Source organism: Streptomyces sp. NPDC091289, from assembly GCF_044757365.1.
Classification (GTDB): domain Bacteria; phylum Actinomycetota; class Actinomycetes; order Streptomycetales; family Streptomycetaceae; genus Streptomyces.
Genome location: NZ_JBIVUT010000006.1, coordinates 219,326 through 275,825, shown reverse-complemented (window position 1 = coordinate 275,825; position 56,500 = coordinate 219,326). Strand labels below are relative to the sequence as shown.

Here is a 56,500-nt window from a genome sequence, read left to right as displayed (position 1 = left end):
GGCTCGTCGTCTCCGTCGTCATCGGGGTCGTCGGACTTCGGGTCGTCGGCGTCGCCGGACGGGTCATCGGAGGCCCGGCCGTCGTCCGTGCCCTGGCCCTCCTTCTGGCCGTCGCCCTTCTCGCCGGCCGAACCGCCGCCCGTGTCGTCGCCCTTGTCGTCGGCGCCGCCCGCCGAGGCTCCGGCCGAGGCGGCGGTGTCGCCCTTGCCCTTGTCCGGGTCGTCGCCGCCGAGGGTGAGGGCAAGGACCGTGCCGAGGATGGCCAGCGCGACGACGGCCGCGATGATCGCGAGGGTGCGGCGGGGCACCACGTCGGTGATCGAGGCACGCGTGGACGCGGCCGAGGACGGCGGGCGCTGCCCGGGTACGGAAGCACTCGCCGTCGTCGCGGGCTTCGGGGCCCCGACCGGGGCCGCGGGGGCGGCGACGGCTCCCTTCGCAGACGACGGGGCCGCCGGGGCGGACGCCGTGGCCGCTCCGGACTTCGCGCCCGGGGCGGGCGTCCCGGGGGGCGACGGAGGCTTGGGCGGGGCGACGGGCGAGCCCGTGGCGGCGGCCGGAGAGCTCGCCGAGGCCGCGGCCGCTCCCGCTCCCGCCGCGGCGGCCGGGGTCTTCGCGTTGCGCACGGAGCGCAGGGCTCCGCGCAGCCGGTCGCGGGCGCCCTCGCCGCTCTCGCCCGAGCCGGTGGACGGCTTCGGCGGCTTCGGCGGCTTCGGGGCCTTGGGCTGCTTCGGCGCCCTCTTGACGAGGGGGTCCGCGGGCGCGGGCGGCAGCGCCATGATCTGGGTGGAGTCCGCGGGGGCCGGCACGGGAACGTCGGGGGCGTTGATGACGTCGTTGAGCAACGCCCGCGCCCCGGCGTCGTCGAGACGCTGTTCGGGGTCCCGGGCGAGCAGCCCGTAGATGACCTCGGTGAGCGGACCGGCGTTCTTCGGCGGGTCGAGCGGTTCGGTCATCACGGCCGTCAGGGTGGCGATGGCCGAGCCCTTGTCGTACGGCGGGCAGCCCTCGACGCTCGCGTACAGCAGTCCGCCGAGCGACCACAGGTCGGCGGGCGGGCCCGGCTTGTGACCGCGCGCCCGCTCCGGCGAGATGTACGAGGGGGCGCCGACGAGCATGCCGGTGGAGGTGACGGACGGGTCGCCCTCGACCTGGGCGATGCCGAAGTCGGTGAGCACGACGCGCCCGTCCTCGGCGATCAGCACGTTGGACGGCTTCACGTCGCGGTGCAGGATGCCCTCGCGGTGCGCCGAGCGCAGCACGTCGAGGATGGCGAGCCCGACCTCGGCGGCCCGCCGGGGCGTCAGCGTGCCGTCCTCGCGAATGGCTTCGGCGAGCGACTTGCCCTCGATCAGTTCCATGACGATCCACGGGCGGTCGTCCTCGTCGACCACGTCGTAGACGGTCACCGCGCTGTTGTTGCGGATCCGTGCGATCGCCTTGGCCTCACGCAGGGTGCGCGTGATCAGCCGGCGCTTCTCGTCCTCGTCGATCGCCGAGGGGAACCGCAGTTCCTTGACCGCGACCGTGCGGCCGAGCGTCTCGTCGTCGGCGCGCCAGACCGTACCCATGCCGCCCCGGCCGAGCACCTCACCGAGCCGGTAGCGCCCCGCGAGGAGACGACCGTTCTTGTCCCGTTGGGGCTCTCGTGCCTGCTCCGCCTCCGACATGCGTCCCCTCTGCGATCAACCCGCCCTGGCAGAGCGTTCATTGTCCCTCACCCCGGGACCGGTCCTGGTGCCGGGTCCGGGGTCCGCCGTACTGGGGCCCGAAGAGGGAAGCCCCCACAGCCTCCTACCAACCCGGCCTTCCCGTCCAGCGCCGACCGGGCGGCCACCGCCCCGGAACCGGGCCCGTTCCGCTCAACTGGCCCGGACCTGACGGGCGGTGGTCGCCCGGGTGAACGCGGGCCGACCGGCTCTAGATCGGCACGATGTCCGGTGCGCCGAGCCGGGCCGCGTCCGCCGTGAGGTCGTCGGGCTGCCGCTGCGACTCGCGCTCGGCCTCCACCCGCTTCTCGTAGTGCTCGACCTCCCGGTCGACCCGGCCCTCGTCCCAGCCCAGCACCGGCGCCATCAGCTCCGCGCAGAGGCGGGCACTGCGGGTGCCCCGGTCGAAGGTCTCGATGGAGATCCGGGTGCGCCGGGTCAGCACGTCGTCCAGGTGGCGGGCGCCCTCGTGGGAGGCCGCGTAGACGATCTCGGCGCGGAGATAGTCGTCGGCGGCGGGCAGGGGTTCGCCCAGGGTGGGGTCGGCGAGGATCAGTTCCAGAATTTCCTCGGTCATTGAGCCGTACCGGTTGAGCAGATGCTCCACCCGGGCGACATGGAGTCCGGTCCGGGACGCGATCCGGGCGCGCGCGTTCCACAGGGCCTTGTAGCCCTCGGCGCCCAGCAGCGGAGTGTCCTCGGTGACGCAGGCGGCGACCCGCTGGTCGAGTCCGTGGACCGCCTCGTCGACCGCGTCCTTGGCCATGACCCGGTACGTCGTGTACTTGCCGCCCGCCACGACGACCAGGCCGGGGGCGGGGTGGGCGACGGTGTGCTCGCGCGACAGCTTGCTGGTGGCGTCCGACTCGCCGGCCAGCAGCGGTCGCAGTCCGGCGTAGACGCCCTGGACGTCGTCCCTGGTCAGCGGGGTGTTGAGGACGGAGTTGACGTGCTGGAGCAGATAGTCGATATCGGCACTGGAGGCGGCCGGGTGGGCCTTGTCCAGGTCCCAGTCGGTGTCCGTGGTACCGATGATCCAGTGCCGGCCCCAGGGGATGACGAAGAGGACGGACTTCTCGGTGCGCAGGATGAGGCCGGTCGAGGAGTGGATGCGGTCCTTGGGGACGACCAGGTGGATGCCCTTGGAGGCCCGGACGTGGAACTGCCCGCGCTCGCCGATGAGCCCCTGGGTGTCGTCGGTCCACACGCCGGTCGCGTTGACCACCTGCTTGGCCCGGACCTCGTACTCCTCGCCGCTCTCGACGTCCCGTACGAGCGCGCCCACGACGCGTTCGCCCTCGCGGAGGAAGCCGACGACACGGGCCTGGTTCGCCACCTGGGCGCCGTAGGAGGCGGCGGTGCGCACCAGGTCGGTGACGAAGCGGGCGTCGTCCATCTGGGCGTCGTAGTACTGGAGGGCGCCGACCAGGGCGTCCTTCTTCAGTGCGGGGGCGACCCGCAGGGCGTGCTTGCGGGAGAGGTGCCGGTGGACGGGGAGGCCCCGGCCGTGGCCGGAGGAGACCGACATCGCGTCGTACAGCGCGACGCCGGAGCCGGCGTAGAGCCGTTCCCAGCCCTTGTGCTGCAGGGGGTAGAGGAAGGGCACGGGCTTCACCAGGTGCGGGGCGAGCCGTTCCAGGAGCAGGCCGCGCTCCTTGAGGGCCTCCCTGACCAGGGCGAAGTCGAGCATCTCCAGATAGCGCAGGCCGCCGTGGATCAGCTTGCTCGACCTGCTCGATGTGCCGGACGCCCAGTCGCGCGCCTCGACCAGTCCGGTCGTCAGGCCCCTGGTGGCGGCGTCCAGCGCCGTGCCCGCGCCGACCACGCCCGCCCCCACGACCAGCACGTCCAGTTCGCGCTCGGCCATGGCGGCGAGCGCGACGGTGCGCTCGGCGGGTCCCAGTGTCGCTGTCCTCACTGCTGCCTCCCGGTGGATCGGGGTGGTCGGACACGGGAGTGCCACCCGGCCGAGGGGCCGGCCGCCCGTGTCCACCCCTCGATTCTGTCCGCGCTCCCCGAGTTCAGCCACCGCCTGTGGACAACACCCGGGCGACCGGAGCCACGCAATGCGACATATAGGTCATATTTACGCCTAGTCTGACATTGCGCTGTCCACAGCAGTTGCGATCTTCGCTCTCCGCACTTAGGGGGTCTTCCTGTATGCCCGCAGACCTCGCCGTCATCGGACTCGGTCACCTCGGCCTGCCCCTCGCCCGGGCCGCCGTGACCGCCGGAATCGCCACCGTCGGCTACGACCCCGACCCACGCCCCTACGCGGAGCTCAGAGCGGGCCGCAGCCCCGTCGAGGGCACGCTCACCGCGTCCGAGGTCCGCCGGATGCTCTCCGGCGGCTTCCGACCCACCACCGACGCCGCCGAGCTGGGCCGGGTCCGCACCGCCGTGATCTGCTCCCCCACCCCGCTCGGCCCCGACCGCACCATCGACCTCACCGCCCTCGGCGACGCCGCCCGAGCACTGGCCGCCCGGCTGCGCCCGCACACCACCGTGCTGCTGGAGTCCGCCGTGCCGCCCGGCACCACCGAGACCTTCCTGCGCCCCCTCCTCGAAGAGGGCTCGGGGCTGGTCGCCGGACGCGACTTCCACCTCGCCTGCTCGCCGAGCCGGCTCGACCCCGGCAACCGCACCCACACCTACGCCTCCACCCCCAAGGTCATCGGCGGCCTCACCCCCGCCTGCACCGAGTCGGCCGCCGCCTTCTACGGACGGCTCACCGACAAGGTCGTCCGGGCCCGCGGACCGCGCGAGGCGGAGATGACGAAGGTCCTGGAGACCAACTTCCGGCACGTCAACATCGCCCTGGTCAACGAGATGGCGGTGCTCTGCCACGACCTCGGCGTCGACCTCTGGGACGTCATCCGGTGCGCCGAGACCAAGCCGTTCGGCTTCCAGCCCTTCCGCCCGGGCCCCGGCGTCGGCGGCCACGGCGTCCCGGTGGACCCGGGCTTCCCGCCCCACAGCACCCGCACCCCCGGACACCCGCTGCGGATGGTCTCGCTGGCGCAGGAGATCAACGACCGGATGCCCAGTTACGTCATCCAGCGCTGCGCCACCCTCCTGAACGAGCACGGCAAGTCCGTCCGGGGCGCGCGCGTCCTACTGCTCGGCGTCACCTACAAACCGGACAGCGCCGACCAGGAGGCCGCCCCCGCCCGGGAGATCGCCACCCGGCTGATGGACATGGGCGCCCAGATCGGCTACCACGACCCGCACGTCCTGGACTGGCGGGTGCGCGAACGCCCCGTCCCGCGCGCCGACTCGCTGTACGAGGCGGCGGCCGCGGCCGACCTGACCGTACTGCTCCAGCAGCACCGCACCTACGACCTCCAGGGCCTCGCGGTCAAGGCCCAACTGCTCCTGGACACCCGGGGGGCCACCCCGGCGGGGGCCGCGCACCGGCTCTGACGGGCACCGCCCCCGGGACGTGACGGTCCGTCGAAAGATTGTCGGTGACCGATCACGTAACGTCCTGCTACCCTGCGGCGTCACAGAGCGCACAGCCGTGCGTGCCTCGCACAGTCGCGTGCAGCCGTCCCAGGGGGAGCCCCACCGTGAGTCAGCCCGTGCAGCCGCCGAACCAGCCCCAGCAGCCCTACGGCGGCCAGCCCGCCGACGGCAACCCGTACGCCGGCCAGCCGGGCCAGCCCACCCCCGCCGCCCCGACCGGCAACCCGTACGGCCAGCAGCCCCCGGCGCCCACCGGCAACCCGTACGGCCAGCAGCCTCCGGCCCCGACCGGCAACCCGTTCGCGGGCCAGCAGCCCGGCCAGAGCGCCCCGTTCGGCGGCGGCGCGCCCTTCGCCCCGGCGCCCCCGGCCCGTAACAACATCCTGCTCGGCGTGCTGGTCGCCCTCGGCGCGGCGCTGGTCGCGGGCATCCTGTACGGCGTGATCGCGGGCTCCATCGAGCGCGAGGTCGGCTACGCGGCGGTCGGCGTCGGCTTCCTCGTCGGCTTCGCGGCGAGCAAGGTCGGCGGCGCCAACCCGGCGGTCATCGCGGCGTCGGCCCTCTTCTCCGTCGGCGCCGTCTACCTCGGCCAGATCATCGGCATCTCGATGGTGCTCTCCGACCTGGCGCAGATCCCCTTCTCCGAGGTCATCGGCGACCACCTCGACTCCGTGACGAAGGCTTGGTCGGAGGATTCCAACTTCATGACCTACCTCTTCTTCCTCTTCGCCGCGGTCGCCGCCGTCGGTGGCGCCAAGAAGGCCGGCTGACACCCCGCAGGACCACGCGGAAGGGCCCGGACCGTCACGGTCCGGGCCCTTCCGCATACCTGTACCTGCGGGCGGTCAGCGGCGGTGCTGCGAGTCCGCCACCGTCACCTCGACGCGCTGGAACTCCTTGAGGTCGCTGTAGCCGGTGGTGGCCATCGCACGGCGCAGGGCGCCGAAGATGTTCATCGAGCCGTCCGGGGTGTGCGAAGGACCGGTGAGGACCTCCTCCGTCGTCCCGACCGGGCCGAGGTCGACCAGCTTGCCGCGCGGCACGTCCTCATGGACGGCCTCCATGCCCCAGTGGCGGCCCCGGCCCGGCGCGTCCGTCGCGCGGGCCAGCGGGGAGCCCATCATCACGGCGTCCGCACCGCAGGCGATGGCCTTCGGCAGGTCGCCGGACCAGCCGACGCCGCCGTCGGCGATGACGTGCACGTACCGGCCGCCGGACTCGTCCATGTAGTCGCGGCGGGCCCCGGCCACGTCCGCGACGGCGGTGGCCATCGGGACCTGGATGCCGAAGACGTTGCGCGTGGTGTGCGCGGCGCCGCCGCCGAAGCCGACGAGGACACCGGCCGCGCCGGTCCGCATGAGGTGCAGGGCGGCGGTGTACGTGGCGCAGCCGCCGACGATGACCGGGACGTCCAGCTCGTAGATGAACTGCTTCAGGTTCAGCGGTTCGGCCGCGCCCGAGACGTGCTCGGCGGAGACCGTCGTACCGCGGATGACGAAGATGTCGACGCCCGCGTCGACGACCGCCTTGGAGAACTGGGCGGTGCGCTGCGGGGAGAGCGCCGCGGCGGTGACGACGCCGGAGTCGCGCACCTCCTTGATGCGCTGCCCGATCAGCTCCTCCTGGATGGGGGCGGAGTAGATCTCCTGGAGCCGGCGGGTCGCGGACTCGACCGGCATCTCGGCGATCTCGTCCAGCAGCGGCTGCGGGTCGGCGTGCCGGGTCCAGAGGCCTTCCAGGTTCAGCACGCCCAGGCCGCCGAGCTCGCCGATCCGGATGGCGTGCTGCGGGGAGACCACGGAGTCCATGGGAGCGGCCAGGAACGGCAGCTCGAAGCGGTAGGCGTCGATCTGCCAGGCGATCGAGACCTCCTTCGGGTCCCGGGTGCGGCGGCTCGGAACGACGGCGATGTCGTCGAATGCGTAAGCCCGGCGGCCGCGCTTGCCGCGCCCGATCTCGATCTCAGTCACGATGTGTGGCCTTTCCCTCTACGTCTGCGCTGACCAGTATCCCCGACACGCACCTGAGGGGCGGTACCGGGAACTCCGGTCCGCCCCTCAGCCACGCGCCCCTGTGTTACTTCCGGCTGTAGTTCGGTGCTTCCACCGTCATCTGGATGTCGTGCGGGTGGCTCTCCTTGAGACCCGCCGAGGTGATCCGCACGAAGCGGCCCTTGCTCTCCATCTGGTCGACGGACGCGGCGCCGACGTAGCCCATGGTCTGGCGCAGGCCGCCGACGAGCTGGTGGAGGACGTTGGCCAGCGGGCCCCGGTAGGGCACCTGGCCCTCGATGCCCTCGGGGACGAGCTTGTCGTCGGAGGAGACCTCGGCCTGGAAGTAGCGGTCCTTGCTGTACGACCGGCCCTGTCCGCGGGACTGCATCGCGCCCAGCGAGCCCATGCCGCGGTACGACTTGAACTGCTTGCCGTTGATGAACATCAGCTCGCCCGGGGACTCCTCGCAGCCCGCCAGCAGGCTGCCGAGCATCACGCTGTCCGCGCCGGCGGCCAGCGCCTTGCCGATGTCGCCGCTGTACTGCAGACCGCCGTCGCCGATGACCGGGACACCCGCGGCACGGGCGGCGAGCGCGGCCTCGTAGATCGCGGTGACCTGCGGGACGCCGATACCGGCGACCACCCGGGTCGTACAGATCGAGCCGGGTCCGACGCCGACCTTCACGCCGTCGACACCGGCGTCGATGAGCGCCTGGGCGCCGTCGCGGGTGGCGACGTTGCCGCCGATGACGTCCACGCCGACGCTCGACTTGATCTTCGCCATCCAGTCGAGGGCGTTGCTGTTGTGTCCGTGCGAGGTGTCGACGATCAGGAAGTCGACCCCGGCGGACGCGAGCGCCTGGGCGCGGTCCAGCGCCTCGGGGCTGGCGCCGACGGCCGCGCCGACCAGCAGACGGCCTTCGGCGTCCTTGGCGGCGTTGGGGTACTGCTCGGCCTTCTTGAAGTCCTTGACCGTGATGAGGCCCTTGAGGATGCCGGCCTCGTCGACGAGCGGCAGCTTCTCGATCTTGTGGCGGCGCAGCAGCTCCATGGCCTCCACGCCGGAGATCCCGACGCGCCCGGTGACGAGCGGCATCGGCGTCATGACCTCGCGCACCTGGCGCGAGCGGTCCGACTCGAAGGCCATGTCGCGGTTGGTGACGATGCCGAGGAGCTTGCCCGCCGGGTCCGTGACCGGCACGCCGCTGATGCGGAACTTCGCGCAGAGCGCGTCCGCCTCGCCGAGCGTGGCGTCGGGGTGCACGGTGATCGGGTCGGTGACCATGCCGGACTCGGACCGCTTGACCAGGTCGACCTGGTTGACCTGGTCCTCGACCGAGAGATTGCGGTGCAGCACGCCGACGCCGCCCTGACGGGCCATGGCGATCGCCATCCGGGCCTCGGTCACCTTGTCCATGGCGGCGGACAGCAGGGGGATGTTCACCCGTACGTTGCGCGAGATGAGCGACGAGGTGTCGACCGCGTTGGGCAGGACCTCGGACGCGCCGGGCAACAGCAGCACGTCGTCGTAGGTCAGCCCGAGCGTCGCGAACTTCTCGGGCACTCCGTCGACGTTTGCAGTCATGACACCTTCCCCAAATGGCCTTGATCGGTGCGGATGTCCATGCTAACGGGCTCCACGGGTGTCTCATTCCACGACCAAGATCACTTGGCTGTTCTGTAGCTTCCTACAGCGACGCCGACGGGGACCTTCGCGGGTCTCTCTACTGCTCGGCGAGCGCCCGGAGCCTGCTGAGCGCGCGGTGCTGGGCGACCCGGACCGCGCCCGGGGACATCCCGAGCATCTGGCCGGTCTCCTCCGCGGTCAGCCCGACCGCGACCCGCAGGACCAGCAGCTCGCGCTGGTTCTCCGGGAGGTTGGCGAGGAGCTTCTTGGCCCAGGCCGCATCGCTGCTGAGCAGGGCGCGCTCCTCCGGGCCGAGAGAGTCGTCGGGCCGCTCCGGCATCTCGTCGGAGGGCACGGCGGTCGATCCCGGGTGGCGCATCGCGGCGCGCTGGAGGTCGGCGACCTTGTGGCCGGCGATCGCGAAGACGAAGGCCTCGAAGGGCCGGCCCGTGTCCTTGTAGCGCGGCAGCGCCATCAGCACCGCGACGCAGACCTCCTGCGCCAGGTCCTCCACGAAGTGGCGAGCATCACCAGGCAGACGGCTCAGCCGGGAGCGGCAATAGCGCAGGGCGAGGGGGTGGACGTGGGCCAGCAGATCATGGGTGGCCTGCGCGTCGCCGTCGACGGCCCGGTGCACGAGGGCACCGATCACCGTGGTTTCGTCGTCGCGCATCGGACCATGGTGCCCTGATGCCGTCCGGTCCGCTCCACCGCGTCCCGAGTTGTGCACCGAAGCGTTATGAGCGGGTGCGCCGGATGTCATGTCCTGCGCCCTCCCCTTCCGCTCGACCGAATCGTTCCTGAGGAACTCCACGACTCAAGGATGCGTCATCGGCCGGGAAGCGTCACATGGCACCGCCGATCGGGCGCCCGGATACGGGGTGTGGAGCCGGTGGCCCGCTCCGTGACCCCGTCCGCCGGTCTGCGGACGGGGCGCGGCCCGGGCCGGTCGTCAGCGGACCAGGCCCCAGCGGAATCCGAGGGCCACCGCGTGGGCGCGGTCCGAGGCCCCGAGCTTCTTGAACAGGCGTCGGGCGTGGGTCTTGACCGTGTCCTCGGAGAGGAAGAGCTCACGGCCGATCTCCGCGTTGGAGCGGCCGTGGCTCATGCCTTCGAGCACCTGGATCTCCCGCGCGGTGAGCGTGGGAGCCGCCCCCATCTCGGCGGACCGCAGCCGGCGCGGGGCGAGCCGCCACGTCGGGTCGGCCAGCGCCTGGGTGACGGTGGCCCGCAGCTCGGCGCGCGAGGCGTCCTTGTGCAGATAGCCGCGGGCCCCGGCGGCGACCGCGAGTGCGACGCCGTCCAGGTCCTCGGCGACGGTCAGCATGATGATCCGGGCCCCGGGGTCGGCGGAGAGCAGTCGCCGGACCGTCTCCACACCCCCCAGACCGGGCATGCGTACGTCCATCAGAATCAGATCCGAACGATCGGCACCCCAGCGGCGGAGGACTTCCTCGCCGTTGGCCGCCGTCGTCACGCGCTCGACGCCGGGCACGGTGGCCACCGCGCGACGGAGCGCTTCTCGGGCAAGCGGGGAGTCGTCGCAGACGAGGACGGATGTCATGACCGTCCTCCGCAGCTGATGCGCGTCACCTTGAGCCTCCAGGCTGATACAAGTCGTCACCTGTGCGGTTGACCCCCTCGGACATGTGCCCGAGCCGGATATCCGTCAACCGCATCCGTTCCCTTAACGACGGTCACTCGAAAGAGTTACGGGTCGGGCGGCCGGGTTCGGCACTCTACGTGAAGGGCCGTATACGGAGGAGAACGGCGCGGGTGATTCACCCGTCAACCGAATCTTCACTCGTTGGCATGCCCTATTCGGCACCATTTCTTCCCTTTTGAGGGTGTCTGTGGCTAGATTCGCAATCAGTCATATTTACATCTACTAGCACCGTAGATGTACGGTCGAGACTTCGGTCACACCGATCACAGACGGTCCGATCACAGCAGGCCGTCGATCACAGACGGTCGAGGATGCCGCTTCCGACGCAGCACAGCTCCGAGGGGACAAGCAATGGCAGATTTCTCCCGCCTTCCCGGACCCAACGCAGACCTGTGGGACTGGCAGCTGCTCGCCGCCTGCCGAGGCGTGGACAGCTCCCTGTTCTTCCACCCGGAGGGTGAGCGCGGCGCGGCGCGGAGCGCCCGCGAGACCTCCGCGAAGGAGGTGTGCATGCGCTGCCCGGTACGGGCCGAGTGCGCGGCGCACGCCCTGGCCGTACGGGAGCCCTACGGAGTGTGGGGCGGCCTGACGGAGGACGAGCGCGAAGAGCTGATGGGCCGGGCCAGAACCCGGCTGATCACCGCGGCGCCCTCCGGAGCCCCCGCCCACGGCCCCGGCGCCACCTGACACCCGTACGCCGCACCTGAACGCAGAAACGTTTCTCCAACACCTTCAGCCATCCGGCCCGCGACCAGCCGCAGCGGGGCCGGACCCCTCACCGCCCGTGGGCCGCGGGGCCCCGGCGGGCACCGCGGCCCCGTGCGACCTCACCGGGCGGCCGCCCGCGCCAGTTGGTCCAGGGTGGCCGCCACCGCCGGGACCCGGGCCAGGTCCGGCAGGGTCAGGGCGACGATCTCCCGCTCGATCGCGGGCTCGACCGGCACGGCCCTGGCCCCCTTGGGGCGTACCGACTCGACGGCCAGCTCCGGCAGCACCGCCACTCCGAGCCCGGCCCCGACGAGGCCCATCACCGCCGGGTAGTCGTCGGTGGCGAAGTCGATGCGCGGGGTGAAGCCGGACTCCTCGCAGACCTCGACCAACTGCTTGCGGCAGCGCGGGCAGCCGGCGATCCAGGACTCCTCGGCCAGCTCGCCGATGGACACGCTCGACGCCCCGGCCAGCCGGTGCCCCTCCGGGACCAGGCCGATCAGCCGGTCGGTGAGCAGCGGCCGGACCACCAGGTCGTCCCATTCGCCGCCGGTCGCCCCGTAACGGAACGCCAGCGCGATGTCGCAGTCGCCCTCGCGCAGCAGGTCCACCGAGCGCGGCGGCTCGGCCTCGACGAGCGACACCCTGGTCCCGGGGTGTTCGGCGCGCAGGGCGGCCAGCGCCCCCGGGACCAGGGTGGAGCTGCCGCTGGGGAAGGAGACCAACCGGACCCGGCCGGCCCGCAGCCCGGCGATGGCGGCGACTTCCTCCTCGGCGGCGGTCAGCCCCGCGAGGATGCCGGAGGCGTGCCGCACCAGCGCCTCACCGGCCTGGGTGAGGCGCATCTCGCGTCCGGTGCGGATCAGCAGCGTGGTGCCCGCGGAGGACTCCAGGGCCTTCATCTGCTGGCTGACGGCGGGCTGGGTGCAGCCGAGTTCGCGGGCGGCGGCGGAGAACGAGCCGGTGGTGGACACGGCGCGCAGGACACGGAGGTGGCGGGCTTCGATCACCCCTCCACCATAAGAGCTTCTTGGATGCGAGGCGAATTAATCGCATGCGGCTTTGAGCCGGGAGGGATTAGCGTGACCGTATGAAGCTGCTGACCGTGAATATCGGCCGCCCCGGCCCCTCCCCGCAGACCAACGGCCCGGACGGCCTCACCGGGATCGACAAGCGACCGGTGGAGGGCCCGGTCGAGGTGCTCGACCCCGGCCCCAAGGGCGTCGGCGGCAGCGGGCTGGCCGGGGACGCGGTGTGCGACCTGCGCCATCACGGCGGCAGCGACCAGGCGGTGTACGCCTTCGCCCGGGAGGAGCTGGACGCCTGGGAGCGGGAGCTGGGCGGCCGGACGCTGGCCAACGGGATGTTCGGCGAGAACTTCACGACGCTGGGCCTCGACGTCAGCGGCGCGCGGATCGGCGAGCGCTGGCGGGTGGGGGCGGATCTGGTGCTGGAGGTGACCTCGGGACGCATTCCGTGCCGGACCTTCGCCCACCACCTCGGGGAGTCGGGATGGGTCCGGCGCTTCACCCAGCAGGGCGTCACCGGCGCGTATCTGCGGGTGATCGAGCCGGGGACGGTCCACGCCGGGGACCCGATCGAGATCGTGCACCGGCCGGACCACGAGGTCACCGCCGCCCTGCAGTTCCGGGCCGTCACGACCGAACGCACCCTGCTGCCCGCGCTGCTGGCCGCCGGGGAGGCGCTGCACCCCGAGGCGCTGCGGCAGGCCCGGGAGTACGTGGCGCAACAGGGCTGAGGACCGGGCGGGGGCGGTCCCGTACGAGAACGGCGTCCCGTTGCGGTGACAGCACCCCGATGCGGTGACGCAGCGTCACCTGTCGCGAGATCCCGGGCCGTTGAGCGGGAACTGGATCGGTGCGCGGCGCGTCCACCACCAGTGACCAGCGCCCGATGAGCAGTTCTCGCGCCGAGTGGCACGTCTCAGGGGGAAGACCATGCCCGACCCGCAGCAGCCCTGGTACACCCCGGGCCCGCGGCAGCAGCCCGTTCCCGGTAATCCGTACGCCTCACAGGGCGGCGCGCCGCAGGGGTTCGGGCCGCCGACGCCACCGCCACCACCGCCGCCGCGCCGTCGGCGGTTCGGCGGGGCCCCGGTCGTCGCCGCGGTCGTCGCGTTCCTGCTCGTGGCCGTGGCAGGAGGGGTGTACGCCCTCACCGACTGGGGACGGGACGAGCCCGCGAAGCCCGTGGCGAAGGAGTCGTCCGGCCCCACCGGGTCGGCGTCCCCGTCCCGTACCCCCGCGGCCGGCGGCCCGGAGCTGAGCCACATACCGACGACGCAGGAGGTCGGGGCGGCGCGGAAGCAGGGAGAGGCGGCGGCGTGGATCGTCGATGACCAGACCGACCTGCCGAAACAGACGAACAAGGTCCACGACCTGTGGATCGTCGGCGACACCGCCGTCCAGGCCCTGTACCGGAAGGTCACCGCCTACCGGCTGTCGGACGGCGCCGAGGTCTGGAGCGTGACGCTGCCTTCCGCCGTGTGCGAGACACCGGCCAACCCGACGCCGGACGGCAAGGTCGTGGTGTTCCACAACGAGCGGCCCGACAACGAGCGGGGCAACCAGTGCAACCGGATGCAGATGATCGATCTGAAGACCGGGAAGCAGGGGTGGACCAAGAAGCTCGACGAGCCCGGTGACAGGGACAACACCTTCATCGTCTACAGCGCCATCAGCGGCGACGTCCTGTCCGTCGCCCGGAACATGGTGGCCATCACCTACCGGATGGCCGACGGGAGCAAGCTGTACGAGATCCCCCGCGAGAACAAGGGCAAGTGCGTCCCGAACAAGGTGGGGGGCGGTGCCCGGCTGCTGGTGAGCTCCGACTGCATGATCGCCGTCGACCGGAGCAAGAACTACGGCCAGGTGCGCGAGCTCGATCCCAAGACCGGCAAGGTCCTGTGGCGCTACCGGATGAAGACCGGCTGGAGCTTCGGCACCCTGATCTCCATGGACCCGGTCGTCTTCGCCGTCTACAACAACGAGGACAGCGCGAACGACTGGCGCATCACCGTCCTGGACCCCAAGGGCAAGCACCGCGTCACCTTCGACGCCCGGGACAAGGGGTTCGAGCATTGCGCCGGAGCCGGGGCCGGCGAGGACATGCAGCCCTGCCGGGGCACCGGAGTCGGCAAGGGCCTCATCATGCTGGGCGGCCAGGACCGGGTCGGCGCGTACGACGTGAAGACCGGGAAGTTCCTGTGGGGCATCAAGACCGAGACGATGCCCCTGCTGTATCCGCTGCGCGCGGAGGACGGCAAGTCGATGCTCATCTACGAGGCGGCCACCTACGATTCGACCACCTTGGCCCGGCCAGGCCGGACCTACCTCATGGGCCCGGACGGCGCCGGTACGGAGACGGAGGTCGTCAAGCACCCGGCGGCGACCGCCCCGTGGGAGTACGAGATGTTCTCGGGGCACCATGCCTATGTCGACGGGCGGCTCATCCTGACGCCGACGCACGTGAGCGGCGACGAGGACCACAAGCCCGTGCGTGAGGCCCGCATGCTGTCCTTCGTCCCGGGGTCACCCTGACCTGTAGTGAGGGGTTTCCCCCGGCCGGGACGTAGGGGCCCGGTCGGGGGCGGTTCAGGGCTCTGCCCCATGCCCGGCGGGTGGTCGGCCCGACATGCTGCTGAGCATGGAGAAGACCAGGGGACGGCGGCGGCTGAAGCGGGTGCTCATCACGCTCACCGCGGTGCTGGGCGTGTTCGTCGCGGCCGTCGGCGGCGCGTTCGCGTGGCTGTGGACGAGCGCCGACGTCAGCACGGTGGGCAAGGTCCGCTTCGGCAACGCGCTGGCGGTGCCGCCGCTCGCGCCCTCGACGGTGGAGAAGGACGGCACGCGCGTCTTCGATCTGCGGATGCAGGCGGGGAGCACGGAGTTCCGTGACGGAGTGGCGACGCCGACCTGGGGGTTCAACGGCGGTCATCTCGGCCCGACGCTGCGGGCCGAGCGCGGCGAGCGGGTGAAGGTGCGGGTGCGCAACACGCTCGACGAGGCGTCCAGCGTGCACTGGCACGGGATGCACCTGCCCGCCGCGATGGACGGCGGTCCGCACCAGCCGGTGGCGGCGGGCGGCAGGTGGGCCCCGCACTGGAAGGTCGACCAGCCGGCGGCGACGCTCTGGTACCACCCGCATCCGCACGGGGCGACGGAGCGGCATGTGCAGCGGGGTCTGGCGGGGATGTTCCTGCTCGACGACGAGAACTCCGGGCGGCTGAAGCTGCCGAAGACGTACGGGGTGGACGATCTGCCGGTGATGGTGCAGGACGTGACCTTCGACGGCGCCGACTTCGACCACGGGCACCGGTTCCTGTCCAACACCGGCTTCCTCGGGGAGCGGACCATGGTCAACGGCACGCTCGACCCGTACGCCGAGGTCGGCGACGAGCGCGTACGGCTGCGCCTGCTGAACGCCTCGACCGCCCGTATCTACACCTTCGGCTTCGACGACGACCGCTCCTTCGACCTGGTGGGGACGGACGGCGGGCTGCTGGCGGCGCCCGCCGCGATGAACCGGGTGCAGCTGTCGCCGGGCGAGCGGGCGGAGGTCGTCGTGACGGTGCGGCCGGGCGAGCGGACGGTGCTGCGCAGCTACCCGTGGCGGGACGGCAACGGCTGGGAGCGGCGGTTCGAAGGGGGCGACGACTCCTTCGACGTACTCCAGTTGCGGGCGGCCGACCGCCTGCGCCCCTCCCCCGCCGTCCCCTCCCGGCTGGCCGAGGACCGGGGGCTGGAGCTGCCGGAGGCCGGCGACGCGGTGCGCAGCCGCCACTTCGAGCTGCGCAGGTCCGGCATCAACGGGCGGAAGATGGCGATGGACCGGATCGACGAGACCGTCACCCGGGGGACCACGGAGATCTGGACGCTGCGCAACGGCGGCGACATGACGCACAACTTCCATGTGCACGACGTGCAGTTCCGGGTCCTGGACGTGGACGGGAAGCGGCCGGAGCCGGCGCTGCGGGGCCGCAAGGACACGGTGGCGGTGCCGACGGGCTCGACCGTGCGGATCGCCCTGCGGTTCGACGGGCCGCCCGATCCGGACATCCCGTACATGTACCACTGTCATCTGCTGTCCCACGAGGACGAGGGGATGATGGGTCAGTTCGTGGTGGTGGAGAAGGGGCAGCGGGCGGGTGAGCCGCCGGAACACGCGGGGCACTAACGTGCCGCGTATGACGACTGCACTGATCACGGGCGCGACGGCGGGCATCGGGGCCGCGTTCGCGCGGCGGCTCGCGGCCCAGGGGCACAACCTGGTGCTGGTGGCGCGGGACACCGCACGGCTGCGCGAGCAGGCCACGGAACTGCACGACCGGCACGGCATCGAGGCCGAGGTGCTGAGCGCCGACCTGTCCACGGACAGCGGAATCGAGGCGGTCGAGAAGCGGCTCGCGGAGCGCACGCACCCGATCGATCTGCTGGTCAACAACGCCGGGTTCGGCAACAAGGGGCGCTTCCTGGAGGTGTCCATGGCCGACGAGCTGACGATGCTGAAGGTGCACTGCGAAGCCGTGCTGCGGCTGACCTCGGCGGCCGTCGCCGGGATGAAGGAGCGGGGCCGGGGCGGGGTCGTCAACGTGGCGTCCGTCGCGGCGTTCGTGCCGCGCGGTACGTACGGGGCGTCCAAGGCGTGGGTCGTGCAGTTCACCCAGGGCGCGGCGCGGGATCTGGCCGGGTCGGGGGTGCGGCTGATGGTGCTGTGCCCCGGGTTCGTCCGGACGGAGTTCCACGAGCGGGCCGGGATGGGCACGGACAACATCCCGAACTGGATGTGGCTCGACGCGGACAAGCTGGTGGCCTCGGCGCTGACGGATCTGGCCCGGGGGAAGACGGTGTCGATCCCGGACCCGCGCTACAAGGCGCTGATGGGGCTGGTGAAGGTCGCCCCGCGGGGGCTGCTCGGCGGGGTCACCTCGCGGACGGGGCGGAAGTACGGTCCGCAGTAGGGCAGTAGGGCAGTAGCGGTACGGGAGTCGCTCCGCCCCTCCCGCGTCCGGCCGCCCTGTGATCGAATGATCGCCCGTTGCTCAGGGTTCGATCATTCTGCTCCAGGGGGCTGTCTCCGTGCGCGAAGGTGCTGCTGAACGTCATGACCGGCTGCTGAACCTGGTGCGCGAGCGCGGCACCGTACGGGTCTCCGACCTGGCGGACCGGCTCGGCGTCGCCGCGGTCACCGCCCGGCGCGATGTCGAGGCGCTGGCCTCCCGGGGGCTGCTGGAGCGGGCGCACGGTTCGGTGTCCTGGCCCGCCGACCGGGGCCCGGCCGGTACGCCGGCGGGCGGCGGCCCCGTGATCGGGATGCTGGCCCCGGCCGCCGCCTACTACTTCGCCGAGGTGATCCGGGGCGCCCACGAGGCGGCCGCCCGGCTCGGCGCGCGGCTGATCCTGCGGGTCACCGACTACCGCCCCGAGGACGACGCGGCGCACGCGGCCGGGCTGCTGGCGGCCGGGGCGCAGGGACTGCTGCTCGCGCCGAGCTGGACGGAGCCGGACCACCCCGAGCGGTACGGCGAGTGGATCGCCCGGCTGCCGGGCGAGAAGGTGCTGGTGGAGCGGAAGGGGGCGCCCGGCAGCCCGTTGGAGGGCCTGGACCGGGTGGGCTCGGACCATGCGCACGGGGTGCTCCTCGCCGTACGGCACCTGGTGCGCCTGGGGCACGGGACGCCGATGCTGGTCGCCCGGTCCGACAGCCCGACGGCCCTGGCGGTACGCGCCGGGTTCACACGGGCGCTGGCCGTGCTGGGTCTCGCCGGGACGGAACCGCTGGTCGCTTCGGTCTCCGCCGACCGTGATCCGGCCCTCTTCGAGCGGTCGGCGCTGGCGGTGCGGTCCGCGGTGCGCGAGGGGCGGGCGGGTTCGGTGCTGGTCCACAACGACGAGGAGGCCATCCGGCTGGTGCGCCGCCTGGCGGAGCTGGGCGTGCGGGTCCCGGAGGACCTGGCGCTGATCACGTACGACGACGAGGTGGCCGCGCTCGCCGACACCCCGCTGAGCGCGGTGGCCCCGCCCAAGCGGGACGTGGGGCGCGCGGCGGCGGAGCTGCTGGTGGAGCGGCTGTCCGGGCCCCGGTATCCGGGCGGGGAGGGGCCGGCGCCCCGGCGGCAGGTGGCGCTGCTGCCGACGCTGCGGGTGCGGGGCTCCTGCGGGCGGCCGGCGCCGGATCCGGCTGCTGCCGGGATATGACCGGACACCCAATATCAGGTGATAGGGAGGGTTTCCCACCCTCCCTGTTCGATCATTATTCGATCATTCAATCTTTCGCTCTTGACTTCGCTCAGGCGGAATCGAAATATCGCGGCACGGCCGGAACTCCCGGCCGCCCAGCTCGTACAGGAGCCATGCCGTGAGCCGCAGTTGGTCCCGTCCCGTCCATGCGCTGGTCGGCGCCGCCACCGCTCTCGCCGTTGTCACGGCGTGCGGCGGCCCCGACGACTCCCGCAGCGCCCGAGGTACCGCCGACGACCCCGTGACCGTGTCCTTCTGGGCATGGACGAAGGGGTCGCAGGAGGTCGTGGACGCGTTCAACGCCACCCACGACACGATCCAGGTGAAGTTCGAGGAGATACCCTCGGGCGGCCTCGGCGGCTACCCCAAGATCGCCAACGCGGTGAAGGCGGGCATCGCCCCCGATCTGCTCTCCATCGAGTATCCGCAGCTGTCCGCGTTCGTCAGCCAGGGGTCGCTCCAGGACATCAGCCCCTATCTGACCGAGGACATCAAGAAGAAGTTCCTGCCGCAGACGATCGAGATGACGACGCTCGGCGGCAAGAACTGGGCCGTCCCCTTCGACGCCGCGCCCCAGATCTTCTACTACTGCAAGGACTTCTTCACCGAGCACTCCATCGAACCGCCCGCCACCTGGGACGACTTCCGGGACGCGGCGGAGCAGGTGAAGAAGGCCTCGCCGAAGACCCGGATCGCCACCTTCTTCCCCGACGACCCGACGTTCTTCCAGGCCATGGCGTGGCAGGCGGGCGCGCAGTGGTTCCGGGCCGGGACGGACGCCTGGCGGATCGACACCACCGACCCCGCCTCGGAGCGCACCGCCGCGTACTGGCAGGGCCTGATCGACGACCGGCTCGTCTCCACCGCCTCCTCGTTCAGCCCGGAGTGGACCGGATCCCTCAAGCAGGGCACCACCGTCGGCTACCTCGGGGCGTCCTGGAGCGCGGGCGTGCTCGCGGGCATCGTGCCCGAGCAGAAGGGCAGGTGGGCGGCGGTCCGGCTGCCGAGCCAGGAGGCGGACCGGCCGGCCAGCGGGATGATCGGCGGTTCGACGTTCGCCGTCAGCAAAGGCAGCACGAAGACCGCGGCCGCCGTCGAGTTCGCGCTGTGGATGTCGACGCACGAGGACGCGATCAACGCCCGGATCGGGGCCAGTACGTCGAGCGCCCTGCCCGCCTCCCCCGCCATGGTGCCGATCGCGAAGAAGGCGTTCGACACGAGCTTCTACGGCGGCCAGGACCTGTACGGGCTGTTCGAGGAGGCCGGCAGGTCCATCGGGCCCGACTGGGTGTGGGGGCCGAGCCCCGGGGCGACCAACTCCGCGCTGGGCGACGAGCTGGGCGAGGTCGTCAGTGGCGGCTCGACGCTGCCGCGCGCGATCAGGCGGGCCCACGAGGCCACCGTCGCCGACCTGAGGAAGCGCGGCCTGCAGGTGGAGGAGGGCTCATGAGCACCGACGACACCGAACGCACCGCACGCCGGTCGACGGCCCTGAGCAGCAGGGCCCGGACCCGGCTGGCGGCGGGCACGCTCCTGGCCCCCTTCTTCGCCCTGTTCACCGTGGCGATGATCGTCCCGGTCGGCTACGCACTCTGGCTCAGCCTCTTCACCGAGAAGCAGTCCGGCCTGGGCTTCGACGGTCCCCGTACGGTCTTCGACGGGCTCGGCAACTACGCGACGGCCCTGGGCGACCAGGCGTTCCGCGACGGTTTCTGGGTGCTGCTCGGCTACTGCGCGTTCTACATCCCGCTGATGGGCGGCGGCGCGATCGTGCTGGCGCTGCTGCTGGACACCGCGCTGGCCCGCGCCCGCCGCTTCTTCCAACTGGCGCTGTTCCTGCCGCACGCCATCCCGGGCCTGATCGCCGCACTGATCTGGATCTACCTCTACACCCCGCAGCTCAGCCCGGTCGTCGCCGCGATGGAGGCCGGCGGTTTCGGCTTCGACTTCTTCTCCTCCGAAGGCACGCTCCCCTCCATCGTGAACATCGCGCTGTGGCAGTGGCTCGGCTACAACGTGGTGATCTTCTACGCCGCGCTCCAGGCCGTGGACCGCTCGCTGCTGGAGGCGGCGACCGTCGACGGCGCGGGAAACTGGCGGATCGCCTTCTCGATCAAGCTCCCCCTGATCCGCTCGTCGCTGGTGATGGTCCTGCTCTTCACGATCATCGGCTCGCTCCAGCTGTTCACCGAGCCCCTCATCCTCAGCCGCGGCTCGGGCTCCGCGGTGACCAGCACCTGGACCCCGAACATGTACGCCTACAGCGCGGCGTTCGAGCGCAACGACTACGGCCTGGCCGCCGCCGCGTCCGTCCTGATCGCCCTGGTCGCCGCCGTGCTCTCCTTCGTCGTCACGCGCTTCGCCAACCGTAAGAAGGAGGCACGCCGATGACCTCCACCCGATGGCTGTCGAAGACCGCGGTCAACGTCGTCCTGCTGATCGCCGCCGTCTACACGCTCTTCCCGCTGATCTGGCTGCTCACGGCGGCCACCAAGGACGCCGGGAATCTGCTGGGCGGCGACGTCTTCTCCTTCGAGGGATTCGACCTCGGACACAATCTCTCCGAGCTGACGTCCTACCAGGACGGCATCTACTTCCGGTGGTACGGCAACTCGCTGCTGTACGCCGGGGTCGGGGCGCTGGGCTGCTCGCTGATCAGCGTCGCCGCCGGGTACGCCTTCGACAAGTACCGCTTCCGGGGCAAGGAGAAGCTGTTCGCCCTGGTGCTGCTGGGCGTCCTGCTGCCCTCCACCGCCCTCTCCCTGCCGCTGTATCTGCTGGCGGTCGAGACGGGCACGGTCAACACGTACTGGGCGGTGCTGATCCCGGCGCTGGTCAACCCGTTCGGCGTGTATCTCTCCCGGATCTTCAGCGCGGGCTACATACCCGACGAGGTGCTGGAGGCCGCCCGGATCGACGGGGCCGGTGAGCTGCGGACCTTCTGGTCGGTCGGTCTCCGGATGGTGATGCCGGGGTTCGTGACGGTGTTCCTGTTCCAGTTCACCGCGATCTGGAACAACTTCTTCCTGCCCCTGGTGATGCTCTCGGACAAGGACCTCTATCCGCTGAGCCTGGGCCTCTACAACTGGCACAGCAACGCCAACGCCGACCCGGCCTTCTACCCGATGGTCGTCACCGGCTCCCTCCTGGCCGTCACGCCGCTGATCATCGCCTTCGTCCTGCTCCAGCGGCACTGGAAGGCGGGCCTGACCGCGGGGAGCGTCAAATGACCACCACCCCCGCCACCGCACCCACCACCCCCGCCGCCCTTCTCGCGATGGGCCCGGGCATCGCGGAGCAGTTGTTCGGCGCCCGGCAGCGGGCGCGGCTCACCGCGCTCGTGGACACCGACCCCGGCCTGGTCGCCCACCGGCTGACCGGCCCGACGCCCGAGGTGGCACGGGCGCTGGCCGGGGCGGAGCTGCTCATCACCTGCTGGGGGGCGCCCCCGCTGACCGCCGACGTCCTGGCCGCCGCGCCCCGGCTACGGGCCGTCGTCCACGCGGCCGGGAGCGTCAAGCACCACATCACCCCGGCCTGCTGGGAGCGCGGGCTGCGGGTCACCTCGGCGGCCGGGGCGAACGCGCTGCCGGTCGCGGAGTACACGCTGGCCGCGATCCTCCAGGCGGGCAAGAACGTGCTGCCCGCCGCCCGCCGCTACCGGGAGCTGCGCGCCCCGCACGACTGGCGCGCGGAGCTGGCGGGGCACGGCAACTACCGGCGGTGCGTGGGCATCGTGGGCGCTTCGCGGATCGGCCGCCGGGTGATCGAGCTGCTGCGCCCGTTCGATCTGGACGTGTTGCTCTTCGACCCGTACGTGGACGCGGGGACGGCGGTGCGGCTGGGCGCGGAGAAGGTGGGCCTGGACGAGCTGTGCGCCCGCAGCCGGATCGTCTCCGTCCACGCGCCGGAGCTGCCCGCGACCCGGCATCTGATCGGTGCGGCGCAGTTGGCGGCGATGGCGGACGGGGCGACGCTGATCAACACCTCGCGGGGTTCGCTGATCGACGGCGACGCGCTGCTGCCCGAGCTGGTGTCGGGGCGGCTGAACGCGGTGCTCGATGTGACGGAACCGGAGGTGCCGCCCGCCGACTCGCCGCTGTACGACCTGCCGAATGTGCTGCTGACGCCGCATGTGGCGGGTTCGCTGGGCGATGAGATCCACCGCCTGGCGGACTTCGCGCTGGACGAGGTGGCGCGGTACGCGAGCGGGCTGCCGTTCGCGGACCCGGTGACGCCGGAGGACCTCGCCCGCTCCGCGTAGCCGGGGCGGAACGCACCGAGGCCCGGCGCCCCCGCGACGGGGGTGCCGGGCCTCAGGCGTACCGAACGGCGTACCGAGCGGTGCGGGCCGTACTAGTGGGAGTGGCCGTGGCCGCCGTGACCGGCGTCGGCCTCTTCCTCGGCCGGCTTCTCGACGACCAGGGTCTCGGTCGTGAGCAGCAGCGACGCGATGGACGCGGCGTTCTCCAGGGCGGAGCGGGTGACCTTGACCGGGTCGATGACGCCGGCCTTGACCAGGTCGCCGTACTCGCCGGTGGCGGCGTTGAAGCCCTGGCCCTTGTCGAGCTCGGAGACCTTGGAGGTGATGACGTAACCCTCCAGGCCGGCGTTCTCGGCGATCCAGCGCAGCGGCTCGACGGCGGCGCGGCGGACGACCGCGACACCGGTGGCCTCGTCGCCGGTCTTGCCGAGGTTGCCCTCCAGGACCTTCACCGCGTGGACGAGGGCGGAGCCACCGCCGGAGACGATGCCCTCCTCGACAGCGGCGCGGGTCGCCGAGATGGCGTCCTCGAGGCGGTGCTTCTTCTCCTTGAGCTCCACCTCGGTGGCGGCGCCGACGCGGATGACGCACACGCCGCCGGCCAGCTTCGCGAGGCGCTCCTGGAGCTTCTCGCGGTCCCAGTCGGAGTCCGTGGACTCGATCTCGGCCTTGATCTGGTTGACGCGGCCCTTGACGTCCTCGGAGTTGCCCCCGCCGTCGACGATGGTCGTGTCGTCCTTGGAGACGGTGACGCGGCGGGCGGTGCCCAGCACGTCGAGACCGGCGCCGTCGAGCTTGAGGCCGACCTCCTCGGCGATGACGGTCGCACCGGTGAGGGTGGCGATGTCACCGAGCATGGCCTTGCGGCGGTCGCCGAAGCCCGGGGCCTTCACCGCGACGGCGTTGAAGGTGCCACGGATCTTGTTGACGACGAGGGTGGAGAGCGCCTCGCCCTCGACGTCCTCGGCGATGATCAGGAGCGGCTTGGAGGCGCCGGCCTGGATGACCTTCTCCAGGAGCGGGAGCAGCTCCTGGATGGAGCCGATCTTGCCCTGGTGGATCAGGATGTACGGGTCGTCGAGGACGGCCTCCATACGCTCCTGGTCGGACACCATGTACGGGGACAGGTAGCCCTTGTCGAAGGCCATGCCCTCGGTGAACTCCAGGTCCAGACCGAAGGTGTTGGACTCCTCGACGGTGATGACACCGTCCTTGCCGACCTTGTCCATCGCGTCCGCGATGAGCTCGCCGACCTGGGTGTCCTGCGCGGAGAGCGCGGCCACGGCGGCGATGTCGGACTTGTCGTCGATCGGGCGGGCGGTCGCGAGGAGCTCCTCGGACACGGCCTTGACCGCGGCGTCGATGCCCTTCTTCAGGGCGGCCGGGGAGGCGCCGGCGGCGACGTTGCGCAGGCCCTCGCGGACGAGCGCCTGGGCCAGGACGGTCGCGGTGGTGGTGCCGTCACCCGCTACGTCGTTGGTCTTGGTCGCCACCTCCTTGACGAGCTGGGCACCGAGGTTCTCGTACGGGTCGTCGAGCTCGACCTCGCGCGCGATGGTGACACCGTCGTTGGTGATGGTGGGAGCGCCGAACTTCTTGTCGATGACGACGTTGCGGCCCTTGGGGCCGATCGTCACCTTGACCGTGTCGGCAAGCTTGTTGACGCCGCGCTCAAGGGCGCGACGGGCGTCCTCGTCGAACTTCAGAATCTTCGCCATGGGCTGTACTTCCCTCTCAAACGAACTGCGCCCCTCGCCGCCCGGCTAGTTATTTCGCAGGGGGCCAGGGGCGCAGAACACAAGCAAACGTGGGTGAATTACTTCTCGACGATCGCGAGAACGTCGCGGGCCGAGAGGACGAGGTACTCCTCGCCGTTGTACTTCACCTCGGTGCCGCCGTACTTGCTGTACAGGACGACGTCGCCGGTCTTGACGTCGAGCGGAAGCCGCTCGCCGTTCTCGAAGCGGCCCGGACCGACGGCAAGGACGACGCCCTCCTGGGGCTTCTCCTTCGCGGTGTCCGGAATGACCAGGCCGGAAGCCGTGGTCTGCTCGGCGTCGAGCGGCTGGACCACAATGCGGTCCTCGAGCGGCTTGATCGCAACCTTGGAGCTGGTGGTCGACACGATCCGGTCTCCCCCTTCGGAGATCTCACGGGGTTTAACAGTCTGTGGGCGGCGACCAGACCGATCCGTCGTCGCGGGTGCCGGACCTGCCCTGTCGCACAGTGTGGTGCTGGCACTCTCCAGGGGGGAGTGCCAGACCCGAGACTATGACCGCGATTAGCACTCGGTCAAGCGGAGTGCCAATTCACCACCCTCGCGCCGTCCCGGCCGGGGCTCCTCCGGCGGGGATCAGACGTAGTCCTCCAGCTTCGCCACCGCGTATCCCTTGTCCGTGATGGTCTTCATGACCCGGCGGATCATGTCGGGCATCGAGCCCTTCCAGTCCTCCTTGCCCCGGAAGTGGGTGAGGACGATGTCGCCGGGGTGCAGGTCCCGGTCCCACTCGCGCCACTCCATGTGGTCGGGGAAGGCCTCGGAGGCCCACAGGGGTACGGCGGTGATCCCGCAGGACTTGGCGACGACGAGGGTGTCGCGGTTGTAGTTGCCGTAGGGCGGGCGGAAGAGGGTGGGCCGCTTCCCGTAGTGCTTGAGGATCTTCTCCTGCTGACCGCAGATCTCCCGCTTCTGCTCGGCGTAGGAGAGGCCGGGCAGATAGCGGTGGTTGAGGGTGTGGTTGCTGATGGTCACCCCGCGCTGCTGCATCTTCTTGAAGTAGCCGTAGTCGTCGCTGGTGACGTAGTCACTGAGGAACGCGCTGTACGGGATGTCCAGTTCGGTCATCATCCGCAGCAGCTCGGGGTCCTTCTCCGCCCCGTCGTCCATCGTCAGGAAGACGATCTTCTCCTTGGTCGGGACGGTGGTGAAGACGGGCGGCAGCCCCTTGTCGTCCCGGACCTCGAAGCCCTTGCGCGTGGTGATGGCGGGCTTCACCTTCGGCGGCTCGGGGGCCGCGAGCGGGGTCTTGGCGAGTTTCCACTTCTTCGCGGCGACGGCCCGTGCGGCCTGCTTCTTCTTGAGTGTCTCGGCGTACGTGTCGGGTGCGCGGGCGGGACCGGCCTTCGGGGCGGCCTCGCCCGGCTGGCCGGCGGCGGGCTTCGCGGGTCCGCCGGGAGCTCCCGCGCCGCTGCCGCCCGCCTCCGCCGCGCATCCGGAGGCGACGGCGGCGGCCAGCAGGGCCGCCAGCACGACGACGCCCGACCTGTGCCGCTTCATGGCTGATTTTTCTTTTTGTCGTACTAGCTGCATGGCGCCGCATCCTGCCAGCCACCGGCCCGCGCGCCCTTTCGACACCGCGAGCGGCCCCGCCCCGTCCCCCGGCCGGCCCACACCGGCGCACCGGCCACAATGGACCGGGTGAACGCAACGACCCCCGCCGCCCCGTCCGACGACCCCGCCCGCGCCGCCTTCGCCGCGCTGCGCACCCCCGAGGGCGAGCAGCTGCTGGCCGAGCTCCGCGACCACGACCCCGCCGACGAGCTGGCCACCGCGACCCGGCTGCGCCGCACGCACCCGGCGGAGCTGGTGTCGGCGGCGCTCGGCCAGGCCCGGCTGCGGCAGCGGGCGGTGGCGAAGTTCGGGGCGACGGACGCGTACCGGATGTACTTCACGCCCAACGGCGTCGAGCAGGCCACCCGCACCTCGGTCGCCACCCACCGCGCCGCCCGGTTCGCCGGGCTCGGCGTGCGCAGCGTGGCCGACCTGTGCTGCGGCATCGGCGGCGACGCCATCGCGCTGGCCCGCGCCGGGATCTCCGTCCTGGCCGTGGACCGCGACCCGCTGACCGCCGAGGTGGCCCGCGCCAACGCCGGGGCGCTCGGCCTGGCCGGGCTGATCGAGGTGCGGTGCGCCGATGTCACCGAGATCGACACCGCCCCGTACGACGCGGTCTTCGTGGACCCGGCGCGGCGCGGCGGGCGGGGCCGCATCTTCGACCCGGAGGCGTACTCACCGCCGCTGTCCTGGGCGACGGCCGCCGCGCTGAAGGCCCCCCGGGCGGCGCTGAAGATCGCCCCGGGCGTCCCGCACGAGGCGATCGGCCCGGAGGCGGAGGCCGAGTGGATCTCGGACGGCGGCGATGTGAAGGAGGCGGTGCTCTGGTACGGGGAGGGCTTCGCGCCCGGGGCGTTCCGGGCCACGCTGTTGCCGTCCGGGGCGACCCTGACCGCCCCGGCCCCGCTGCCCGCCCCGCCCGTGGGCCCGGTCGGGCGCTATCTGTACGAGCCGGACGGCGCGGTGATCCGGGCCCATCTGGTCGCCGACATCGTGGAGCGGTGCGGCGGGCGGCTGGTGGACGAGACGATCGCGTACGTCACGGGCGACGAGCCGTACTCCTCCCCGTACGTCGCCGGGTACGAGATCACCGACCGGCTGCCCTTCAACATGAAGAAGTTGAAGGCGCTACTGCGGGAGCGTCAGGTCGGCGTGCTGACCGTCAAGAAGCGCGGCTCGGCGGTGGAGCCGGAGGAGCTGCGTCGCCGGATGAAGCTGAGCGGTCCGCACGCGGCGACGGTGTTCCTGACCCGGGTGGCGGGGGCTCCGACGATGCTGATCGGCCATCCGCTGGGCTGACCCGGCCGGCGGATCCCATCAGGACGCCCACCACCCAGCGGCGGTGTGCCAGGGCGGTGACCGCGCCGATCAGCGCGGTCAGCCAGGCGACCATGCCGACGCCCATCACCAGGGCGACCTGCCCGTACGTCTCCCGGCCCGGCTGCGCGGTCGCGGGCATGACGACGCACAGGGCCAGCCCCACCGCGCCCAGGGCGAACGACAGCAGCAGCCAGGCGAGGCTCGTCCCGGGCATCCGCAGCCGCCGGTCGCGCTCCGGGTCGTGGCCCAGCGCGCCCCAGGCGGTGAGCAGCACGCGGACCTTCCGGTCCCGGGAGACACCGACCCAGAGGAAGACCGCGGCCGGGATGAGGACCGCGACGCCGATGACCAGGCTGACGATTCCGCCGACGACGCTGGTGAAGTCAACCAGGTCGATCGCCTGCTCGAACATGACGATCCCGGAGCCCACCAGGCTCCAGCCGATCGCGGCGAGCGCCGCCCACATCCACAGCAGCCCGAGCCGCCCCGGCCCCACGTGCATCCTCACCAGCTCGCCCAGGACCACCGCCCGGTCGGCGAGCATCGCCTCGCGGTCGGGCCAGGAGCGGATCTCGACGGGCGGCGGGGGTGGGGGGAGCGGGGCACGGCGTGGCATGCGCGAAACACTATCGAGGCGGCCGCAGCGGACGCGCGCCCGCCCAAGCCCTCCGCGCCGTGCGCCCGTTCAGGCGTCGCGCAGCGCCTGGATGTCCAGCTTGCCCATGCCGAGCATGGCCTTGACGGCTCGTTCCGCCCTCGCCTTGTCCGGGCCGGTCACCAGCTGCTGGAGCTCGTTCGGGACGACCTGCCAGGACACCCCGAACTTGTCCTTGAGCCAGCCGCACTGGCCCTCCTCGCCGCCCTCGGAGAGCGCGGCCCAGAACCGGTCGACCTCGGCCTGGTCGGCGCAGTCGACGGAGAGCGAGATCGCCTCCGTGAACGGGAACTGCGGGCCTCCGTTGAGCGCGATGTAGTCCTGGCCCGCGAGCCGGAAGTCGACGGTGAGCACGGAGCCCGTCTCGCCGGGGGCCTCCGCACCGTAGTAGGTGATGTCCCCGATGCGGGAGTCACCGCCGAAGATCGCGACGTAGTGCTCGGCCGCCTCCTTCGCCCGGCCGTCGTACCAGAGACAGGGGGTGATCTTCTGCATGGTCTTCTCCTCGTCGGGCCGTCCACACGTCCGGGCCGGCCGGTCCGGACCTCGTGGAAGGTAGACCCGGCCCGCCGCCCGAACTCATCGGACACGCCCCGGACCCGCGAGGAGACGGCCCGTACCGCACCCGTACGGGCCCAGCAGGAGGCCGCACCCGTACGGGCCCAGCGTGAGGCCGCACCCGTACCGCCCCCGTACGGGCTCAGCGGGAGGCCGCGCCCCTGTCCTGGTCCTGCCGCGCCACGGCCACCGGCCCGTCGAGGCTCTTCCGCTCCGCCGGCAGCAGGACGTACGCCGCCAGCGCGGCCGCCGCCAGGAGGCCCGCAGCGGCCCAGAACGCGGTCGCGTACCCCGAGGACAGCTCGGTGAGCCCGGTGGAGCCACCGGTGACCCGGGCGGCGACGGTGACCAGGACGGCGAGGCCGAGCGAGCCGCCGACCTGCCGTGAGCTGTTGAGCAGCCCCGAGGCCATGCCGGTCTCGCCGGGGGCCACATCGGTCGTCGCGGCCGTGCCGAGCGGGACGAAGCACAGCCCGATGCCGAAGGAGCAGAGCAGCGACGGGCCGAGGATGGAGACGAGGAAGCCGCCGTCGACCGTGGCGGTCGCCGCGAACCAGCTCATCCCGAGCGCGGCCAGGGTCGCGCCCACCGTCATCAGCCGCCGGATGCCGAGCACGGCGACCGCGCGGGTGGCGAGGACCGAGCCCGCGACGACGCCCACGCAGAACGGCAGGAACGCGAACCCGGCGGCGGTCGGCCCGAATCCGAGGACCAGCTGCATGTAGAGCGAGACGAAGTAGAACGCGCCGAACTGGGCCGAGGCCAGCAGCAGGCAGAACAGGTTCGCGGTCAGCACCGGCCGCCCCTTCAGCAGGCCGGGCCGGAGCAGCGGGGAGGCGGTCCGCAGTTCGACGGCGACGAAGGCGGCCAGCAGGACCACCGCCGCGCCGAGCGAGGCGAGCGTGGTCGCCGAACCCCAGCCGTGGTCCGAGGTCCGCACGAGCCCGAGGACCAGCAGCGTCGTCCCGGCCGTGACCAGCAGCGCCCCGGCGACGTCCAGCCGGGCCCCGGTACGCCGCTGCCCGCCGACGGTTCCGGTGCGCGCGGCGGCGGCCAGGGCGAAGGCGACGATCGGCACGTTGACCAGCATCACGGACCGCCAGCCCGTCGCGTCGGTGAGCACCCCGCCGGCCAGCACCCCGACCGCGCCGCCCGCCGCGCCCGCCATGCCCCACAGCCCGAGCGCCCGGGACCGGGCGGGCCCGGCCGGGAAGGCGAGGGTGATCAGGGCGAACGCCACCGGCGCGAGGGCCGCGGCGCCGACGCCCTGGACGGCCCGCGCGGCCACCAGCGACCCGGGCGACCAGGCGAGCCCGCCGGCCAGGCTGGCCAGACCGAAGAGCACCAGGCCCGCCGTCAGGACGCGGCGGGGGCCCGCCAGGTCGGCGAGCCGGCCGCCGAGCATGAGGAGCCCGCCGAAGGCCAGCGCGTAGGCGTTCACGACCCACAGCAGCCCGTCCCCGCCGAAGCCGAGGTCGCTGCGGATGTCGGGCAGCGCGACGTTCACCACGGACATGTCCAGCGACACCAGGAACTGCACGGTGAGCGCCACCACCAGCAGCCATCGCGCGTGCCGCTCCCCCGCGCCCGGTTCCTTCGTCGTACCGCCCATGACGTCCCCTTCCCCTCGATGTGTTCCTCGGTGTGTCCCTCGATCGAGAATTACCATACACGTATAGAAACTAGACGCGCCGGTACGGAGAGGGAGCCGTAAGGGGAGAATGCCCAGGTGTCAGGCAGCGAGAAGACCGAGAAGAAGACCGCGAAGGCCGCGAAGACCGCGAAGAAGACCGGGGCATCCGGACGGCCCGTGGGGCGGCCCCGCCGGCTGGACCCGGACGTGATGGTCGCCACCGCGCGCCGCATCGTCGAGGAGGAGGGCGTGGCCGCGCTGTCCATGCGGCGGGTGGCGAAGGAGCTGGGCAGCACGCCGATGGCGCTCTACCACTACGTCCAGGACAAGGACGAGCTGCTGATGCTCACCCTGTCCGGCACGGCGGCGGCGTTCCCGCGCCCCGAACTGCCCGAGGACCCGCGCGAGCGGCTGGTGGCGGTGGCCGCGCACATGCACGACATCATCGGCAAGATCCCCTGGGTGCTGGACATCCTGGCGCTGGGCGAGCTGACCGACCGCAACGCCCTGTGGATGGTGGAGGAGATCATCGACTGCGCGCTCGCCTGCGGCCTCTCCCCGGCCCGCTCGGTGCGGGCGTACCGGACGATCTGGAGTTACGTCTACGGGGACCTGGTCTTCCGCAGGGCGGCGGCCCGCCGGGCGGAGAACCCCTCACGCCGGGAGTTCTTCCCGGAGATGGTCACCGAGGAGGACGCGGCGGAGCTGCCCCGGCTCGCCGGGATCAAGGACCGCTGGCGGGAGTACTCCGCCGACTACGAGACCGTCGAGGAGCTGGAAGCGATCGTGGACGGCCTGATCCGGCGCGGGACGCGAGGCGCGGAGGCCTGATCCGGCGCTGGGCGCGAGGCGCGAAGACTGACCGGGCGCGGGACGCGAGGCGCGGAGGCCTGACGGCTTCCGCCCGGTGCGCCGCTCAGCCCACGGCCTCGAAGCGCCAGCGGTGCACCGGCCGGGTGATCAGGGCGGCGTCGGGCTCGGGAAGTTCGGGCAGGTCGTCGGCGTACGAGGCGTCCTGCCACCACGTCATCACCAGGACCCGGTCCTGCGGGGCGCGCAGCAGTTCGCGGCGGTGGGGCTCGCGGGCCAGCTCGGCGGACCGGGCACGGGCCCACTCCAGGAGTTCACCGCCACGGCCCTCGACGGCCCGGGCCTCCCACATCAGAACGATGGTCGCGCCGCTCATGAGTACAGGTTGTCCTTGCTGATCTCGTGCACATGGTCGTGGGAGTGCGCGGTGCCCGGCACATGCGGCTCCGTGACCGGCAGCGAGGAGTCGGCCGACAGCTCCAGGTCGGAGGGGCGGCGGTTGCGGGCGACCATCTCCGCGCCGAGCGCCGCGACCATCGCGCCGTTGTCGGTGCAGAGCCCGGGGCGCGGCACCCGCAGCCGGATGCCGGCCCGCTCGCAGCGCTCCTGGGCCAGGGCGCGCAGCCGGGAGTTGGCGGCGACGCCGCCGCCGATCATCAGGTGGTCGACGCCCTCGTCCTTGCAGGCCCGGACGGCCTTGCGGGTGAGCACGTCCACCACGGCCTCCTGGAAGGACGCCGCCACATCGCGTACCGGCACCTCCTCGCCCGCCGCGCGCTTCGCCTCGATCCAGCGCGCCACCGACGTCTTCAGGCCGGAGAAGGAGAAGTCGTACGGGGCGTCGCGCGGACCGGTCAGACCACGCGGGAAGGCGATGGACTTCGGGTCGCCCTCCTTCGCGAGGCGGTCGATGACCGGGCCGCCGGGAAAGCCCAGATGCAGCACGCGGGCGATCTTGTCGAACGCCTCGCCCGCCGCGTCGTCGATCGTCGCGCCGAGCGGGCGGACGTCGCTGGTGATGTCGGGGGCCAGGAGCAGGGACGAGTGCCCGCCGCTGACCAGCAGGGCCATCGTCGGCTCGGGCAGCGGCCCGTGCTCCAGCTGGTCGACGCAGATGTGCGAGGCGAGGTGGTTGACCCCGTACAGCGGCTTGCCGAGCGCGTACGCGTACGCCTTGGCGGCCGAGACGCCGACGAGCAGCGCACCCGCGAGCCCGGGGCCGGAGGTGACGGCGATCCCGTCGAGGTCGCGGGCGCTGATGCCCGCCTCCTTCAGGGCGCGCTCGATGGTGGGGACCATCGCCTCCAGGTGGGCGCGGGAGGCGATCTCCGGGACGACGCCGCCGAAGCGGGCGTGGGTGTCGACGCTGGAGGCGACGGCGTCCGCGAGCAGGGTTGTCCCGCGCACGATGCCGACGCCGGTCTCGTCGCAGGAGGTCTCGATGCCGAGTACGAGGGGTTCGTCGGCAGCCATCATTCAGTCCCGTTTTCCGCTACGTGTTCGTGCACGGCTTGCTCTTGCATGGTGAGGCGCATGACGAGCGCGTCGATGTTCCCCGGCTGGTAGTAGCCGCGCCGGAAGCCGATCGGCTCGAAGCCGAAGCGCTCGTACAGCTTCTGCGCGCGGGCGTTGTCGACCCGTACTTCGAGCAGCACGGTGGCGCACTCGAAGTCGGTCGCGGCCTTCAGCAGATCGGTGAGGAGTTCGGAGCCGAGGCCGGTGCCCCACGCCTCGCGGCTGACCGCGATCGTCTGGACGTCGGCCAGGTCGCCGAGGGCGGCGAGCCCGGCGTAGCCGACGATCCGCCCGGTGACGGGGTCCTCGGCGACGGCGTAGTGGCGGGTGGCGCCGGGGCCGCGGGCGTGGGCCAGCTCGGACCAGAACATGCCGGGCGACCAGGCGTCGTCCGGGAACAGCGCGTGTTCGAGCTCCAGCACCGGTGCGATGTCCCACCAGCGCATCTCGCGCAGTACGGCGGCGGAGGAGGCGCTCACGTGGGGGTGACCACCTTGTAGTTCTTCGGGACCTGGGCGTCGGGCCGGCGCAGATAGAGCGGTTGCGGCTCCAGCAGCTCCTGCCCGGCGGCGAGACGTTCGGCGGCGAGCGCGGCGAGCGCCCCGGCGGCGACGTGCTCGGGTCCGCGCGCGTCCGGGAAGGACTCCGGATAGAGCCTCGCGCCCGCGCCGACCACGGGAAGCCCGGCGAGGGCTTCGGCGATATCGGCGGGCCGGTCGACGGCGGGTTCGCCCGTACGGGTGCGGGCGTCCTCGTACCGCGCCCAGTAGACCTCTTTGCGGCGCGCGTCGGTCGCCACGGCGAACGGCCCTTCCAGGCCCCCGGTCCCGGCGGCGTACGCGAGGCCGTCCAGAGTGCAGATCCCGTGTACGGGTACGGAGAGGGCGGAGCCGAAGGTGGCGGCGGTGACCAGGCCGACCCGGAGGCCGGTGTAGGGGCCGGGGCCGACGCCCACGACCACGCCCGTCACGGCGTCGAGCTTCGTCCCGGCCTCGGCGAGGACCCGGTCGACGGCGGGGAGCAGCAGCTCCCCGTGCCTGCGGGCGTCGACCTGTCCCGAGGAGGCGATGACGGACGTACCGTCGTGCAGGGCGACGGTGACGGCGGGCGTGGCGGTATCCATGGCGAGCAAGAGCACGCAAACAGCCTACGGCTCCGCCGACGGCGTTACCGCGTCCGTACGGCGTCCTGGTCCGCCCCCTGTCTGCTGCTACCGTCACCGGGTATCCGCGGGTACGACGTAAACGCTTGTACGACATGCGGCAGGCGGCGCCGAAAGGGGAGTTCACGGTGGCAAGGAGCAGCTCGGGAATCGTGGCCGGGCTCACTGCGGCGGCGGTCGCCGCGGTCGCCTTCCTCGCTTACCAGGCCTCGGCGCACGCCCCCGATTCGGTGGCGTCCACGCCCGGCGGCCCGAAGGCCTCCGCCTCGGCCCCGGCACAGCCCTCCACCGCGCCGAAGCCGAAGGCCGACCCGCTGGCGGTCCCGGCCGCTTCCGGCAAGGGCGAGCGCGTCGTCTACGCGCTGAAGGACCGCCGGGTGTGGCTCGTCGACGAGAACAACGAGGCGATCCGCACCTTCACCGTGATGCCGAGCCCGGTCAGCCCGCCGCCCGGGGTCCACCAGGTCACCTCGCGCTCGGGCACGGTCCAGGGCTCGGACGGCATCCCGATCGAGCACGTGGTCCGCTTCGCGAACGTGGACGAGGTCGCGATCGGCTTCAGCGCGGCGCAGGACGGCTCGATGGCCAGCCCGGACCCGACGTCGAAGACCGGCGGCGTCCGGATGAAGCGCGCGGACGGCAACGCATTGTGGACCTTCGCGACGGTCGGCGCGAAGGTCGTCGTCGTCCCGTAAACGTCTGTCGTCGTGCCGTAGGCGTCTTACGCGGACCGGGCGTTACGCGGCCCGCCGCCGGGCGGCGTCCTCGTGTGCGCTCTCCTCGTCCAGGTCGGCCGCTTCCGCCGCCTCGCTCGGCGGGGTGGAGACCGCGGTGGCCGCGGCGCACGAGGCCAGCAGGTCTTTCATCGACAGGTCTTTCATCGACACGGCGGACGGAGTCGGTCGCGGCTGCGGTCGCGCTGCGCGCTCGGGCGTCGGCATGGATGCCTCCTGGGTGCTCCGGTGGAGGGCGAGGTTAGGTAGACCTAACCAGGTCTCGTACCCATGTGACCACGACCACGGTCCCCCGCGCAACAATTTACCGACGCCCTGTCGGGAAGGCCAGGGCCGGAGCGTTACGCCAGGTCCTCCCGCAGCCCCGCCCAGCGCGCCCCGATGCCGACCAGGGTCACCTCGCGCCGCTCGTCGTCGGTGTCGCCGGTCGCGCGGTCGATGAGGACCCGCAGCCGGTCCTCGGCCAGCTCCTCGACCTTGCCGTCGCCCCACTCCACGACCACCACCGACTCCGGCAGCGACACGTCCAGGTCCAGGTCCTCCATCTCGTCGAGCCCGCCGCCCAGGCGGTACGCGTCGACGTGGACGAGGGCGGGGCCCCCGGTCAGCGAGGGGTGGACGCGGGCGATGACGAAGGTGGGCGAGGTGACCGCGCCGCGCACGCCGAGGCCCTCGCCGAGGCCCCGGGTCAGCGTCGTCTTCCCGGCGCCCAGCTCGCCCGTGAGCATCACCAGGTCGCCGGGGGCCAGGATCCGGGCGAGGCGGCGGCCCAGGTCCTGCATCTGTTCGGGGGACGTGACGGTGAGCGTCACGGCGACGGCCTCGGGTACGGTTCCTGCGGGCTCGGGAGCGGTCGTTCCTGCGGGCTCCGGAACGGTCTCAGCGGCCGGGCTGCTGTGCGGTGCTTCCATGTCCGCCAACGTTAGCGCCCGGCACCGTGCCGCTGCGTACGAGCAGGTCGGCCAGCCGGTCCGTGACCGTCTCCGGGTGCTCCAGCATCACCAGGTGCCCGGCGTCCGGCACGATCACCAGCTCGGCGTCGGGCAGGACGTCCGCGATGGCCTCGCTGTGCGAGCTGGGGGTGACCAGGTCCTTGTCCCCGGCCAGGATCAGCACGGGCACGTCCCGGAACGCGGGCAGCGCGCCGCTCTTGTCGTGCTCGGTGAAGGCCGGGTAGAACTCGGCGACCACATCGATCGGGGTGGACTCGATCATCCGTTCCGCGAACCGGGAGACCGCCGGGTCCACGTCCCGCGAACCGAACGAATACCGCTTGATCAGCCCGGCGAAGAGGTCCGCCGTGGCCCGCCGCCCCTTCTCCACCAGCTCCGTCTGCGAGCCGAGCGCCTTCAGCACCCCGGGCAGCACCCGGCGCACCGCGTTCACGCCCGCCACCGGCAGCCCGAAGCTGACCTCGCCGAGCTTGCCGCTGGAGGTGCCGACCAGGGCGACGGCGGCGACCCGGTCGCGGATCAGGGCCGGGTACTGGTCGGCCAGCGCCATCATCGTCATGCCGCCCATCGAGTGCCCGGCCAGCACCAGCGGGCCCTCGGGGGCCGCCGCGTCGATGACCGCCTTCAGGTCGCGGCCGAGCTGGTCGATGCCGACGGGCACCCCGTCCGCCTGGGACCGGCCCCGCCCGGAGCGGCCGTGGCTGCGCTGGTCCCAGTAGACGGCGCGGACGAGGCCGCGCAGGGCGGCCCGCTGGAAGTGCCAGGAGTCCTGGCCGAGGCAGTAGCCGTGGCTGAAGACGACGGTGACCGGGGCGGGGGCCTTGCGCCCGAAGAGGCGACGGCGGCGGGTGCCGGAGGCGTTTCCAGTGGAAACGGCTCCGTCCTCGGACGCCTCGGGCTCCACCTCGTCGATCTCGTAGTACAGCTCGGTGCCGTCGTCGGCGACGGCCCGGCCCGGCGTGCCGCGCAGCGAGCCGTAGGGCCCGGTGGCGTCCAGCGCGAGGCGGGCCTTCTTCCGCATGCCGCGCCCGACGGTGAGCCGCTCGACGGCGACCCCGGCCGCCGCACCGGCGGCGAGCACCCCTATCGCGGCCCCGGCGATCCCCGCCCGACGCCAGCCGGCCGCCGTGGCCACCACGGCCCCCGCGCTGCTCTCGCTCACCGCGCCACGCCCTCGGTCGGATCGGCCGGATCAGTCGGATGGGTCTGATCGGTCGGATGGGTCTGATCGGTCGGGCTGGCCGTCCCGTTCACGTACACCCTCGGCACCCGGGTGCCGATGCGGGTGACGATCTCGTACGCGATGGTGTCGGCGGCCTCCGCCCAGTCCTGCGCGGTCGGTTCGCCCCGGTCGCCGGGCCCGAACAGCACCGCTTCCGCGCCCGCCTCCGGCCGGTCGCCGTCGAGGTCGACGACGAACTGGTCCATGGCGACGCGGCCCGCGACCGTGCGCGTCTTCCCGCCGACCAGGACGGGTCCCCGGCCCGACGCGTGGCGCGGGACGCCGTCCGCGTAGCCGACGGGGATCAGGCCGAGGGTCGTCTCGGCGGACGTCGTGTAGTGGTGGCCGTAGCTGACGCCGTGTCCGGCCGGGGCGTCCTTGACCAGGGCGACGGACGCGGCGAGCGTCATCACGGGGCGCAGTCCGAAGTCGGCGGGCGTGCCCAGCTCGGGGGCGGGCGAGATGCCGTAGATCGCGATGCCGGTCCGGACGAGGTCGAAGTGCGCCTCGGGGATCGTGAGCGTGGCCGGGGAGTTGGCCAGGTGCCGCACCTCGGGGACCACGCCCTCCTTCTCGGCGTACGCGACCATGTCGCGGTAGACGTCGAGCTGGGCGGCGATCGAGGGGTGGCCGGGCTCGTCGGCGCAGGCGAAGTGGGACCACAGGCCGGTGATCCGGACGTGTCCGGTCCGCTCGGCGGCCAGCGCCTCGGTGACCAGTTCGGGCCAGTCGGCGGGCTGGCAGCCGCTCCGGCCGAGGCCGGTGTCGGCCTTGAGCTGGATCCTGGCCGGGCGGCCCGCCCCGGCAGCGGCCGCGACGACCTCGCGCAGCGCCCACATGCCGCTGACCGACACGTCGATGTCGGCCTCGATCGCCTCGCGCCAGGGGCCGCCCGGCGTCCACAGCCAGCACATGATCCGGCCGTCGAGACCGGCCGCACGCAGGGCGAACGCCTCCTGCGGGGTCGCGGTGCCCAGCCAGGTCGCCCCGGCCTCCCGCGCGGCCCTGGCGCAGGGCACCGCCCCGTGCCCGTACCCGTCGGACTTCACCACGGCCATGAGCTGCGCACCGGCCGCCCGCTCGCGCAGGACACGCACATTGGCGCGCAGCGCGGCGAGGTCGATCTCGGCACGGGCTCTCAGGGACGCTGTCTCGTTCATCGCGCCCAGTGTCTCAGAGGCGTCGGTCGCCTCTCGGGCAGCGCACGCCGGTATCCGGGCTTATGTACGTTTCATCACATGCTTGACGTGGTCGACCAGCACCGGGACATGGCTGTCGGCGACGTCCTTGGCGGCGGTGATCAGGGTGACGGGCCCACCGTTCCGCACAAGCCCCACCAGCCGCTCGACCGCCTCCGTGTGCGTCGGGTCGTCCAGCTCGGTGCGGTAGCGCTCGACGAACTCCTCGTGCCGGTCCGCGCGGTCGTGGTGGTACCAGGAGCGCAGCTCGTCCGAGGGCGTGACGTCCTTGAGCCATACGTCGATGGCGGCCCGCTCCTTGGAGACGCCCCGGGGCCAGAGCCGGTCGACCAGGACCCGGGTGCCGTCGCCGTCCTCGGCCGGGTCGTAGGCCCTGCGTACGCGTACGGGTTCGCTCACGTTCTCCACCATCGCCCCCGCTCACCCCGCCCGCACGTCGCGCCAGGCCGCCGGGATGCCGTCCGCGACGTCCTGGGCGGAGACCGGGGCCCCGTCCGAGCCGTGCCGGGCGGCGAGCCCGTGCAGATACGCGCCGACGGACGCGGCGTCGCGCGGGGCGAGCCCGGCCGCGAGCAGGGAGCCCGTCAGCCCGGAGAGCACGTCGCCGCTGCCCGCCGTGGCGAGCCAGGACGTGCCGGTCGGGTTGACCCGTACGGGAGTGTCGCGGGCCTCCGCGATCAGGGTCGTGGAGCCCTTGAGGAGCACGGTGGCGCGGTAGCGGGCGGCCAGTTCGCGCACCGCGACGAGCCGCCCGGCCTCGACCTCCTCGCGGGCCGTGCCGAGCAGGGCGGCGGCCTCTCCCGCGTGCGGGGTGAGGACGGTGGGGGCGGTCCGGGTGCGGACGGTCTCCGCGTCCAGCAGCCGCAGCCCGTCCGCGTCGACGAGTACGGGGACGTCGGCGGCCAGCACATCGGCGACGGCCGCCTCCGCGCTCCTGCCGTCGCCGAGCCCCGGCCCGACCACCCAGGCCTGCACCCGCCCGGCCTTCGACGGCGGCCCGGCGTGCACCAGCGCCTCGGGGAAGCGGGCGATCACCGCGTCCGCGCCCGGTCCGACGTACCGCACGGCCCCGGCCCCGCCGCGCAGCGCGCCCGCGACCGCGAGGACCGCCGCGCCCGGGTAGCGCTCGGACCCGGCGACGACGCCGACGACCCCGCGCCGGTACTTGTCGCTCTCGGCCCCCGGCACCGGCAGCAGCGCCGCGACGTCCGCGTACTGGAGCGCCTCCAGGTCCGGCGGCTCGGGCAGCTCCGGGCCGAGCCCGATGTCCACCAGCCGCAGGGCCCCCGCGTGTTCGGCGGCCGGGTCGACGAGGAGGCCGGGCTTGTAGGTGCCGAAGGTGACCGTCGCGTCCGCCCGGACCGCGTCGCCGTGCACCTCCCCGGTGTCGGCCTCCACCCCGCTCGGCAGGTCGACGGAGAGGACCGGCGTACGGTCCCGGGTCACCGTGTGCAGCAGTTCGACGGCGTCCTCGCGCAGCCCGCCGCGCCCGCCGATGCCGGTGATGCCGTCCACGACGAGGTCGAGCACGCCGAGCCCGTCCGGCCCGTCCACGATCTGCCCCCCGGCGGCCAGCAGCGCGGCGAGGCCGCCGGGGTGCGCCCGGTCGGGGGCGAGCAGCAGGGCGCGGACGCCCGCGCCCCGGCGGGCGAGGCGGGCGCCCGCGTACAGCGCGTCGCCGCCGTTGTCGCCGCTGCCGACCAGGAGCAGGACCCGGGACCCGTACACCCGGCCGTTGCGCCGCAGCAGATCGCCGCAGGCCACGGCGAGCCCGGCGGCGGCGCGCTGCATCAGGGCGCCCTCCGGCAGCCGCTGCATGAGGGCGGCCTCGGCGGCCCGTACGGTCTCCACGCTGTAGGCACGTCGCATGGGTCCAACCCTCCGCGATCACGGGGGCCGACGCCACCCCCACAAAGCCGTGGCGGCCTGTTCGGCCAAGGCCGCGCCCGGTTCTGCCGTGCGGGTGTCACCCCTCGGCGATGACCACCGCCGACGCGACGCCCGCATCATGGCTGAGCGAGACGTGCCAGCCGCGTACGCCCAGTTCGGCGGCGCGGGCGGCGACCGTGCCGCGTACCCGCAGCCGGGGCTGCCCGCTCTCCTCGACCCAGACCTCCGCGTCGCTCCAGAGCAGCCCGCCCGGTGCGCCGAGCGCCTTGGCCAGGGCCTCCTTCGCGGCGAACCGGGCGGCGAGCGAGGCGATGCCGCGCCGCTCGCCGCTGGGCAGCGTCAGCTCACTCCCGACGAAGAGCCGGTCGGCCAACTGGGGCGTACGCTCCAGCGCCGCGCCGAAGCGCTCGATCTCGGCCACGTCGATCCCGACTCCGATGATCACGAACCCACCCTCGCCATCCCCATCACCCGGGGCGCACGCCCCGGCTCACTCCACGGTCACGGACTTCGCCAGGTTGCGCGGCTGGTCCACTTCGTTGCCGCGGGCCGTCGCGAGCTCGCAGGCGAAGACCTGGAGCGGCACGGTGGTGACCAGCGGCTGAAGCAGCGTAGGCGTTGCGGGGACGGTGATGAGGTGGTCGGCGTACGGGACGACGGCCTCGTCGCCCTCCTCGGCGACGACGATGGTGCGCGCGCCCCGGGCCCGGATCTCCTGGATGTTGGAGACGATCTTGTCGTGGAGGACCGAACGCCCGCGCGGTGACGGCACGATGACCACGACCGGGAGCCCCTCCTCGATGAGCGCGATCGGCCCGTGCTTCAGCTCGCCGGCCGCGAAGCCCTCGGCGTGCATGTAGGCGAGTTCCTTGAGCTTGAGCGCGCCTTCGAGGGCGACCGGATAGCCGACGTGCCGGCCGACGAACAGCACGGTGTCGTGGTGGGCGAGGGACCGGGCCAGTTCGCGCACGGGCTCCATCGTCTCCAGTACGCGGTCGACCTCCCCGGAGACGGCGGAGAGCTGGCGCACCACCGTACGGATCTCGTCGCCCCACTTGGTGCCGCGCACCTGGCCGAGGTAGAGCGCCACGAGGTAGCAGGCGACGAGCTGGGTGAGGAAGGCCTTGGTGGAGGCGACGGCGACCTCGGGCCCGGCGTGTGTGTAGAGGACGGCGTCGGACTCGCGCGGGATCGTCGAGCCGTTCGTGTTGCAGATGGCGAGCACCTTCGCGCCCTGTTCGCGGGCGTGCCGCAGCGCCATCAGGGTGTCCATGGTCTCGCCGGACTGCGAGATGGCGACGACGAGGGTGCGCTGGTCCAGGATCGGGTCGCGGTAGCGGAACTCACTGGCCAGTTCGGTTTCGCAGGGCAGCCGGGTCCAGTGCTCGATGGCGTACTTGGCGATCATCCCGGCGTGGAAGGCGGTGCCGCAGGCGACGATGACGACCTTGTCGACCTCCCGCAGTTCGGTGTCCGGGATGCGCACCTCGTCGAGGTGGAGCGCGCCCTCGCCGTCGATCCGGCCGAGGAGGGTGTCGGCGACGGCCTGGGGCTGGTCGGCGATCTCCTTGAGCATGAAGGAGGCGTAGCCGCCCTTCTCGGCGGCGGACGCGTCCCAGTCGACGTGGTACTCGCGGACCTCGGCCGGCTCCCCGTCGAACCCGGTGACGGTGACGCCCTCGCGGCTCAGCTCGACGACCTGGTCCTGACAGAGCTCGACGGCGGACCGGGTGTGCGCGATGAACGCGGCGACATCGGAGGCGAGGAACCACTCGTCGTCCCCGACCCCCACGACGAGCGGCGAGTTGCGCCGAGCGCCGACCACCACATCCGGCTGGTCCGCGTGCACGGCGACGAGGGTGAACGCCCCCTCCAGCCGCCGGCACACCTGCCGCATCGCGTCGGCCAGGTCCCCGCCCGCCGAGAACGCCTCGGCCAGCAGATGCGCGACGACCTCGGTGTCCGTCTCCGACTCCAGGGCGTGCCCGCGCCCGGTCAGTTCGCGGCGCAGGGCCGCGAAGTTCTCGATGATCCCGTTGTGGACGACGGCGACCCGGCCCGCGTTGTCCAGGTGGGGGTGGGCGTTCGTGTCGTTGGGCGCGCCGTGCGTCGCCCAGCGGGTGTGCCCGATGCCGGTCCGCCCGGCCGGCAGCGGCCGGTCCCCCAGCTCCTTCTCCAGATTGACGAGCTTGCCCGCCTTCTTCGCGGCGGCGAGCCCGCCGTCCGCGAGAACGGCGACGCCCGCCGAGTCGTAGCCCCGGTATTCGAGGCGCTTGAGTCCCGCGACGACGACGTCCTGCGCCGACTGGTTACCGACATAACCCACGATTCCGCACATAGCGGCACCATAAGGCCGGAAGCGGCTCGCGGGAGTCACCGACCTCTGCCGGGACGTCTCCGTACCGAAGTGCGCGGGCCGGGGCACGGCGGCGTGAGGCACCGCCGGGTCCCGGCCCGCGCGGAGCGGGATCAGCCCGTCACGAGTCACGAGCAGTCCCGTCACCAGTCACGAGCAGTCCCGTCACCGGTCACGAGCAGTACTGCGCCTCCTTGCCGATCGACCGGTACATGCAGTCCGCGTTCTCGATCAGTTGCAGCACCGCGTCCCGGTTCCGGGAGGTCTCGCGCTCGATGACCTCGTCGGGCGGGTAGAAGCCGCCGCCGGAGGCCGAGCGCGGGTACATCTCGAAGGTGTAGCCGAAGATCTTCTGCGAGCCCCACAGCCAGTCGTCGATCGAGCCGTCCGTGATGTAGAGGTCACTGGACTGCTCGGCGGTGTACCCGTTGCTCGCCGCCATCTTCTGACCCACCGCGGCGAACGCGTCGCGGTCGTCGGCCGTCATGCCGGGGGCGGTGTCGTCGTACGTGTAGCCGAAGGGCCACAGCACCAGTTCGCTGTACGTGTGGAAGTCGATGGCCGCCGTGATCTGCTGCTCCCCGCCGACCACCCGGCTGCGCACGAAGTCCGCCACGACCGTCGTCTCAGGAGCCGACTCGGCCGCGGCCCCACGGTAGGTCTCCGACGACGGGCTGGAGGAGGAGCCGCCGCAGCAGCCCCACTTGTAGTCCCAGTTGCGGTTGAGGTCGGTGCCGACCGCGCTGGAGCCGGAGTTGGGCTGCCGGTTCTTGCGCCAGCTGCGGTAGGAGCCCGTGGCGATGTCGTACTCGCCGCCGTCCGGATTCATGTCCGGGACGATCCACAGCTCACGGCCGTCGACCGCCTGGGTGATCCGGGAGTCGGAGCCGTAGCCCTGGCCCAGTTCGGTGAGCAGGTAGAGCGCCATCTCGACGGTCAGGTGCTCGCGGGCGTGCTGGTGGGCGGTGAACAGGACCTCGGGTTCGGCCTCGTCGGTGGCGACGTTGTCGCTGACCTTGACCGCGATGATGTCCCGGCCCTCGTGGGTCTGGCCGATGACGCGCTTGTTCATGATCGAGGGGTTCTCGGCGATGAGCGCGTCGATCGCCGTGTTCATCTCGGCGTAGTTGTGATAGCGGGAGTCGGCGGGCGGGAAGTCGAGCGCGCCGACGCCGTCGGCCGCGTGCGGCTCGGCGACCGGGGCGGGCAAGGCCTCCAGTACGTGGCCGCGCGCCCGGAGCGTACGGGCCTGGGCGGAGTCCGCGGTGATCACGACGCCGTGGTCGTGGACCTCGTCGATCGAGACGCCCGCGCGGGCGATGTCGGTGCGGGCGGCGGGGGTGGTGCGCCCGGTGATCTCGTACTGGAGCGTCTGCTCGTCCGCGGCGACGGCCGCGTTCGGGGCCGCGGCCCCGGCGGTGGCCACGGCGGTGGCGGGGGCCGCGAGGGCGAGGGCGAGCAGGACGGCCAAGGCGGCGTTACGTCGGGCCTTCGTCGGCCGGGATCTCCGTGCGGTGACGAGTCGCATGCTGGCATCTCCTGGGTCCGTCGGGATGGTGGGGGGGTGGAGCTGTGCGACGGCCACAGGATGAAGTCATGTCATGAGCGGGTCAAGATGGTGGTTCCGGCCATCGATTCCGTTTGGCCGAACGGGGCTGAACAGAGCTGGACGGAGCTGGACGGAATCGACAGGCCACCCCCTGCCCCGACTCCTACTCCTACTCCTACTCCTACTCCCCCAACTTCCGCCGCAGCGCGGCCCGCTCCGGCTCGGTGCCCGCGAGTTCCAGCGCCTCCCGGTACGCGTCAGCGGCCTCCTCCTCCCGCCCCAGCCGGCTCAGCAGGTCCCCCCGCGCCACCACGTACGGCGGGTACGCCCGCAGGCGGGGCTCCCCCGCCAACGCGTCGAGCAGCGCGAGCCCGGCCCCCGGCCCGTCCCTCATCGCCACCGCCACGGCACGGTTCACCTCCACCACGGGGGACGGCGTGAGCGTGCGGAGCACGTCGTACAGGGCCACGATCTGCGGCCAGTCCGTGGCCGCCACGTCCGCCGCCTCGTCGTGCAGGGCGGCGATGGCGGCCTGCACCCCGTAGGGCCCGGCCGGCCCGCCCGTCAGCGCCTGTACGACCAGGGCGCGGCCCTCCTCGATCATCGGCCGGTCCCAGCGCCCCCGGTCCTGGTCCTCCAGGAGCACCGGCTCCCCCTCCGGGCCGGTCCGGGCGTCGCGCCGGGCGTGGACGAGGAGCAGCAGCGCGAGGAGCCCGGCGCTCTCCCGCTCGGCGGGCAGCAGGCGGTGCAGTATCCGGGCCAGCCGGATCGCCTCCTCGGCCAGGTCGAGCCGCTGGAGACGGGGTCCCGAGCTGGCCGCGTACCCCTCCGTGAAGACCGAGTAGACGACCTGGAGCACCCCGGGCAGCCGCTCCGGCAGCTCGTCGGGGCCGGGCACCCGGAACGGGATCCTGGCTTCGCGGATCTTCTTCTTCGCCCGCACGATGCGCTGGGCCATGGTCGCCGTCGGCACGAGGAACGCCCGCGCCACCTCCGGCGTCGTGAGCCCGGCGAGGCAGCGCAGGGTCAGGGCGGTACGGTCCTCGGCGGCGAGGGCGGGGTGGGTGCAGGTGAAGAACAACTGGAGCCGCTCGTCCGGCAGTTCACCGACTCCGGAGGCGTCCGCGGCGGGGCCGGGCTCGGCGCGTTCCGCGTCGGCCCGCAGGACGGCGAGCCGGGCCGCGTACGCCTGGTCGCGCCGCAGCCGGTCCACCGCCCGACGCCGGGCGGTCGTCAGCAGCCAGGCCCCGGGGCGGGCGGGGACGCCTTCGGCGGGCCAGTGCCGCAGCGCCGCCTCGATCGCCTCGGACGTCACCTCCTCGGCCAGGTCGAGGTCCCCGAACCGGCGGACGAGGGAGGCGAGCAGCAGCCCGCGCTCCTCCCGGAACACCGCCTCGACGGCGGCCCGAGCCTCACCCGGCACCTCGCCCGGCACGGCTCTCAGGCCCCGAAGTCCGCGACCGGCCGGACGACGACCGAGCCGCCGTCGCGCGAGCCGGGACAGCGCGCGGCCCAGTCGAGGGCGGCGTCGAGGTCGGGCACGTCGATCACGAGGAACCCGCCCAGCAGCTCCCGTGTCTCGGCGAACGGCCCGTCCGTCACGGTCCGCTCCCCCGTCGGCGAGACCCGCACGGTGGTCGCGGTCACCAGGTCGGCCAGCGACTCCCCGGAGACGTGGATCCCCGCGTCGCGTACGTCCTTGTCGTAGGCCATCCAGTCCTCGACGGTGCACTGGGGCGCGCCGCCCTGCTCGTCGACGGCCCCGCTGTGGATCAGCAGCATGTACTTCATGGTCGGCTCCTGTCGCCTGTGTGTCGCGTGTGTCGCGCCCGCCGTGCGGGTCGCCCTACACGATGACGACGAACGGGACCGGGCCCGATCGACACGCCGCCCGAATCTTTTTCACGAGCACTTTCCGCATCTTCTTCACGAGCACTTTCCGCGCTTCCTTCTCACGACGGGATCCGGCGGTCGTCGGCGTCCGACTCCGCCCGCCCGCAGACGCCCATGCTGCACCAGCGACGCCGGCCACCCGCGTCGAGGAAGAGCCACCCGCAGCCCTTCCCCGGGCAGACGCGGACGGTGAGGCGGCGGGGGTCGGCGAGCAGGTCCGCGGCGCGCTGGGCCACGGCGTACAGCGGGATCCGGGGCCCGGAACCGGAAGGCGGGCTCCAGCGCCCGAGCCCGTCCTCGCCCCGGACGAAGACCGCGTGGCGCATGGCCTCCTGGATCACCCCGGCGGCCCGGGCGAAGGCCTCGCCGCCACCCCCCACAGCCTCCGTCAGGCAGCCGTACAGCGCGCTCCGGAACTCCCGCGCTTCCTCCAGCACGGCGCTCGCCTCCTCCGGCCGCTCCTCCGCCCTCCGCAGCAGGAGGGTGACCGTACGGTCGTCGACGAGGTCCAGGTGCCCGGCCCAGACCGCGAGCGTGCGGTAGCCGCGCAGCCACTCCGAGCCGGGCCGTGGGCCGCCGCCCCACCCGGCGTAGGTGTTGCAGAACTCCAGGGCGGGGTCCCCGCTGGTGTTCCACGGCAGCCACTCCCCCCGCACCCGGACGGCGTACGTGGGCGTCACGGGCCGCCGCAGGGCCGGGTCGTCCCGGCGGACCCGGTCGTACAGGGTCCGCAGGTCCTGCCCTGGCTCGGCGTCGAAGGCGGACCGCAGGGCGCTGCGCGTGGTCCGGTAGAGCTGGAGCGCCTCCGCCGACCGCCCGCTGCGGTGCAGGGCGACCATGCTGTCCGCGACGAGCCGTTCCCGTTCGGGGTGCTCCTCGGCGAGCGGGGGCAGCTCGGCGGCCACGTGCTCGTGCCGCCCCAGCGACAGAAGGAGCCGGGCGCGCTCCTCCGCCGCCGACAGCCGCAGCACGGCGAGCCGCCGGCCGATCCGGTCGCGCAGGGCCTCGTCCGCGACGTCCGCGAGCAACTCGCCCCGCCACAGCGCCAGCGCCCGGTCGTAGTGGAGCACCCGCTCCTCGTCGTCCACGGCCGCCGCGGCCTCCCGCACCCCGTCCTCGAAGGCCCGGGTGTCGATCAGGTGATCGTCGGCACGGAGCAGGTAGCCGTCGTTGCGCGTCTCCAGGTGTACGCCGTCGGGCCCGAGGGAGGCGCGCAGCCTGCCGATGTACGTGTGCACGGCGGAACGGGCCCCGGCCGGAGCCTCGCCGTTCCAGAGCAGGTCGATGAGCCGCCCGGTCGGAACGGTCCGGCCGGCCTCCAGGACGAGGACGGCCAGCAGGCACCGCTCCTGGCGGCGCAGCCCCGCGAGCACGGGTCGCCCCCGGTGCCGGGCGGCGAAGGGTCCGAGCAACTGGAATTCCATCGGGAAAGCATCCAACTGCCCCCGCCCGCGAGGCCACCCCCGGGCCCGGCCCGCGTCGTGGTGAGCCTTTGGTGAGCGACCGGTCGCATCCTTCGACGAACAGCACTTCTGGCCACCGACTACCAGCTACCGACTTCTGGGGAGATCTCATGCGACGCAGCATCGTTCTAGGCGCTCTCGGCACGGCCTGCGCGGCCGTGGTGACACTCGGCACGGGCCCCGCCGCAGCGGCCCCGACCACCACCACCAGCACCACCGCTCCGCAGGGATCCGGCTGGGAACCGGCCCCCTCGACCCCCTGGGACGTCGCGGCGGGCGAGCGGTGCGCGTTCGCCATCCACGGCGAACCGATCGTGGACGAGGTCGTCCGACGCGAACTGCCCCCGCCCGCCGAGGGCGTCACGCGGAGCGCGTACAAGGGCGACCTCGTGGTCCGGGTGACGAACAAGGAGACCGGAGCCCATTACGACGCCGATGTGAGCGGCTCCGCCCTCGTCGATGTGTACGCCTCCGGAGCCCAGTTCTGGCGCGTGGTGGGCCCGGTGTTGGTGGGCGTCGGGGACGGCAACCTCGCCCGGGGCATGTACGTCGTCGACGGCGTCTACACGATCGGCATCGACCCGGCCGGAGCCAAGACCGTGGCCGGCCCGGTGATCACCAAGACCGATATCTGCGCGCAGATCGACTGAACGGGCGTGGGACGGCGGGCCGTTGACCTCACGCACTGAGCAGAGGCAATGCGCCACCGAACGCACGGACCTCGCTGCATTCCCCGCAGTATCCCGGCGCGGACGACCTGAAGGCCCGGTCGCAGTCGTCGCAGTTCTGGAGGGGGACGACGGGTACGGGGGCGGGCAGGGACGGCGGCAGAAGCGCGATGAGCCGGTGCCGCAGGAGCTTCGCCGGGTGCCGGAGGGGCACGGGCGGATCGTCGGTGAGCGCGCCCCGCACCGCGTCCGGCCGCATGCCCCGCTCCAGCCAGGCGGCGACCCCGGGAGTGAGCCGCTCCACGTCCGCCTCGGAGAGGACGAACAGGGGTGCGGTGACCTGAAGCCCGGCGAGCAGGCGGGCGGCCTCACCGAGCAACGCGGCGCTGGGCGTGGAGGGGACGGGCAGCGGCGGGGGCGGCGGCTTGGGGGCGGTGGGCGGCGGCACGAGCCGGGGCAGGGGCACAGGCTGCGGCTGCGGCTCGGGCTCAGGCACCACGACGGGCACCGGTACGGGTACGGGTACGGGAGCAGGCTCACGCTCCCATACGGGCTGGGCAGGGGCCGCCGCCTCCGGGTGCTTGTCCGGGTGGCTGTACGGGTGGCTGTCCGGGTGGTTGTCCGGGTGGTTGTACGACTCCGTACGCATGACGAAGCGGCCGCCACGGCCGCGTTCGCGGGTGCGCCGCAGGAACCCGTGGCGCTCCAGCTCGCGCAGGGCGGCGGCGATGCGGACCTCGCTCTCCGGGAAGATCGCGGCGAGCGCCTTGATGCCGATGCGCCTCCCGGCGGGCAGCGACTGGATGTGGGTGCCGAGGCCGATGGCCAGCAGCGACATGTCCCGGTGCTGGGAGAGCCGGTTGGAGATGATCGAGAAGCCGTCGGTGAGCCGGATGTTGATGTGTACGAGGCCGGAGGACGGGGCGCGCGAGGGCGCGCTAACCTGCTGGGTATCCATCGGGAAGGGTTCGCTTCCTAGGTGGTCAGGCCTTCGATCGGGATGCCAGTCCCGGTCGGGGGCCGTCTCATGTCTGAGGTGGTGGTCAGCGTGAGCATATGCCCGCCAACAGGTCATAAATCCAGCCCGGTTGGCACACTTCACCCGTGTGAGTGACGACGCCCTCACGCGCTTACGCGCCCGAAACGCGCCCGCGCACCCGGGGGTCAGCCACAGGCCGGTCAGGGCTGGGTTGGGTTGGGTTATTTCCCCAGTACTTAAAAGCAAGTACTCAAAAGCTTTTATGTCGCGGGTGACAGCGACGCGGTCCACCACGTCGCGGTCTGCCACGTCCCGGTCCACCGCATCGCGCTCCACCGGGTCGCGGCTGTCACGATCCGGTGAGCGCCACCTCGGGTAGCGCCGCGGCAGGGCCAAAGCCGCCAGTACATGATCTTGAGGTCAGAAGGGCCGGGAGGTCGCCCCGGAGCCGTAAGGGAACACCCGGTCGCCCGGCCGTCATACGGCTGGTCGGCGCTCCGTGGCGAGTCCGGTGATCTCGTCGCGCATGGCCTGGAGCATGGCTCGCGCGCCGGCCGACGCGTCGTGCGCCGTGACCATCGCGGTCTGTCTTCCGGGTACGAACGCGGGATCCTCGACCCGCAGCCATTTCACATCCCGCGGGATGGTGTCCGCGGCCAGAGCGGGTACCACCGAGATGCCCAATCCTGCGGCAACGAGCCCCAGGCGTGTCTGCCAGCCGCGCGCCTCGTAGGCCACCCGCGGAGCTTCAAGAGTGGGCCACGCGCCGAACTGGGGTGCGCCCTCCTTGCCGACTCCCACGATCCAGGCCTCCTGCGCCAGCTCGTCGACGTGCACCTCGTCCCGGGAAGCCAGCGGATGGGCCGCGTGGACGGCCACGCCGATGCCTCGGCCGGCGCCGATGGCCTCGACGCGCAGCCCGGTGAAGTCGTAGTCGGGAAGTCCTTCCCCGATGGCCACGACAGCCATCTCGATGCGGCCCGCACGCAGGCGGCGCAACTGGGCGGGGCTGCCCGTCTCCCACAGGCTCACGGTGAGAGCCGGGTGCGCCTTTCGCAAGCGCGCGATGGCCCGGGGCACGAGCGCAGCCGCTGCGGTGGGGTACGCGCCGACGGCCAGGCGGCCGGCGAGGCGGTCGCGGAGCCCGGCGATCTCCAGCTCGGCGGCTTGCGCATGCGCCAGCATGCGGCGCGCGTGCCGCAGCAGCGTCTCCCCGGACAGAGTCGGCCGGACCCCGCGGGCATGCCGCTCGAACAACGGGGCTCCCACCGCGGCCTCCGTGGCGATGACCTGGCGAGACACCGCGGACTGTGTGTAGCCGAGGGCTTCTGCCGCTGCTGTGAAAGATCCGCGCTGAGCCACTTCGAGCATGACCCGCAGTCCCGTCAGCGTCAGTTCTGGCATGACCCGACGGTATGCGTGAACCGGGAGACGGGCAAAGAACGACTCTCCACGCCCGGCATGGCGCGGTGACGTGACAGCGGGCCGTGCGCGAAGCCGCGTGAGAGGGAGCGTGCGATTCGGGTCGGGGTCGGCCCAGCCATGCTGTTTTCGCATGGGAGCGATGAAAAGGTCTCGCTGGTCGAATAGCTTCAGCAATGCGATGCTTTTTATGCGAGCGAAATAGCGAAGAAGCTCGCCGCCTTCGACCTCGCCCGCCCGGCATGAAACAAGTGGGCGCAGGGATTCCTATGACACCTTCAGCCCGATCCAGAGGAAACAACATGTCTGATTTCATCTCTCCCGATGACACCCGCTACGACGAGCGCTCCCGCGCGCTCATCCGCATCGGACGAAACGCCATATCCAAGGAGAATCCGAGCGCGCTGCGTGCCTACTTCAGTGAAGACTTCACGTTCCACAGCCCTGACGGTGACCTCGGGTTCGAGGGGCTTGAAATCTTCTTCGGCCAGATGCGCGACGCATTCACCAACTACTACTGCGAGCGATACGAGATCGTCTCCGCCGGGAATGTGATCGGTTGCCGGACGGAGATGGGCGGCGTCTTCGACAAGCCTTTCGACCCGACACCGTTCGGAACTGTGCAGCCGCACGGCAAGCAGGTGACGCTGACGCTGATCAATGTCTTCCGCTACGACGAGGACGGGAAGCTGGCGGAAGAATGGGTGCAGTACGACAACCTGGAGTGGCTGCGCCAGCTCGGCGTCGAACTCGCCCCCGCCTCTCGCTGACATCCGGTGGCGTTCGCGGTGGACCATGTTCCACAAGCGACCTGCCGAAGCGATTGCCCGCCCCCGTCGAACGGGGGCGGGCGTCCGCGTTCCTCCGCGCCATCGCGTTCTCCTGCGGGCCGCTGGGTCTGGAGCCCGTACGGGACGAGGAGCGGCAGGCGGGCAGGGGGCCGTTCCCCTCGGGCTCTCCGGGGGAACCCTGGCCTGCGGAAACCCCCCGGCACACACCACGCGCGGGGTGCTAGCCTCCCGTTCCGATCACCTCACCGCTCGTCCTCACCGCTCAACCACCCCCACCAGCCCCCTTCGCCGACACGCCGCGCGCTTCGTGCGCCCGGCCCCCCACCGGTCGCGTCCGATCCCAGAACCCAAGGACCGACGTGCCTCCCACCGAACCCGACCTGATACGCGCGGAGTTCGACCTCTGCCGCCAGATCCCCTCCCTCGTGGACCTCCGCACCGCCGTACGCGGGAACGACTGGGCCACCGTGGAGGCGTACTTCGACTTCCTGGACGACGAGGACGAGCGTGCCGTGGCCGCGAACCTCGTCTCCGGCCTCAGCTCCTCCGAGCGCTTCCTGGAACGCGCCGTCGCCGACCACGGGTCGCCGCTGGCCCGGACGCTGCTCGCCGCGCGCTACATCGTCGTCGGCTGGGACATCCGCAGCTCGCACACGGCGGAGCACGTGTCGCGGGATCAGTTCCAGGCGTTCCACGCGTGGCTGCGGCGTGCCGAGCGGTTGCTGATCGGCGTCTGTGCCGACGAACCGACGTACGCCCTCGCCTGGATGGAGCGGCTGACGACCGCCCGGGGCCTGGAACTCGGGGCGAGCGAGGCGCGGCGGCGGTACGACCGGCTGGCGGAGCATCACCCGCACCACATCCAGGGCCAGGTCCTGCTGCTTCAGCAGCTCTGCCCCAAGTGGGGCGGCCGCTGGGAGGACGCGTTCGGCTTCGCCCGGGCGTGCATGGACTCCGCTCCCGCGGGAAGCCACGCGGGGCGACTGGTGGCACAGGCGCACCTGGAACGCTGGCTGGACGAGAGCGACGACGGGCCCGGCGACTACCTGCGTCCGGCCGAGGTGCGCGACGACATCATGGCCGCCGCCGACCGGTCCGTACGGCACCCGGACTACCGGCCGGGCTTCCACTGGGTGGGCGACCACAACGACTTCGCCGGGGCCCTGAGCCTGGGCGGCCACCACCGGGAGGCCGCCCCGTACTTCCGCACCCTCGGGGACAAGGCCACCGAGACCCCGTGGGGTTACTGGGGCGACCGGGAAGTGCAGTTCCTCAAGCACCGCAGACGCGCACTGGCGAAGGGCTGAACCGACGATGACACAGCAGACCGAAAAGCCCACCACCACCGCCACTGCCACCACCAGCTCAGCCGCCACCGCCACCGCGACGCCCTCAAGCACCCCCGCTCCCCCGGAGCCCGGGTTCATCACCACCACCGAGGTCGACCACATACCGACCCTGCTGGCGCCCACGTCCGGCGGCCCAGTCACCGCGGGGCTGTACTTCCGGGTCGGGGCCGCGGACGAGACGCTGGCCACGGCCGGCCTCACCCACCTCGTGGAGCACCTGGCGCTGCACCGGCACGGCGTCTCGGACTTCCACTACAACGGCTCCACCGCCGCCACCCACACCCACTTCGTGGTCTCCGGCACCGCCGAGGAGGTCGTCGCCTACCTCAACGGGGTCTGCGCCTCCCTGCGGGACCTGCCGGTCGAACGCCTCGCCACCGAGCGGGAGATCCTGCGGACCGAGCAGGCGGGCCGCAGCCGTGGCCCCAACCACCAGCTGCCGCTGTGGCGTTACGGGGCCCGGGGCTACGGACTCGCCAGCTACCCGGAGTACGGCACGCTGCATCTGACGGCCGACGCGGTGCGCGACTGGGCGAGGACCTGGTTCACCCGGGACAACGCGGTGCTGTGGATCACCGGCGACACCGTGCCCGAGGGGCTGGACCTGACCCTGCCGGCCGGGCAGCGGCAGCCGCTGCCCGCGCCGACCTCGGCCCTGCCCGTCACCCCCGCGTACATCACGGGCAGCAGTGGCGGAGTGGTCCTGGACGGCATCGTGCGGCGCAGTACGGCGGCGTCCCTCTTCTCGGAGGTGCTGGGGCGGGCGCTCTACACGGACCTGCGGCAGAAGGGCGGCTACTCCTACACCGCCGACTGCGGCTACCACCCGCGCGACAACGACCATGCGACGATCACCGCCTTCGCGGACGCCCTCCCCCAGAAGCAGGACGCGGTGGTGGGCGGCTTCATCGACGTACTGGCACGGCTCGGTGCCGGAACCATCGGGCAGGCCGAACTCGACTCGGCCCGGGCGAAGCGCCTCAAGCAGTACGAGACCCCGGACCTCGGCGCGGCCTCACTGCCCTCGTACGCGCTGAACGTGCTGACGGGACACACCAACCTCACCCCCGACGAACACCGCGCCGAACTGGCCGCCGTCACCGTAGAGGACCTGCGCGACGTGGCCCGCGAACTGCACGCCTCCGCACTGATCCAGGTGCCGGGACGGGACGTGGACTGGGCGGGCTTCACTGCGGCTCCCCAGTGGTCGGCCCCGGTCCCCGACCCGGCGGGCACCGTGCACCGGTCCCGGGGCCACGACGCCGTGAGCCTGGCCGTCGGGCCGGAGGCCGTCACCTTGTCCACGCCCGACGGGCAGATCACCGTGCGGTACGACGCGTGCGCCGCGATGCGCGTCTTCCCGGACGGGGCCCGGCACCTCATCGGCTTCGACGCGTTCGTCGTGGAGGTGGAGCCGACGCTGTACGCCAAGCTCACCCCGGACCGGATCGCGGTCATCGACGCGGGGGTCCCGGCCGGGGCCGTCGTCCCCATGCCGGAGCGCGACCCGGACGAGATCCCGCAGCCCGTCGCGCGACGCGGCGGGCTGAAGGACCGGGCGCTGGGGGTGCTGCGCTCCCTGCGACCGGGACGCGGCTGACGGGCCGGGCCGGAGAAGCGGAGGGCCCGGGCGGTCGTACGACACGACATCGGCGAGCACCGCCCGTGAACCTTTCCGGCCGCTGCGGGCAACAGGGGTGACAGCCACACCGACCGACGCACCCCTGGAGGCGCAGTGACCGGACCACCTCCGGCCCGCCCGGGCACCGAGGGCGAGGCGAGAGACGACGCCGACGTCATCACGCAGTCCCTCGACGAGCCCGAACTGTTCGCCGGGCTCTACGACCGGCACGCCCCGGACATCCACCGCTACGCCGCCCGCCGGCTCGGGGAGGGCCCGGCGGACGACATCACGGCGGAGACGTTCCTCATCGCGTTCCGCACCCGGGATCGCTACGACACGGCCCACCGGCTGGCCCGGCCCTGGCTGTACGGCATCGCGGCCAATCTGATCGGCAAGCACCGCCGTACCGAGGTCCGCGCGCTGAAGGCGCTGGCCCGGACGGGCCACGACCCGGTGGCCGCGTCCTGGAGCGACCGCTCGGACGACCGGCTCGCCGTGCAGGCCCCCCTCGCCGGGGCGCTGGCCAAGCTCTCCCCCGGCGACCGGCACGTCCTGCTGCTCGTCGCCTGGGCGGACCTCGGCTACCAGGAGGTCGCCGAGGCGCTGCGGATACCGCTCGGCACGGTCAGGTCCCGGCTGAACCGGGCCCGCCGCAAGGTCCGCGAGTCCCTGAGCACCGACCCCGCGTTCGTCTCGGCCGGACAGGAGCTGAACCCGTCATGGACGAAATGACCCAGCTGCGCGAACTGCGCGCCGACGCCCCCGTACCCGACCGCGCCGCCCTCGCCCCCGGCCGCGCGCGGCTGACCGACACCATCGCGGGCAGGGGCGGCCGCCGCACGCTCCGGCAGCGGGCCGACTGGCGGATCACCTCGCTCGGCGCGGTCGTGGCGATCACCGCGGCGGCGCTCTTCGTCACCCAGATCGTCGACACCTCGGACCCCCGGCAGTCGGGTCCGGCGACCGTGGCGGGCGACCTCGACCTGTCCAGCCCGGCCGCCGCCCTGGGCCGGGCCGCGGACTTCCTGGAGCGGCAGGAGGTTCCGCCGGAGCCCCGGTCGGACCAGTGGATCTATCTCCGGGAGGTGAACCCGGACCAGGAGAAGCAGTGGAAGGAGCTGCCCGCCGAGGTCCGGAAGAAGATGCCGTGGTCGTACAGCCCGGACTCGTGGGTCCGGTACGACGACAAGGAAAAGGAAGCGGAGAACGACGAGTCCGATACCGACTACCGAACCGCCCGCGAGTCGTACCAAATCGCCGCCGACCTGCCGGAGGACCCCGAGGCGCTCCTCGCGAAACTGCGGGAGGTCTTCCCCACCGGCAGCGGCCCCGACGGCCCTCCCGAGGCCGAGGACGAGCACAGCTTCCGTGCCCTGTCGGTCCTGCTCCAGTCGTACCCGCTCCCGCCGGACGCGATGGCCAGGATCTACCGGGCGATGGCCACCATCGGGGGCGTCGAGGTGACCGACCACCTGATCCGGGACGCCTCGGGCCGCCAGGTCATCGCTGTGACCCGCGACTACGACCAGGGGGACACCCGGCGCGAGATCCTCATCGACCCGGTGGACTACAGCTACGCGGGAGACCGCGACGTGGTCACCAGGACACACGAGGTCTCCGCACCCGACGGCATCGAACCCACGGTCCACCAGCGCGGCGACATCCTGATGAACATCGCGAGGACCAGGGCGGCCGTCGTCGACGCCAAGGGCCAGAAGCCCTGACCGTACGGCTCGCACAAAGCCCGGGCGTGGGCCCGGTGTCCGGCACAGGGGAGCGGACACCGGGCCCACGGCCGTATCCCCGCGGGGCCGTGTGAGGATCACGGCATGGACGATCTGCGCTTCCGCCTCGCCGACGACACCGACCTCGCCACTCTCGTCCGTCTGCGCGACGACGCCGCCCGCTGGATGATCGCCCAGGGGATCACCGGCCAGTGGCGGCCCAGCCAGCTGGACGAGGACCATTTCCGCCGCATCATGGCGAAGGGTGAGGTCTGGCTAGCCGAGGCCGACGGCCGCGTGGCCGGAGCCTGGGAGCTGTGGTGGCAGGACGAGGACGCCTGGGGGCCACAGCCGCCGGTGGCCGGCTATGTGCATCGTCTGATGGTGGACCACAGGAGCACCGAGCCGGGGACGGGGAGTCTTCTGCTCCGTGCCGCGGAGCACCGCGTCGCCGCCGCGGGCCGGACGTTCGTCCGTCTGGACTGCCTGGCCGAGAACACGCGCCTGAACGCCTACTACCTGGACGCCGGCTACCGGGTCGTGGGCCACAAAGCGGGAAAGCCGCAGCCGGTCGGTGCGCCCAAGTCGTTCACCCTCCTGGAGAAGGCCACACCCACGTGACCGACCCCACCCCCCACTCCGTTAAAACTCCCGCAACAATGAACACGTGATCACTTCGCCCGCACGGAGCCCCCACCGTCGCACCGAGCATGCGCCGACCCCCTACGTCGACCTCTCGCGCGACGAGTGGAGCGCGCTGCGGGACAAGACCCCGCTGCCGCTGACCGCCGACGAGGTGGAGCGGCTGCGGGGCCTCGGCGACGTCATCGACCTCGACGAGGTGCGGGACGTCTATCTGCCGCTCTCTCGGCTGCTCAACCTGTACGTCCAGGCCACCTCCGGGCTGCGCGGCGCGCTGAACACCTTCCTCGGGGACGCCGGGAACGGGCACGGGGCACAGCGCGGCACCCCGTTCGTCATAGGGGTCGCGGGCAGTGTCGCCGT

Annotated in this window: 53 protein-coding genes (2 of these 53 cut by a window edge); 23 read left to right on the top strand and 30 right to left on the bottom strand. The window is 72.2% G+C overall.

Annotated elements, in window-relative coordinates:
* Positions 1-1,670: the 5' portion of a serine/threonine-protein kinase gene (locus ACIQPT_RS10390; protein WP_401154582.1), read on the bottom strand. It extends 478 nt beyond the left edge of the window; 1,670 of the gene's 2,148 nt are visible here — the first part of the coding sequence; the start codon lies at positions 1,668-1,670; its stop codon lies off the left edge, out of view.
* A 250-nt stretch (positions 1,671-1,920) separates the two neighbouring features.
* Positions 1,921-3,627: a glycerol-3-phosphate dehydrogenase/oxidase gene (locus tag ACIQPT_RS10385; protein WP_401154580.1), complete on the bottom strand. Its 1,707-nt coding sequence runs from the start codon at positions 3,625-3,627 to the stop codon at positions 1,921-1,923.
* 242 nt (positions 3,628-3,869) lie between these two features.
* On the opposite strand from ACIQPT_RS10385, the gene ACIQPT_RS10380 reads away from it, so the two are divergent.
* Positions 3,870-5,132, top strand: a complete 1,263-nt coding sequence (locus tag ACIQPT_RS10380; protein WP_401154578.1) for a nucleotide sugar dehydrogenase — start codon at positions 3,870-3,872, stop codon at positions 5,130-5,132.
* A 146-nt stretch (positions 5,133-5,278) separates the two neighbouring features.
* Positions 5,279-5,944, top strand: coding sequence for a hypothetical protein (locus tag ACIQPT_RS10375; RefSeq protein ID WP_401154577.1), 666 nt, complete (start codon positions 5,279-5,281; stop codon positions 5,942-5,944).
* A gap of 75 nt (positions 5,945-6,019) precedes the next feature.
* On the opposite strand, the gene ACIQPT_RS10370 is transcribed toward ACIQPT_RS10375, so the two are convergent.
* From ACIQPT_RS10370 to ACIQPT_RS10355, 4 genes are all read right to left on the bottom strand, one after another.
* A complete protein-coding gene (locus ACIQPT_RS10370; protein WP_137232429.1) occupies positions 6,020-7,144 on the bottom strand; it encodes a GuaB3 family IMP dehydrogenase-related protein in 1,125 nt (374 codons plus the stop codon).
* Between the two features lie 106 nt (positions 7,145-7,250).
* Positions 7,251-8,753: an IMP dehydrogenase gene (gene guaB / locus ACIQPT_RS10365; protein WP_097870357.1), complete on the bottom strand. Its 1,503-nt coding sequence runs from the start codon at positions 8,751-8,753 to the stop codon at positions 7,251-7,253.
* A gap of 139 nt (positions 8,754-8,892) precedes the next feature.
* The gene (locus tag ACIQPT_RS10360; RefSeq protein ID WP_030579717.1) at positions 8,893-9,468 is read right to left on the bottom strand and encodes a sigma-70 family RNA polymerase sigma factor; all 576 of its coding nucleotides are present in this window, start codon (positions 9,466-9,468) and stop codon (positions 8,893-8,895) included.
* 279 nt (positions 9,469-9,747) lie between these two features.
* Positions 9,748-10,359 (bottom strand): response regulator transcription factor, encoded by a 612-nt coding sequence (locus tag ACIQPT_RS10355; protein ID WP_003948568.1) that lies wholly within the window; start codon positions 10,357-10,359, stop codon positions 9,748-9,750.
* A 453-nt stretch (positions 10,360-10,812) separates the two neighbouring features.
* Between ACIQPT_RS10355 and ACIQPT_RS10350 the strand changes: the two genes are divergently transcribed.
* Positions 10,813-11,148 (top strand): WhiB family transcriptional regulator, encoded by a 336-nt coding sequence (locus ACIQPT_RS10350; RefSeq protein ID WP_401154574.1) that lies wholly within the window; start codon positions 10,813-10,815, stop codon positions 11,146-11,148.
* A 140-nt stretch (positions 11,149-11,288) separates the two neighbouring features.
* Here ACIQPT_RS10350 and ACIQPT_RS10345 read toward each other — a convergent pair whose 3' ends face one another.
* Positions 11,289-12,179, bottom strand: a complete 891-nt coding sequence (locus tag ACIQPT_RS10345) for a LysR family transcriptional regulator (protein ID WP_401154573.1) — start codon at positions 12,177-12,179, stop codon at positions 11,289-11,291.
* Between the two features lie 80 nt (positions 12,180-12,259).
* Here ACIQPT_RS10345 and ACIQPT_RS10340 point away from each other — a divergent pair, with 80 nt between their 5' ends.
* The 9 genes from ACIQPT_RS10340 (at position 12,260) to ACIQPT_RS10300 (ending at position 22,692) form a co-directional block, all read left to right on the top strand.
* A complete protein-coding gene (locus tag ACIQPT_RS10340; protein WP_401154571.1) occupies positions 12,260-12,928 on the top strand; it encodes an MOSC domain-containing protein in 669 nt (222 codons plus the stop codon).
* Between the two features lie 199 nt (positions 12,929-13,127).
* Positions 13,128-14,729 carry a PQQ-binding-like beta-propeller repeat protein gene (locus tag ACIQPT_RS10335; protein ID WP_401154569.1) on the top strand — a complete coding sequence of 534 codons (1,602 nt, stop codon included), beginning with the start codon at positions 13,128-13,130 and terminating at the stop codon, positions 14,727-14,729.
* Positions 14,730-14,835: 106 nt separating this feature from the next.
* Entirely contained in the window at positions 14,836-16,365 is a 1,530-nt protein-coding gene (locus tag ACIQPT_RS10330; protein WP_401154567.1) for a multicopper oxidase family protein, read from the top strand.
* 10 nt (positions 16,366-16,375) lie between these two features.
* Positions 16,376-17,149, top strand: a complete 774-nt coding sequence (locus ACIQPT_RS10325) for an SDR family NAD(P)-dependent oxidoreductase (protein ID WP_401154565.1) — start codon at positions 16,376-16,378, stop codon at positions 17,147-17,149.
* A gap of 118 nt (positions 17,150-17,267) precedes the next feature.
* The gene (locus ACIQPT_RS10320) at positions 17,268-18,386 is read left to right on the top strand and encodes a substrate-binding domain-containing protein (protein WP_401154564.1); all 1,119 of its coding nucleotides are present in this window, start codon (positions 17,268-17,270) and stop codon (positions 18,384-18,386) included.
* Between the two features lie 160 nt (positions 18,387-18,546).
* Entirely contained in the window at positions 18,547-19,878 is a 1,332-nt protein-coding gene (locus ACIQPT_RS10315) for an ABC transporter substrate-binding protein (protein WP_401154563.1), read from the top strand.
* Positions 19,875-20,819, top strand: coding sequence for a carbohydrate ABC transporter permease (locus ACIQPT_RS10310; protein ID WP_401154562.1), 945 nt, complete (start codon positions 19,875-19,877; stop codon positions 20,817-20,819). The genes ACIQPT_RS10315 and ACIQPT_RS10310 overlap by 4 nt, the downstream gene beginning before the upstream one ends.
* The gene (locus tag ACIQPT_RS10305; protein ID WP_401154561.1) at positions 20,816-21,658 is read left to right on the top strand and encodes a carbohydrate ABC transporter permease; all 843 of its coding nucleotides are present in this window, start codon (positions 20,816-20,818) and stop codon (positions 21,656-21,658) included. The genes ACIQPT_RS10310 and ACIQPT_RS10305 overlap by 4 nt, the downstream gene beginning before the upstream one ends.
* Positions 21,655-22,692 carry a hydroxyacid dehydrogenase gene (locus ACIQPT_RS10300; RefSeq protein ID WP_401154559.1) on the top strand — a complete coding sequence of 346 codons (1,038 nt, stop codon included), beginning with the start codon at positions 21,655-21,657 and terminating at the stop codon, positions 22,690-22,692. Before ACIQPT_RS10305 ends, ACIQPT_RS10300 begins: the two co-directional genes overlap by 4 nt.
* Positions 22,693-22,784: 92 nt before the next feature.
* Here ACIQPT_RS10300 and groL read toward each other — a convergent pair whose 3' ends face one another.
* The 3 genes from groL to ACIQPT_RS10285 form a co-directional block, all read right to left on the bottom strand.
* Entirely contained in the window at positions 22,785-24,410 is a 1,626-nt protein-coding gene (groL, locus tag ACIQPT_RS10295) for a chaperonin GroEL (protein ID WP_097871319.1), read from the bottom strand.
* A 98-nt stretch (positions 24,411-24,508) separates the two neighbouring features.
* Entirely contained in the window at positions 24,509-24,817 is a 309-nt protein-coding gene (gene groES / locus ACIQPT_RS10290) for a co-chaperone GroES (protein ID WP_003966899.1), read from the bottom strand.
* 228 nt (positions 24,818-25,045) lie between these two features.
* Positions 25,046-25,969: a polysaccharide deacetylase family protein gene (locus tag ACIQPT_RS10285; protein ID WP_401154556.1), complete on the bottom strand. Its 924-nt coding sequence runs from the start codon at positions 25,967-25,969 to the stop codon at positions 25,046-25,048.
* A 132-nt stretch (positions 25,970-26,101) separates the two neighbouring features.
* Here ACIQPT_RS10285 and ACIQPT_RS10280 point away from each other — a divergent pair, with 132 nt between their 5' ends.
* Positions 26,102-27,325, top strand: coding sequence for a methyltransferase domain-containing protein (locus tag ACIQPT_RS10280; RefSeq protein ID WP_401154554.1), 1,224 nt, complete (start codon positions 26,102-26,104; stop codon positions 27,323-27,325).
* 706 nt (positions 27,326-28,031) lie between these two features.
* On the opposite strand, the gene ACIQPT_RS10275 is transcribed toward ACIQPT_RS10280, so the two are convergent.
* Both ACIQPT_RS10275 and ACIQPT_RS10270 read right to left on the bottom strand, forming a co-directional pair.
* Entirely contained in the window at positions 28,032-28,496 is a 465-nt protein-coding gene (locus ACIQPT_RS10275) for a VOC family protein (RefSeq protein WP_401154552.1), read from the bottom strand.
* 205 nt (positions 28,497-28,701) lie between these two features.
* Positions 28,702-30,171 (bottom strand): MFS transporter, encoded by a 1,470-nt coding sequence (locus tag ACIQPT_RS10270; RefSeq protein WP_401154550.1) that lies wholly within the window; start codon positions 30,169-30,171, stop codon positions 28,702-28,704.
* A gap of 117 nt (positions 30,172-30,288) precedes the next feature.
* Between ACIQPT_RS10270 and ACIQPT_RS10265 the strand changes: the two genes are divergently transcribed.
* Positions 30,289-31,023, top strand: a complete 735-nt coding sequence (locus tag ACIQPT_RS10265; protein WP_401154548.1) for a TetR/AcrR family transcriptional regulator — start codon at positions 30,289-30,291, stop codon at positions 31,021-31,023.
* A gap of 85 nt (positions 31,024-31,108) precedes the next feature.
* Here the strand turns inward: ACIQPT_RS10265 and ACIQPT_RS10260 are convergent, their stop codons facing one another.
* The 4 genes from ACIQPT_RS10260 to tsaB are packed head-to-tail and all read right to left on the bottom strand — an operon-like array spanning position 31,109 to position 33,640.
* On the bottom strand, positions 31,109-31,378 hold the full coding sequence (locus ACIQPT_RS10260; protein WP_401154546.1) for a hypothetical protein: 270 nt from the start codon (positions 31,376-31,378) through the stop codon (positions 31,109-31,111).
* Positions 31,375-32,475 carry a tRNA (adenosine(37)-N6)-threonylcarbamoyltransferase complex transferase subunit TsaD gene (gene tsaD / locus ACIQPT_RS10255; protein WP_401154545.1) on the bottom strand — a complete coding sequence of 367 codons (1,101 nt, stop codon included), beginning with the start codon at positions 32,473-32,475 and terminating at the stop codon, positions 31,375-31,377. The genes ACIQPT_RS10260 and tsaD overlap by 4 nt, the downstream gene beginning before the upstream one ends.
* On the bottom strand, positions 32,475-32,963 hold the full coding sequence (rimI, locus tag ACIQPT_RS10250) for a ribosomal protein S18-alanine N-acetyltransferase (RefSeq protein ID WP_401154670.1): 489 nt from the start codon (positions 32,961-32,963) through the stop codon (positions 32,475-32,477). Before rimI ends, tsaD begins: the two co-directional genes overlap by 1 nt.
* Before the next feature lie 29 nt (positions 32,964-32,992).
* Positions 32,993-33,640 carry a tRNA (adenosine(37)-N6)-threonylcarbamoyltransferase complex dimerization subunit type 1 TsaB gene (gene tsaB, locus ACIQPT_RS10245; RefSeq protein WP_401154668.1) on the bottom strand — a complete coding sequence of 216 codons (648 nt, stop codon included), beginning with the start codon at positions 33,638-33,640 and terminating at the stop codon, positions 32,993-32,995.
* 191 nt (positions 33,641-33,831) lie between these two features.
* On the opposite strand from tsaB, the gene ACIQPT_RS10240 reads away from it, so the two are divergent.
* The gene (locus ACIQPT_RS10240) at positions 33,832-34,374 is read left to right on the top strand and encodes a hypothetical protein (RefSeq protein WP_401154543.1); all 543 of its coding nucleotides are present in this window, start codon (positions 33,832-33,834) and stop codon (positions 34,372-34,374) included.
* 42 nt (positions 34,375-34,416) lie between these two features.
* Here the strand turns inward: ACIQPT_RS10240 and ACIQPT_RS10235 are convergent, their stop codons facing one another.
* The 12 genes from ACIQPT_RS10235 to ACIQPT_RS10180 form a co-directional block, all read right to left on the bottom strand.
* On the bottom strand, positions 34,417-34,620 hold the full coding sequence (locus ACIQPT_RS10235) for a hypothetical protein (RefSeq protein WP_401154541.1): 204 nt from the start codon (positions 34,618-34,620) through the stop codon (positions 34,417-34,419).
* Positions 34,621-34,754: 134 nt separating this feature from the next.
* Positions 34,755-35,324, bottom strand: coding sequence for a tRNA (adenosine(37)-N6)-threonylcarbamoyltransferase complex ATPase subunit type 1 TsaE (gene tsaE, locus ACIQPT_RS10230; protein WP_401154539.1), 570 nt, complete (start codon positions 35,322-35,324; stop codon positions 34,755-34,757).
* Complete coding sequence (locus ACIQPT_RS10225; protein WP_401154537.1) at positions 35,293-36,528, bottom strand: alpha/beta fold hydrolase; 1,236 nt, start codon at positions 36,526-36,528, stop codon at positions 35,293-35,295. Before ACIQPT_RS10225 ends, tsaE begins: the two co-directional genes overlap by 32 nt.
* Complete coding sequence (gene alr / locus ACIQPT_RS10220; RefSeq protein ID WP_401154535.1) at positions 36,525-37,748, bottom strand: alanine racemase; 1,224 nt, start codon at positions 37,746-37,748, stop codon at positions 36,525-36,527. The genes ACIQPT_RS10225 and alr overlap by 4 nt, the downstream gene beginning before the upstream one ends.
* A gap of 60 nt (positions 37,749-37,808) precedes the next feature.
* Positions 37,809-38,198: a DUF488 domain-containing protein gene (locus ACIQPT_RS10215; protein ID WP_401154533.1), complete on the bottom strand. Its 390-nt coding sequence runs from the start codon at positions 38,196-38,198 to the stop codon at positions 37,809-37,811.
* A 9-nt stretch (positions 38,199-38,207) separates the two neighbouring features.
* A complete protein-coding gene (locus tag ACIQPT_RS10210; RefSeq protein WP_401154532.1) occupies positions 38,208-39,656 on the bottom strand; it encodes an NAD(P)H-hydrate dehydratase in 1,449 nt (482 codons plus the stop codon).
* Between the two features lie 97 nt (positions 39,657-39,753).
* On the bottom strand, positions 39,754-40,122 hold the full coding sequence (locus ACIQPT_RS10205) for a holo-ACP synthase (RefSeq protein ID WP_030084374.1): 369 nt from the start codon (positions 40,120-40,122) through the stop codon (positions 39,754-39,756).
* A gap of 45 nt (positions 40,123-40,167) precedes the next feature.
* A complete protein-coding gene (gene glmS, locus ACIQPT_RS10200; protein WP_401154530.1) occupies positions 40,168-42,015 on the bottom strand; it encodes a glutamine--fructose-6-phosphate transaminase (isomerizing) in 1,848 nt (615 codons plus the stop codon).
* Between the two features lie 190 nt (positions 42,016-42,205).
* Positions 42,206-43,561, bottom strand: a complete 1,356-nt coding sequence (locus ACIQPT_RS10195; protein ID WP_401154529.1) for a M14 family metallopeptidase — start codon at positions 43,559-43,561, stop codon at positions 42,206-42,208.
* 202 nt (positions 43,562-43,763) lie between these two features.
* On the bottom strand, positions 43,764-45,017 hold the full coding sequence (locus ACIQPT_RS10190) for an RNA polymerase sigma factor (protein WP_401154527.1): 1,254 nt from the start codon (positions 45,015-45,017) through the stop codon (positions 43,764-43,766).
* A 5-nt stretch (positions 45,018-45,022) separates the two neighbouring features.
* A complete protein-coding gene (locus tag ACIQPT_RS10185; protein WP_032792637.1) occupies positions 45,023-45,373 on the bottom strand; it encodes a YciI family protein in 351 nt (116 codons plus the stop codon).
* Between the two features lie 161 nt (positions 45,374-45,534).
* Positions 45,535-46,899 (bottom strand): BTAD domain-containing putative transcriptional regulator, encoded by a 1,365-nt coding sequence (locus ACIQPT_RS10180; protein ID WP_401154526.1) that lies wholly within the window; start codon positions 46,897-46,899, stop codon positions 45,535-45,537.
* 149 nt (positions 46,900-47,048) lie between these two features.
* On the opposite strand from ACIQPT_RS10180, the gene ACIQPT_RS10175 reads away from it, so the two are divergent.
* On the top strand, positions 47,049-47,588 hold the full coding sequence (locus ACIQPT_RS10175; protein WP_401154524.1) for a hypothetical protein: 540 nt from the start codon (positions 47,049-47,051) through the stop codon (positions 47,586-47,588).
* A 28-nt stretch (positions 47,589-47,616) separates the two neighbouring features.
* On the opposite strand, the gene ACIQPT_RS10170 is transcribed toward ACIQPT_RS10175, so the two are convergent.
* Positions 47,617-48,564, bottom strand: coding sequence for a hypothetical protein (locus tag ACIQPT_RS10170; protein ID WP_401154522.1), 948 nt, complete (start codon positions 48,562-48,564; stop codon positions 47,617-47,619).
* A gap of 498 nt (positions 48,565-49,062) precedes the next feature.
* Positions 49,063-49,989 (bottom strand): LysR family transcriptional regulator, encoded by a 927-nt coding sequence (locus ACIQPT_RS10165; RefSeq protein WP_401154520.1) that lies wholly within the window; start codon positions 49,987-49,989, stop codon positions 49,063-49,065.
* A gap of 320 nt (positions 49,990-50,309) precedes the next feature.
* Here ACIQPT_RS10165 and ACIQPT_RS10160 point away from each other — a divergent pair, with 320 nt between their 5' ends.
* The 7 genes from ACIQPT_RS10160 to coaA all read left to right on the top strand — a co-directional run.
* The gene (locus ACIQPT_RS10160; protein ID WP_401154518.1) at positions 50,310-50,777 is read left to right on the top strand and encodes an ester cyclase; all 468 of its coding nucleotides are present in this window, start codon (positions 50,310-50,312) and stop codon (positions 50,775-50,777) included.
* A 380-nt stretch (positions 50,778-51,157) separates the two neighbouring features.
* Positions 51,158-52,105 carry a hypothetical protein gene (locus ACIQPT_RS10155; protein ID WP_401154516.1) on the top strand — a complete coding sequence of 316 codons (948 nt, stop codon included), beginning with the start codon at positions 51,158-51,160 and terminating at the stop codon, positions 52,103-52,105.
* 7 nt (positions 52,106-52,112) lie between these two features.
* Positions 52,113-53,747: a M16 family metallopeptidase gene (locus ACIQPT_RS10150; RefSeq protein WP_401154514.1), complete on the top strand. Its 1,635-nt coding sequence runs from the start codon at positions 52,113-52,115 to the stop codon at positions 53,745-53,747.
* A gap of 135 nt (positions 53,748-53,882) precedes the next feature.
* A complete protein-coding gene (locus ACIQPT_RS10145; RefSeq protein ID WP_401154513.1) occupies positions 53,883-54,503 on the top strand; it encodes an RNA polymerase sigma factor in 621 nt (206 codons plus the stop codon).
* Entirely contained in the window at positions 54,491-55,495 is a 1,005-nt protein-coding gene (locus ACIQPT_RS10140; RefSeq protein ID WP_401154511.1) for a CU044_5270 family protein, read from the top strand. The genes ACIQPT_RS10145 and ACIQPT_RS10140 overlap by 13 nt, the downstream gene beginning before the upstream one ends.
* Positions 55,496-55,600: 105 nt before the next feature.
* A complete protein-coding gene (locus ACIQPT_RS10135; RefSeq protein WP_401154509.1) occupies positions 55,601-56,116 on the top strand; it encodes a GNAT family N-acetyltransferase in 516 nt (171 codons plus the stop codon).
* A 46-nt stretch (positions 56,117-56,162) separates the two neighbouring features.
* A protein-coding gene (gene coaA / locus ACIQPT_RS10130) for a type I pantothenate kinase (RefSeq protein WP_329158575.1) crosses the window boundary here: on the top strand, positions 56,163-56,500 show its 5' portion. The gene runs 658 nt beyond the window's last position; the window shows 338 of its 996 coding nt (coding positions 1-338); its start codon is at positions 56,163-56,165; the stop codon falls past the right edge of the window.

Bases quoted from the DNA above. Each gene is read 5' to 3' on its own strand.
- ACIQPT_RS10340 (WP_401154571.1), top strand. From the start codon at position 12,260: ATGAAGCTGCTGACCGTGAATATCGGCCGCCCCGGCCCCTCCCCGCAG.
- ACIQPT_RS10160 (WP_401154518.1), top strand. From the start codon at position 50,310: ATGTCTGATTTCATCTCTCCCGATGACACCCGCTACGACGAGCGCTCC.
- tsaD (WP_401154545.1), bottom strand. From the start codon at position 32,475: ATGGCTGCCGACGAACCCCTCGTACTCGGCATCGAGACCTCCTGCGAC.
- tsaB (WP_401154668.1), bottom strand. From the start codon at position 33,640: ATGGATACCGCCACGCCCGCCGTCACCGTCGCCCTGCACGACGGTACG.
- ACIQPT_RS10355 (WP_003948568.1), bottom strand. From the start codon at position 10,359: ATGACATCCGTCCTCGTCTGCGACGACTCCCCGCTTGCCCGAGAAGCG.
- ACIQPT_RS10310 (WP_401154562.1), top strand. From the start codon at position 19,875: ATGAGCACCGACGACACCGAACGCACCGCACGCCGGTCGACGGCCCTG.
- ACIQPT_RS10300 (WP_401154559.1), top strand. From the start codon at position 21,655: ATGACCACCACCCCCGCCACCGCACCCACCACCCCCGCCGCCCTTCTC.
- ACIQPT_RS10350 (WP_401154574.1), top strand. From the start codon at position 10,813: ATGGCAGATTTCTCCCGCCTTCCCGGACCCAACGCAGACCTGTGGGAC.
- ACIQPT_RS10215 (WP_401154533.1), bottom strand. From the start codon at position 38,198: ATGGTGGAGAACGTGAGCGAACCCGTACGCGTACGCAGGGCCTACGAC.
- ACIQPT_RS10285 (WP_401154556.1), bottom strand. From the start codon at position 25,969: ATGAAGCGGCACAGGTCGGGCGTCGTCGTGCTGGCGGCCCTGCTGGCC.
- groL (WP_097871319.1), bottom strand. From the start codon at position 24,410: ATGGCGAAGATTCTGAAGTTCGACGAGGACGCCCGTCGCGCCCTTGAG.
- ACIQPT_RS10235 (WP_401154541.1), bottom strand. From the start codon at position 34,620: ATGCCGACGCCCGAGCGCGCAGCGCGACCGCAGCCGCGACCGACTCCG.
- ACIQPT_RS10275 (WP_401154552.1), bottom strand. From the start codon at position 28,496: ATGCAGAAGATCACCCCCTGTCTCTGGTACGACGGCCGGGCGAAGGAG.
- ACIQPT_RS10335 (WP_401154569.1), top strand. From the start codon at position 13,128: ATGCCCGACCCGCAGCAGCCCTGGTACACCCCGGGCCCGCGGCAGCAG.
- ACIQPT_RS10195 (WP_401154529.1), bottom strand. From the start codon at position 43,561: ATGCGACTCGTCACCGCACGGAGATCCCGGCCGACGAAGGCCCGACGT.
- ACIQPT_RS10170 (WP_401154522.1), bottom strand. From the start codon at position 48,564: ATGGATACCCAGCAGGTTAGCGCGCCCTCGCGCGCCCCGTCCTCCGGC.
- ACIQPT_RS10165 (WP_401154520.1), bottom strand. From the start codon at position 49,989: ATGCCAGAACTGACGCTGACGGGACTGCGGGTCATGCTCGAAGTGGCT.
- rimI (WP_401154670.1), bottom strand. From the start codon at position 32,963: ATGCGCTGGTGGGACATCGCACCGGTGCTGGAGCTCGAACACGCGCTG.
- ACIQPT_RS10175 (WP_401154524.1), top strand. From the start codon at position 47,049: ATGCGACGCAGCATCGTTCTAGGCGCTCTCGGCACGGCCTGCGCGGCC.
- ACIQPT_RS10330 (WP_401154567.1), top strand. From the start codon at position 14,836: ATGGAGAAGACCAGGGGACGGCGGCGGCTGAAGCGGGTGCTCATCACG.
- ACIQPT_RS10135 (WP_401154509.1), top strand. From the start codon at position 55,601: ATGGACGATCTGCGCTTCCGCCTCGCCGACGACACCGACCTCGCCACT.
- ACIQPT_RS10260 (WP_401154546.1), bottom strand. From the start codon at position 31,378: ATGAGCGGCGCGACCATCGTTCTGATGTGGGAGGCCCGGGCCGTCGAG.
- ACIQPT_RS10180 (WP_401154526.1), bottom strand. From the start codon at position 46,899: ATGGAATTCCAGTTGCTCGGACCCTTCGCCGCCCGGCACCGGGGGCGA.
- ACIQPT_RS10210 (WP_401154532.1), bottom strand. From the start codon at position 39,656: ATGCGACGTGCCTACAGCGTGGAGACCGTACGGGCCGCCGAGGCCGCC.
- tsaE (WP_401154539.1), bottom strand. From the start codon at position 35,324: ATGGAAGCACCGCACAGCAGCCCGGCCGCTGAGACCGTTCCGGAGCCC.
- glmS (WP_401154530.1), bottom strand. From the start codon at position 42,015: ATGTGCGGAATCGTGGGTTATGTCGGTAACCAGTCGGCGCAGGACGTC.
- alr (WP_401154535.1), bottom strand. From the start codon at position 37,748: ATGAACGAGACAGCGTCCCTGAGAGCCCGTGCCGAGATCGACCTCGCC.
- ACIQPT_RS10325 (WP_401154565.1), top strand. From the start codon at position 16,376: ATGACGACTGCACTGATCACGGGCGCGACGGCGGGCATCGGGGCCGCG.
- ACIQPT_RS10380 (WP_401154578.1), top strand. From the start codon at position 3,870: ATGCCCGCAGACCTCGCCGTCATCGGACTCGGTCACCTCGGCCTGCCC.
- ACIQPT_RS10305 (WP_401154561.1), top strand. From the start codon at position 20,816: ATGACCTCCACCCGATGGCTGTCGAAGACCGCGGTCAACGTCGTCCTG.
- ACIQPT_RS10140 (WP_401154511.1), top strand. From the start codon at position 54,491: ATGGACGAAATGACCCAGCTGCGCGAACTGCGCGCCGACGCCCCCGTA.
- ACIQPT_RS10360 (WP_030579717.1), bottom strand. From the start codon at position 9,468: ATGCGCGACGACGAAACCACGGTGATCGGTGCCCTCGTGCACCGGGCC.
- guaB (WP_097870357.1), bottom strand. From the start codon at position 8,753: ATGACTGCAAACGTCGACGGAGTGCCCGAGAAGTTCGCGACGCTCGGG.
- ACIQPT_RS10150 (WP_401154514.1), top strand. From the start codon at position 52,113: ATGACACAGCAGACCGAAAAGCCCACCACCACCGCCACTGCCACCACC.
- ACIQPT_RS10185 (WP_032792637.1), bottom strand. From the start codon at position 45,373: ATGAAGTACATGCTGCTGATCCACAGCGGGGCCGTCGACGAGCAGGGC.
- ACIQPT_RS10270 (WP_401154550.1), bottom strand. From the start codon at position 30,171: ATGGGCGGTACGACGAAGGAACCGGGCGCGGGGGAGCGGCACGCGCGA.
- ACIQPT_RS10280 (WP_401154554.1), top strand. From the start codon at position 26,102: ATGGACCGGGTGAACGCAACGACCCCCGCCGCCCCGTCCGACGACCCC.